This window comes from Nodularia harveyana UHCC-0300 (assembly GCF_034931085.1).
GTDB classification, from domain to species: domain Bacteria; phylum Cyanobacteriota; class Cyanobacteriia; order Cyanobacteriales; family Nostocaceae; genus Nodularia; species Nodularia harveyana.
Window position 1 is genome coordinate 1 of record NZ_JAYGHG010000022.1, and the last position, 57,671, is coordinate 57,671.

52 protein-coding genes and 1 other RNA gene (1 of these 53 running past the window's edge) are annotated in these 57,671 nt (G+C 41.7%); 22 read left to right on the top strand and 31 right to left on the bottom strand.

The features are described 5' to 3' along the window. The first annotated feature begins 164 nt into the window (after positions 1–164). The 3 genes from rseP (at position 165) to rpsN (ending at position 2,307) form a co-directional block, all read left to right on the top strand. Positions 165–1,262: an RIP metalloprotease RseP gene (gene rseP, locus VB620_RS13415; RefSeq protein WP_323196655.1), complete on the top strand. Its 1,098-nt coding sequence runs from the start codon at positions 165–167 to the stop codon at positions 1,260–1,262. Next, positions 1,238–1,936, top strand: coding sequence for an endonuclease III (gene nth / locus VB620_RS13420; RefSeq protein WP_323196656.1), 699 nt, complete (start codon positions 1,238–1,240; stop codon positions 1,934–1,936). The genes rseP and nth overlap by 25 nt, the downstream gene beginning before the upstream one ends. Before the next feature lie 68 nt (positions 1,937–2,004). Beyond that, complete coding sequence (gene rpsN, locus VB620_RS13425) at positions 2,005–2,307, top strand: 30S ribosomal protein S14 (protein WP_323196657.1); 303 nt, start codon at positions 2,005–2,007, stop codon at positions 2,305–2,307. 45 nt (positions 2,308–2,352) lie between these two features. Here rpsN and VB620_RS13430 read toward each other — a convergent pair whose 3' ends face one another. Further along, positions 2,353–2,682, bottom strand: a complete 330-nt coding sequence (locus tag VB620_RS13430; RefSeq protein ID WP_323196658.1) for a hypothetical protein — start codon at positions 2,680–2,682, stop codon at positions 2,353–2,355. Positions 2,683–2,756: 74 nt separating this feature from the next. On the opposite strand from VB620_RS13430, the gene aat reads away from it, so the two are divergent. Together aat and VB620_RS13440 are read left to right on the top strand one after the other, a co-directional pair. After that, positions 2,757–3,338, top strand: a complete 582-nt coding sequence (aat, locus tag VB620_RS13435; protein ID WP_323196659.1) for a leucyl/phenylalanyl-tRNA--protein transferase — start codon at positions 2,757–2,759, stop codon at positions 3,336–3,338. Positions 3,339–3,557: 219 nt separating this feature from the next. After that, the gene (locus VB620_RS13440) at positions 3,558–4,877 is read left to right on the top strand and encodes a DEAD/DEAH box helicase (RefSeq protein WP_323196660.1); all 1,320 of its coding nucleotides are present in this window, start codon (positions 3,558–3,560) and stop codon (positions 4,875–4,877) included. Between the two features lie 143 nt (positions 4,878–5,020). On the opposite strand, the gene VB620_RS13445 is transcribed toward VB620_RS13440, so the two are convergent. From VB620_RS13445 to VB620_RS13460, 4 genes are all read right to left on the bottom strand, one after another. Next, positions 5,021–5,236 (bottom strand): hypothetical protein, encoded by a 216-nt coding sequence (locus VB620_RS13445; RefSeq protein ID WP_407674216.1) that lies wholly within the window; start codon positions 5,234–5,236, stop codon positions 5,021–5,023. 252 nt (positions 5,237–5,488) lie between these two features. Then, on the bottom strand, positions 5,489–6,517 hold the full coding sequence (pyrC, locus tag VB620_RS13450; RefSeq protein WP_323196661.1) for a dihydroorotase: 1,029 nt from the start codon (positions 6,515–6,517) through the stop codon (positions 5,489–5,491). A gap of 56 nt (positions 6,518–6,573) precedes the next feature. Next, on the bottom strand, positions 6,574–7,383 hold the full coding sequence (locus VB620_RS13455; protein ID WP_323196662.1) for a DUF3598 family protein: 810 nt from the start codon (positions 7,381–7,383) through the stop codon (positions 6,574–6,576). A 23-nt stretch (positions 7,384–7,406) separates the two neighbouring features. Continuing rightward, positions 7,407–8,309, bottom strand: coding sequence for a cell division protein FtsX (locus tag VB620_RS13460; RefSeq protein WP_323196663.1), 903 nt, complete (start codon positions 8,307–8,309; stop codon positions 7,407–7,409). A 298-nt stretch (positions 8,310–8,607) separates the two neighbouring features. On the opposite strand from VB620_RS13460, the gene def reads away from it, so the two are divergent. The 5 genes from def to VB620_RS13485 all read left to right on the top strand — a co-directional run bounded on the left by def (position 8,608) and on the right by VB620_RS13485 (position 18,012). Then, positions 8,608–9,171 carry a peptide deformylase gene (gene def / locus VB620_RS13465; RefSeq protein WP_323196664.1) on the top strand — a complete coding sequence of 188 codons (564 nt, stop codon included), beginning with the start codon at positions 8,608–8,610 and terminating at the stop codon, positions 9,169–9,171. Between the two features lie 10 nt (positions 9,172–9,181). After that, a complete protein-coding gene (locus VB620_RS13470; protein ID WP_323196665.1) occupies positions 9,182–9,385 on the top strand; it encodes a hypothetical protein in 204 nt (67 codons plus the stop codon). A 140-nt stretch (positions 9,386–9,525) separates the two neighbouring features. Next, positions 9,526–10,323, top strand: a complete 798-nt coding sequence (locus tag VB620_RS13475; RefSeq protein WP_323196666.1) for a PD-(D/E)XK nuclease family protein — start codon at positions 9,526–9,528, stop codon at positions 10,321–10,323. Positions 10,324–10,521: 198 nt separating this feature from the next. Then, a complete protein-coding gene (recJ, locus tag VB620_RS13480) occupies positions 10,522–12,846 on the top strand; it encodes a single-stranded-DNA-specific exonuclease RecJ (RefSeq protein WP_323196667.1) in 2,325 nt (774 codons plus the stop codon). Between the two features lie 195 nt (positions 12,847–13,041). Then, positions 13,042–18,012 carry a DUF4347 domain-containing protein gene (locus tag VB620_RS13485; RefSeq protein ID WP_323196668.1) on the top strand — a complete coding sequence of 1,657 codons (4,971 nt, stop codon included), beginning with the start codon at positions 13,042–13,044 and terminating at the stop codon, positions 18,010–18,012. A 107-nt stretch (positions 18,013–18,119) separates the two neighbouring features. Here the strand turns inward: VB620_RS13485 and VB620_RS13490 are convergent, their stop codons facing one another. Then, entirely contained in the window at positions 18,120–18,824 is a 705-nt protein-coding gene (locus VB620_RS13490) for a YdcF family protein (RefSeq protein WP_323196669.1), read from the bottom strand. A gap of 290 nt (positions 18,825–19,114) precedes the next feature. Here VB620_RS13490 and ctpB point away from each other — a divergent pair, with 290 nt between their 5' ends. The 3 genes from ctpB (at position 19,115) to VB620_RS13505 (ending at position 22,262) form a co-directional block, all read left to right on the top strand. Further along, complete coding sequence (gene ctpB, locus VB620_RS13495) at positions 19,115–20,452, top strand: carboxyl-terminal processing protease CtpB (RefSeq protein ID WP_323196670.1); 1,338 nt, start codon at positions 19,115–19,117, stop codon at positions 20,450–20,452. A gap of 61 nt (positions 20,453–20,513) precedes the next feature. Further along, positions 20,514–21,476 carry a glycosyltransferase gene (locus VB620_RS13500; RefSeq protein WP_323196671.1) on the top strand — a complete coding sequence of 321 codons (963 nt, stop codon included), beginning with the start codon at positions 20,514–20,516 and terminating at the stop codon, positions 21,474–21,476. A 90-nt stretch (positions 21,477–21,566) separates the two neighbouring features. Then, positions 21,567–22,262 (top strand): response regulator transcription factor, encoded by a 696-nt coding sequence (locus VB620_RS13505; RefSeq protein WP_323196672.1) that lies wholly within the window; start codon positions 21,567–21,569, stop codon positions 22,260–22,262. 573 nt (positions 22,263–22,835) lie between these two features. Here the strand turns inward: VB620_RS13505 and VB620_RS13510 are convergent. After that, positions 22,836–23,117 carry an Npun_R1517 family heterocyst differentiation transcriptional regulator gene (locus VB620_RS13510; RefSeq protein ID WP_323196673.1) on the bottom strand — a complete coding sequence of 94 codons (282 nt, stop codon included), beginning with the start codon at positions 23,115–23,117 and terminating at the stop codon, positions 22,836–22,838. A 1,121-nt stretch (positions 23,118–24,238) separates the two neighbouring features. On the opposite strand from VB620_RS13510, the gene ndhM reads away from it, so the two are divergent. Together ndhM and ssrA are read left to right on the top strand one after the other, a co-directional pair. Continuing rightward, a complete protein-coding gene (ndhM, locus tag VB620_RS13515) occupies positions 24,239–24,595 on the top strand; it encodes an NAD(P)H-quinone oxidoreductase subunit M (protein WP_323196674.1) in 357 nt (118 codons plus the stop codon). Positions 24,596–24,704: 109 nt separating this feature from the next. Further along, positions 24,705–25,098, top strand: a transfer-messenger RNA (tmRNA) gene (gene ssrA, locus VB620_RS13520). A 73-nt stretch (positions 25,099–25,171) separates the two neighbouring features. On the opposite strand, the gene VB620_RS13525 is transcribed toward ssrA, so the two are convergent. Both VB620_RS13525 and VB620_RS13530 read right to left on the bottom strand, forming a co-directional pair. Continuing rightward, positions 25,172–26,740, bottom strand: coding sequence for a serine/threonine protein kinase (locus VB620_RS13525; RefSeq protein WP_323196675.1), 1,569 nt, complete (start codon positions 26,738–26,740; stop codon positions 25,172–25,174). A 385-nt stretch (positions 26,741–27,125) separates the two neighbouring features. Continuing rightward, positions 27,126–29,159 carry an outer membrane protein assembly factor gene (locus VB620_RS13530; RefSeq protein WP_323196676.1) on the bottom strand — a complete coding sequence of 678 codons (2,034 nt, stop codon included), beginning with the start codon at positions 29,157–29,159 and terminating at the stop codon, positions 27,126–27,128. 241 nt (positions 29,160–29,400) lie between these two features. Here VB620_RS13530 and VB620_RS13535 point away from each other — a divergent pair, with 241 nt between their 5' ends. Continuing rightward, positions 29,401–30,720: a lipid-A-disaccharide synthase-related protein gene (locus tag VB620_RS13535; protein ID WP_323196677.1), complete on the top strand. Its 1,320-nt coding sequence runs from the start codon at positions 29,401–29,403 to the stop codon at positions 30,718–30,720. 15 nt (positions 30,721–30,735) lie between these two features. Here the strand turns inward: VB620_RS13535 and VB620_RS13540 are convergent, their stop codons facing one another. After that, on the bottom strand, positions 30,736–31,458 hold the full coding sequence (locus VB620_RS13540; protein WP_323196678.1) for a response regulator transcription factor: 723 nt from the start codon (positions 31,456–31,458) through the stop codon (positions 30,736–30,738). A 1,102-nt stretch (positions 31,459–32,560) separates the two neighbouring features. Between VB620_RS13540 and VB620_RS13545 the strand changes: the two genes are divergently transcribed. The 3 genes from VB620_RS13545 to VB620_RS13555 all read left to right on the top strand — a co-directional run bounded on the left by VB620_RS13545 (position 32,561) and on the right by VB620_RS13555 (position 36,960). Then, positions 32,561–33,874 (top strand): ATP-binding response regulator, encoded by a 1,314-nt coding sequence (locus VB620_RS13545; protein ID WP_323196679.1) that lies wholly within the window; start codon positions 32,561–32,563, stop codon positions 33,872–33,874. 27 nt (positions 33,875–33,901) lie between these two features. Next, complete coding sequence (locus VB620_RS13550) at positions 33,902–35,071, top strand: hybrid sensor histidine kinase/response regulator (RefSeq protein WP_323196680.1); 1,170 nt, start codon at positions 33,902–33,904, stop codon at positions 35,069–35,071. A gap of 578 nt (positions 35,072–35,649) precedes the next feature. Continuing rightward, positions 35,650–36,960: an amino acid permease gene (locus VB620_RS13555; protein ID WP_323196681.1), complete on the top strand. Its 1,311-nt coding sequence runs from the start codon at positions 35,650–35,652 to the stop codon at positions 36,958–36,960. A 184-nt stretch (positions 36,961–37,144) separates the two neighbouring features. On the opposite strand, the gene VB620_RS13560 is transcribed toward VB620_RS13555, so the two are convergent. Together VB620_RS13560 and VB620_RS13565 are read right to left on the bottom strand one after the other, a co-directional pair. Beyond that, positions 37,145–39,217 (bottom strand): S9 family peptidase, encoded by a 2,073-nt coding sequence (locus VB620_RS13560; protein WP_323196682.1) that lies wholly within the window; start codon positions 39,215–39,217, stop codon positions 37,145–37,147. Positions 39,218–39,247: 30 nt separating this feature from the next. Beyond that, positions 39,248–39,991: a hypothetical protein gene (locus VB620_RS13565; RefSeq protein ID WP_323196683.1), complete on the bottom strand. Its 744-nt coding sequence runs from the start codon at positions 39,989–39,991 to the stop codon at positions 39,248–39,250. A gap of 284 nt (positions 39,992–40,275) precedes the next feature. Here VB620_RS13565 and hemE point away from each other — a divergent pair, with 284 nt between their 5' ends. Together hemE and VB620_RS13575 are read left to right on the top strand one after the other, a co-directional pair. Then, positions 40,276–41,331 carry a uroporphyrinogen decarboxylase gene (gene hemE / locus VB620_RS13570; RefSeq protein ID WP_323196684.1) on the top strand — a complete coding sequence of 352 codons (1,056 nt, stop codon included), beginning with the start codon at positions 40,276–40,278 and terminating at the stop codon, positions 41,329–41,331. Positions 41,332–41,650: 319 nt separating this feature from the next. After that, on the top strand, positions 41,651–42,607 hold the full coding sequence (locus VB620_RS13575; protein ID WP_323196685.1) for an NAD-dependent epimerase/dehydratase family protein: 957 nt from the start codon (positions 41,651–41,653) through the stop codon (positions 42,605–42,607). Positions 42,608–42,649: 42 nt separating this feature from the next. On the opposite strand, the gene VB620_RS13580 is transcribed toward VB620_RS13575, so the two are convergent. The 7 genes from VB620_RS13580 to VB620_RS13610 form a co-directional block, all read right to left on the bottom strand. Next, positions 42,650–42,991: a DUF5615 family PIN-like protein gene (locus tag VB620_RS13580; protein WP_323196686.1), complete on the bottom strand. Its 342-nt coding sequence runs from the start codon at positions 42,989–42,991 to the stop codon at positions 42,650–42,652. Then, positions 42,988–43,212, bottom strand: coding sequence for a DUF433 domain-containing protein (locus tag VB620_RS13585; RefSeq protein WP_006195067.1), 225 nt, complete (start codon positions 43,210–43,212; stop codon positions 42,988–42,990). The genes VB620_RS13580 and VB620_RS13585 overlap by 4 nt, the downstream gene beginning before the upstream one ends. Before the next feature lie 158 nt (positions 43,213–43,370). Continuing rightward, positions 43,371–43,715, bottom strand: a complete 345-nt coding sequence (locus VB620_RS13590) for a DUF5615 family PIN-like protein (protein WP_323196687.1) — start codon at positions 43,713–43,715, stop codon at positions 43,371–43,373. Continuing rightward, positions 43,712–44,005 carry a DUF433 domain-containing protein gene (locus VB620_RS13595; RefSeq protein WP_323196688.1) on the bottom strand — a complete coding sequence of 98 codons (294 nt, stop codon included), beginning with the start codon at positions 44,003–44,005 and terminating at the stop codon, positions 43,712–43,714. Before VB620_RS13595 ends, VB620_RS13590 begins: the two co-directional genes overlap by 4 nt. Positions 44,006–44,093: 88 nt before the next feature. Next, on the bottom strand, positions 44,094–44,483 hold the full coding sequence (locus tag VB620_RS13600; protein ID WP_323196689.1) for a type II toxin-antitoxin system VapC family toxin: 390 nt from the start codon (positions 44,481–44,483) through the stop codon (positions 44,094–44,096). Continuing rightward, positions 44,473–44,682, bottom strand: a complete 210-nt coding sequence (locus VB620_RS13605) for a hypothetical protein (RefSeq protein WP_323196690.1) — start codon at positions 44,680–44,682, stop codon at positions 44,473–44,475. Before VB620_RS13605 ends, VB620_RS13600 begins: the two co-directional genes overlap by 11 nt. A 112-nt stretch (positions 44,683–44,794) precedes the next feature. Then, complete coding sequence (locus VB620_RS13610; protein WP_323196691.1) at positions 44,795–45,385, bottom strand: hypothetical protein; 591 nt, start codon at positions 45,383–45,385, stop codon at positions 44,795–44,797. A gap of 362 nt (positions 45,386–45,747) precedes the next feature. Here VB620_RS13610 and VB620_RS13615 point away from each other — a divergent pair, with 362 nt between their 5' ends. After that, on the top strand, positions 45,748–47,346 hold the full coding sequence (locus tag VB620_RS13615) for a B12-binding domain-containing radical SAM protein (RefSeq protein WP_323196692.1): 1,599 nt from the start codon (positions 45,748–45,750) through the stop codon (positions 47,344–47,346). 175 nt (positions 47,347–47,521) lie between these two features. On the opposite strand, the gene VB620_RS13620 is transcribed toward VB620_RS13615, so the two are convergent. From VB620_RS13620 to VB620_RS13675, 12 genes are all read right to left on the bottom strand, one after another. Continuing rightward, positions 47,522–49,576 (bottom strand): ribonuclease catalytic domain-containing protein, encoded by a 2,055-nt coding sequence (locus tag VB620_RS13620; protein ID WP_323196693.1) that lies wholly within the window; start codon positions 49,574–49,576, stop codon positions 47,522–47,524. Between the two features lie 96 nt (positions 49,577–49,672). Further along, complete coding sequence (rpsR, locus tag VB620_RS13625) at positions 49,673–49,888, bottom strand: 30S ribosomal protein S18 (protein WP_089092213.1); 216 nt, start codon at positions 49,886–49,888, stop codon at positions 49,673–49,675. Positions 49,889–49,890: 2 nt separating this feature from the next. Beyond that, on the bottom strand, positions 49,891–50,085 hold the full coding sequence (gene rpmG, locus VB620_RS13630) for a 50S ribosomal protein L33 (protein WP_323196694.1): 195 nt from the start codon (positions 50,083–50,085) through the stop codon (positions 49,891–49,893). A gap of 44 nt (positions 50,086–50,129) precedes the next feature. Next, positions 50,130–50,687, bottom strand: coding sequence for an RDD family protein (locus tag VB620_RS13635; RefSeq protein ID WP_323196695.1), 558 nt, complete (start codon positions 50,685–50,687; stop codon positions 50,130–50,132). A 266-nt stretch (positions 50,688–50,953) separates the two neighbouring features. Next, positions 50,954–51,511, bottom strand: coding sequence for a cysteine hydrolase family protein (locus VB620_RS13640; RefSeq protein WP_323196696.1), 558 nt, complete (start codon positions 51,509–51,511; stop codon positions 50,954–50,956). A 109-nt stretch (positions 51,512–51,620) separates the two neighbouring features. Next, positions 51,621–52,358, bottom strand: a complete 738-nt coding sequence (locus VB620_RS13645) for a hypothetical protein (RefSeq protein ID WP_323196697.1) — start codon at positions 52,356–52,358, stop codon at positions 51,621–51,623. 107 nt (positions 52,359–52,465) lie between these two features. Next, on the bottom strand, positions 52,466–53,029 hold the full coding sequence (locus VB620_RS13650) for a hypothetical protein (RefSeq protein ID WP_323196698.1): 564 nt from the start codon (positions 53,027–53,029) through the stop codon (positions 52,466–52,468). Between the two features lie 91 nt (positions 53,030–53,120). Beyond that, complete coding sequence (locus tag VB620_RS13655) at positions 53,121–53,531, bottom strand: hypothetical protein (RefSeq protein WP_323196699.1); 411 nt, start codon at positions 53,529–53,531, stop codon at positions 53,121–53,123. 52 nt (positions 53,532–53,583) lie between these two features. Continuing rightward, entirely contained in the window at positions 53,584–54,411 is an 828-nt protein-coding gene (locus VB620_RS13660; RefSeq protein ID WP_323196700.1) for a hypothetical protein, read from the bottom strand. Between the two features lie 105 nt (positions 54,412–54,516). Further along, on the bottom strand, positions 54,517–54,948 hold the full coding sequence (locus tag VB620_RS13665; protein ID WP_323196701.1) for a hypothetical protein: 432 nt from the start codon (positions 54,946–54,948) through the stop codon (positions 54,517–54,519). 199 nt (positions 54,949–55,147) lie between these two features. Next, the gene (locus tag VB620_RS13670) at positions 55,148–56,692 is read right to left on the bottom strand and encodes a phenylacetate--CoA ligase family protein (RefSeq protein WP_323196702.1); all 1,545 of its coding nucleotides are present in this window, start codon (positions 56,690–56,692) and stop codon (positions 55,148–55,150) included. A gap of 115 nt (positions 56,693–56,807) precedes the next feature. Beyond that, positions 56,808–57,671 carry the 3' portion of a pyridoxal phosphate-dependent decarboxylase family protein gene (locus VB620_RS13675; RefSeq protein WP_323196703.1) on the bottom strand. The gene runs 645 nt beyond the window's last position, so only the last 864 of its 1,509 coding nucleotides appear in the window; its start codon lies beyond the right edge, outside the window; its stop codon occupies positions 56,808–56,810.

The following is a 57,671-nucleotide window of genomic DNA, read 5'->3' on the forward strand; positions in this document are numbered from 1 at the left end:
CACTGAGCGTAGTCGAGGTGAACGCTTCAGGAGATTCTACCTCTACTCGCACTGGAGAAATCCTGTATGAGCAAGTTGGGTCTATGAATGAAGAATCCTCTCGCCTTTAGGCTGAGGAGTGTCAAAATAAGAATAATATCCGAATTTTTTGACTAAATTACTCTATGTCAGTTTTAGCAGCGATCGCAGTCTTGGCTGTTCTAATCTTGGTACACGAGTTGGGACACTTTACCGCAGCTCGTTCTCAAGGTATTCTCGTTAACCGCTTTTCTTTAGGATTCGGCCCCGTTCTTTGGAAATACCAAGGGCCACAAACCGAATATGCCATCCGTCTCTTTCCCTTGGGCGGTTTTGTCGGCTTTCCCGACGATGACCCAGATAGCGATATTCCCCCCAATGACCCCAACTTGCTGCGTAACCGTCCAATTCTAGACCGGGCGATCGTCATCAGCGCCGGAGTAATCGCCAATTTAATCTTTGCCTACTTCCTCCTAGTCACTCAAGTCAGCCTCATCGGGATTGGACAAGCCAGCGCCCCAGGAGTTTTAATTCAACAGCTAGCACCAGAAGTCAGTTCTGTCGCCACTGAAGCTGGGATTAAACCAGGAGATGTCATCTTAGCAGCTGACCAAAGAGAATTTGGCACAGCAATCCAAGAAATTGAAGCTTTCCGGGACATCATTAAAAACAGTCCAGGTCAGGCTGTGGAACTAGAAATTGCCCGTGGAGAAGAAAGGCTGACAGTAAATGTAGTTCCCGAAGACAAGCCAGCCGGAGGTAGTATTGGTATCGGATTGGCTCCCAATGGTGAAGTTATCCGCCGTCCTGTGAAGAATATAGGACAAGCCTTCCAGATTGGATCTAACGAATTTCAGCGCCTGATCACCCTCACAGTGCAAGGGTTTGGGAAACTAATCACTAACTTTGGCGAAACTGCGAGTCAGGTAGCGGGACCCATTAAAATTGTCCAAATTGGTTCTAATATTGCCCAAAATGATACAGGTGGTCTGTTTTTCTTTGGCGCTTTAATCAGCATTAACTTGGCAATCATTAATATCTTGCCTTTACCAGCTTTAGACGGTGGACAACTGGCATTTTTACTGATTGAAGGTGTGCTGGGTAAGCCATTACCTAACCGGATTCAAGAAGGTGTGATGCAAACTGGTTTAGTCCTACTCTTGGGACTAGGAATTTTTCTGATTGTCAAAGAAACCACACAGTTAACTTCCCAATTGGATTGGGTACAAAAGTTATTCCAGTGATTGTCACCCACAAATCCCGATCTAAAAAGCAACGGGCGTTAGAAATTCTCGCCCGCTTGCAGCATCTTTACCCAGATGCAACTTGCTCTTTGAATTATTCAACCCCAGTCCAACTACTGGTCGCCACTATTCTTTCCGCCCAGTGTACTGATGAGCGAGTCAATAAAGTCACACCAGCTTTATTTGCCCGGTTTCCAGATGCAGCTAGTTTGGCTGCTGCTGACCTAGAAGAATTAGAAAATTTGGTACGTTCTACAGGTTTTTATCGGAATAAAGCCAAGAATATTCAAGGGGCTTGTCGGAAAATCGTCAGCGAGTTTGATTCTGTCGTTCCTAACCAAATGGAGCAATTATTACAGCTTCCAGGTGTGGCGCGAAAAACGGGTAATGTCGTTCTAGCTCATGCTTATGGTATTAATGCTGGGGTGACAGTAGATACTCACGTCAAGCGTTTGAGCCAACGCTTGGGTTTAACTAAGTTTTCTGACCCCGTTCGCATTGAGAAAGATTTAATCAAGTTGTTACCCCAACCAGATTGGGAAAACTGGTCAATTCGGTTGATTTATCACGGTCGTGCTGTGTGTAAAGCCCGTTCTCCGGTCTGTGAAGCTTGTGAACTCAGTGATTTATGCCCCACTGGTAACAAAACATCAGTTGCAGAGACAGGGAAATAAAATATCCCTATAATTGATCGGGACACGGTAAGATAGAAAATGCTGTCTTTAAATCTGTTAGAGAGTTTATGGCAAAAAAGAGTATGATTGAGCGCGAAAAGAAACGCGCTAAGTTGATAGAAAAGTATGCTGAAAAGCGAGAAGCGTTATTAGAAGAATTCAAAAACGCTGTATCTCCTTTGGATAAATTGGAAGTTCACCGGAAGATTCAACAGCTACCCCGGAACAGTGCGCCTACTCGTCACCGCAATCGTTGCTGGGTAACTGGTCGCCCCAGAGGTGTTTACAGTGACTTTGGCCTATCTCGGAACGTGCTACGGGAATGGGCGCATCAAGGTCTTTTACCTGGTGTGGTTAAGTCTAGCTGGTAATCGTTGGTCATTAGTTTGAACCAAGAACTAATGACCACAGCAAGGCTATTCTCCACAACAACGGTCTATACCTAGACTGTCTAAGAGTAGATCGCTGACGGCGTTGGCGATCGCAAACTCTCCATAAAAACTTTTGGAAAAATCAAATGCTTGCATCTCTGTGACAATGGCGATCACTAGAGATCCCAGGTCGTTTTCTCCTTCCATCCGTTGTCGGACAAAGATTTGCGCCGCACGTTGGGCAATTTTTTGGTTAACGATTTCTGGTAAAAATTCTGTGTCTAGCCACCGTAATAATCTGTCTTGCAACCATTCTCCTTCCAGATCCGGGTTGTTAGAGGGTGGTAAGGTAATTGGGGGAATTATTTCAGTCATTTTTTTTAAACGCAAAGGTACGCTGAGGGAAACGCAAAGGTACGCTGAGGGTGTTTTTCTGGGTTTGCTTAATTATGCAATATGATATCGCTGCTATTATTCGGGGTTATGCTCAAGGTTATTTTCTCATGGCTGATGACAATACAGGCCTGGGATGGTACGGAAGTCGAGATCGCACTTTGATTCCTTTGGATGAGCGATTTCACTACCCTAAGTCTTTACAGCGTGTTCTCAATCAAGAGCGTTTTACTGTGGCGATTAACCGCGATTTTCAGGGTGTGGTCGCTGGATGTGCTAACCGCGAAGTTACTTGGATTTCACGAGAGTTACAAGAGATTTACTGGTTACTTTACCAGAATGGTTACGCTTATAGTTTTGAAACTTGGCAGGGTGAGGAATTGGCTGGGGGGATTTTAGGGCTGGTAATTGGCGGTGCTTTTATCGGTGAGTCGATGTTTTACCGCATCCCGGAAGGTTCTAAGGTGGCGATGGTTAAGTTGGTGGAAAGGTTACGTCAAAAGCAATTTGTGTTGTTTGATGCTCAAATGATGAATCCCCATTTAGAAAGATTTGGCGCTTATGGTATTAGGGATGAGGAGTATCAGGCTTTACTGAAGGAAGCGTTGCAACGACGTTGTGATTTAGTACAGGATTAAAACATTAACAACTACTCAATATTGAGCGATCGCCCAGCGCCTCAGTTAGCTGATGGGGAAAAAACTTTTTGGTTGACGACATGATAGATTGCACTCTGCTAGAATGCAGAGCTGCGGCATTTGCTCTGGGTCTTGGTGCTACTGCCCTTCAAACCTTTATCCGTCCGCCTAAGACTGACACCGCCACAGGCGACAGGCCGATGTTAATTATGGAATCCTATGTCTTTTTCTACTCTCGGCTTGTCCCATGAAATTATCCGCGCTGTCACTGAGCAAGGATATACAGAACCTACGCCAATTCAAATGCAGGCCATTCCTGCGGTGTTATCGGGTAGCGATTTGCTCGCTGGGGCGCAAACTGGTACTGGCAAAACCGCAGGCTTTACTCTACCTATGCTGCATCGATTGTCGTCTGACAAAAATCTCAAAGGCACATCTCATGGATACTCACCAATCCGAGCGCTAATTCTCACCCCAACTCGTGAACTCGCCGCACAGGTGGAATCAAGCGTGCGTGATTATGGTAAGTACCTGAAGCTGAACTCGATGGTGATGTTCGGCGGAGTCAGCATTAATCCACAAAAACGGCGTTTAAAGGAAGGGCGCGTGGATATTCTGGTTTCCACCCCAGGGCGACTGCTAGACCATGTGCAGCAGGGTACGGTAAACCTGTCCCATATTGAAATTTTGGTGCTGGATGAAGCAGATCGAATGCTGGACATGGGCTTTATTCGTGATATTCGTCGCATTCTCTCCCTCCTGCCCAAACAACGCCAAAATTTGTTATTCTTCGCCACTTTCTCCGAAAAAATTAAAGCCCTCGCCGCCGGGCTGCTGAATCGCCCGAAGATGATTGAAGTGGCACGCCGCAACGTTACTGCTGACACGGTGACACAGAAAGTCTATAAAGTAGACCGTGACAAAAAGCGCCAATTACTTGCCCACCTGATTCGCCAAAATAATTGGTATCAAGTCCTAGTTTTCACCCGCACGAAATATGGTGCTGACCGTCTGGTGAAGCAGTTGGGCGAGGAGCGTATTCAAGCATTAGCTATCCACGGTAATAAGAGCCAGTCCGCACGTACCCACACTTTGGCGAAGTTCAAAAACAATAGTTTACAGGTATTGGTGGCGACCGATATTGCAGCGCGAGGTCTTGACATCAGCGAACTGCCCCATGTGGTCAATTTCGATCTGCCCAATGTAGCAGAAGATTATGTGCATCGCATTGGTCGTACTGGTCGCGCTGGCGCGTCAGGTCAAGCTATCTCCCTTGTGTCCGCCGATGAATACCATCTGTTGGCAGATATCGAAAAACTGATTGCACAACGCTTGCCTTTTGAAATTATTGCTGGCTTTGGAGGCAATTCCTATACGCAGCCGAAAGCAATTCCCAATCAGCGCCAGCACAAACCTAAAACTGGTAAACAATTGCCACAAACATCAGCGAAAAAATCAACACCGCGAACCGTGACAGGTGGTAAAAAGTCCGATGCTCGTCCCGGAGGATCACGCCGTAGAACTAAAGGCTCAAGCTGATTTCGCTAACTTCTCTGTCACTAATGTCAGACTCACCCATTCGCCTTTATCGTTATATAGCAGGGAACAGGGAACAGGGAACAGGGAACAGGGAACAGGCTGGAAACTCGCTAATTGTAAGGGTTTCATTATCTGTTTCTGTCCTAACCTCCTTGGCGGTTGTTGTAGCTGCGAACCATGGGTTGACGCAGATTAGGCTGAATTAACCAACCAACTTCTAAAAAGCAGGGTTGACGCAACTGTACCTGTAAAGGAGATGTGACATAAGCACCATCAGGGAGGAGTAATACTTGTACCTGTTTTTGCGGATTTTGGTCAAAGTTAATTACAGAACCTTTGGCGTTGCTGATTGAGAATATGAATTTGTTTCACGCATCAGCGAAGCGTTCGCGTAGCGTGCCGGAGGCTCTAGCACGAAGTGCGTTAGGCGCAAAGGCGCAAAGGTAGGAAGAACAAGAATGGTAATTTTGGCATTTCATACTTTGATTCAGCAACGCCGAACCTTTAATAGTTCCAGTTTAAGTAATTGTGCGCTCTCTAAAACTCAAACCCCCCTCGTTGGCCTAAGCTAACCGACAGGATTCCACAAAGGCTGATGCACAATGCGAATGCTATACCATTTGCCATGTCATTTCCTGTCCCCCCCCCAAAGGTACAAGCCCAGATTCTATAAATGGAACTTCATCAGGAACGCGCCAAGTCGTTTTGGACAAGGTAATTCGCTCGGTATTACGCGGTAGTTGATAAAAGTCTGGTCCATAGAAACTAGCGAACGCCTCGAGTTTATCCAGGGCTTTCACGCTTTCAAATGCTTCGGCATACAACTCAAGGGCGTGCAGAGCCGAGAAGCATCCCGCGCAGCCACAGGAACTTTCTTTGCTGGTGCGGGTATGGGGAGCGCTATCGGTACCTAGAAAAAACTTCGGATTCCCCGATGTTGCTGCTTGCAATAAAGCCTGGCGATGCTCCTCCCGTTTCAAAATTGGCAGACAATAAAAATGGGGGCGAAGGCCGCCTTTGAACAGCGCATTACGGTTAAACAACAAATGTTGTGGCGTAATTGTGGCCGCGATGGTGTTGGCAGACAGGACATACTGCACCGCATCGGAGGTGGTGATATGCTCAAGCACCACCCGCAGGTTGGGAAATCGCTGCTTGAGGGGGATTAAATGTCGCTCGATAAACACCTTCTCCCGATCAAACGTATCAACATCGTTATCGGTGACTTCCCCGTGCAGTAATAACGGTATGTCCACCTGTTGCATGGCTTCAAAGACGCGATCGCACTTCCGAATATCGGTAACACCGGAGTCTGAGTTAGTCGTTGCACCGGCTGGGTAGTACTTCACCGCTTTGATAAACTGGGATTCCTTCGCCCGGAGAATGTCGTCGGGGCTGGTGTTGTCGGTGAGGTAGAGCGTCATCAATGGCTCAAACTGTTTCCCCTCTGGAATGGCGGCGAGGATGCGATCGCGGTAGGCTGCTGCATCTGCCACCGAGCGGATAGGGGGCTTCAAGTTTGGCATGATGATCGCGCGGGCAAACTGACGCACCGTGTAGGGCAGAACCGCTTTCAGTGCTGCACCGTCGCGGAGATGCAGATGCCAATCGTCAGGTCGGGTGATGGTAAGCTTTTGCATCCTTTGATTATAGAACCCATTTGAAATAACGCTAGACGAGTTAGAGAAGCGATAAGTTAAACCTTTTCTTCCGTCACTAATGTTAAACTCACCCATTCGCCTTTGTCGTTATAGCTGCGAACCATGCGTTGACGCAGATTAGGCTGAATTAACCAACCAACTTCTAAAAAGCAGGGTTGACGAAACTGCACTTGTAACGGAGATGTGACAGAAGCACCATCAGGGAGGAGTAATACTTGTACCTGTTTTTGCGGATTTTGATCAAAGTTAATTACAGAACCTTGAATGGTTCCAGTTGAAGTAATTGTGCGTTCTCTAAAACTCAAACTTTGAACTAATTTGCCAGTATCATCTAATTGTAAATTTAGTTTGGTAGAGTAATTATCTGGGGAACGCAAATCGGGATATATGGTAACAGCTTCACCTTGCCATTCTCCCAACAAATCATCTATTTTTAACGCTGGGCGTTCTAATACTTCAGTCCCGGCTAAATATTCCCGAATCAGAGTGATTTTATCTAACTGACCAGTTTTATCAAATATCTGCACTAGGCGTAAGCGGCGATTTTCATGAATTAATCCAAGTTCCGCCCCAAATTCTGTAAATGGTGCTAGCTGTATGGAACCTTGGGAAAAAGCGCCATTGGCAAAAAACAGCGTACTCTTAGCTAGAGAACTGTATTCTAATACTAAATCTTCTTGTCCTTGGCGGTGAACAATCTGGTGGATGGTTTGGTTATTGTTTAATCCTTTCAAAGAAACCACACTTTTGATATCTTCTAAAAGTTGGCCTTGGGGTGAGAATCGAGTAAATGAACCTTGCCATTGTCCGAGATTTTGCAGTAAAGATTCCCACTGAGTCGCCATAACTAATTCCTGAATTTCTAATTTTAGTTTTTAGCAAACCGTCGCACAGCAAACAAGCTACCCATTAATCCTACCACTGCGCCAAAACTTAAAAGAATTAAAGGTAATAGTACAATTTGTGTGGATGTCAGTTGTAAACCATTGGTGATTAATTTAATAAAATCTGGTTGATTAGCTAAAGACCTACTGATAAACTCTTCGATGATGGAAATAAAACTCCAGGCGATCGCACCACCGACTAAACCAAAGGTAATTCCTTGTAAGATAAATGGGAAATAAATCCAAGCAGATGTTGCACCTACCAATTGCATAATTTCAATTTCTCGTCGCCGCGCCATGACAATTAAGCCAATGGTAATAGTAGTGACGGCGATCGCAGTTAAAGTTAAAATTATAGTAATCGTCAAAGTCATCCAGTTTAAACCTTGGTGTAACTGGGCAATACGTTTAACTGCTTCATCTATATACTGCACAGATTCCACACCCTTTAACTTCGCTAATTCCGTAGCTAAATCGGGTACAACCTCAGAATTACGAGCTTTCACCTTAATCTCATCAACTAAAGGATTCTCCCCTAACTGTTGAGTCGCACCGTCAATACTGGAAATATCTAATTCCTCGACTAAGTTAGTCCAAGCTTCTTCTTTAGTAATAGTTTCCATTGCGACTACATCCCGCATTTTGATTACATCCGGTGCAATATTATTAGCAGGTGTATCTGGCTGGAGATAAACTGAAATTTCTAATTGGTTCCCAAATTGATTGAGAAATTTTTCTACTTGCCAAGAAGTTTGTAAACTCAAGCCAAATAAAAATAGTAACACCGTGACAGTGCTAATAGCAGCCCAATTCATCCAACCCCCCCGCAGCAAACCCAGGAAAGTTTCTTTGAGTAAATAGTCCCATTTTGTCAGAAATTTAAACACACACCACCCCAAAATCTAAACTGCGTTGATAATCTTTATTTCAGGCGTTGCTAAATCAAAGTATAAAATGCCCAAATTACCTTTCTTTTTCTTCGTACCTTTGCGCCTTTGCGCCTAACGCACTTCGTGCTAGAGCCTCCGGCACGCTATGCGAACGCTTCGCTGATGCGTGAGACAGATTCATATTTGAAATCAGCAACGCCTTATTTCAGGTCAATTTTTGCATCTCCACAAGGGTCTATGGGAGATTGATAGAATTGAGATAGTCGGAATTTTCACCACTTAGTCATTGATCATCATGCCTTCTGAAATTGCTGTCGAGAAAAAAAAGTTAAAAAATCCGCCCTTGAAACTTCACTATCTAGGCGATCGCGTACTGCGTCAAGATGCGAAGCGGATTAATAAAGTAGACGATGAAATGCGTCAACTGATACGGGAAATGCTGCAAACGATGTACAGTAGTGATGGCATTGGTTTGGCTGCGCCGCAAGTGGGAATTCATAAACAACTAATTGTTATTGACTGCGAACCAGATAACCCAGACAGTCCCCCCTTAGTATTGATTAACCCCACGATTAAACAAGTGAGTAGGGAAGTCTGCGTTGCCCAAGAAGGGTGTTTGAGTATTCCTAACGTCTATTTAGACGTAAAGCGCCCCGAAACCGTGGAAATTGCCTATAAAGATGAAAACGGTCGTCCCCAAACCCTGAAAGCTACCGACTTACTCGCACGCTGCATTCAACACGAAATGGATCACCTCAAAGGCGTGGTATTTGTAGATCGTGTAGAAAATTCCTTGGCATTATCCGAAGAGTTATCTAAAAATGGCTTCTCGTATCAAGCCGTGAAACCAGTAGCATAGGGGACTAATAGTGTATTTAACTCCAAAAAGCGGTTTATTTCTCGGTGGTTCTTGCATAACAGCGATCGCCGCCGTCGGTTCAGTGTTTGAACTGAGTTCCGGACAACCAGATTTAGGGACTCAGGTAACTGCGATTATCCTGGGATTGAGTATTCCCCTCACCGGATTATTTTTCTTTGCCGCAGTCAAGGACGCACGGGCTAACATTAAATAAGCATCAGGTATATAAAAAGGTAGAGGGATGGAGGAAAAGGCAAAATTCATCCTTCCACCTTTTATTTTTTCCCTAGACACGCCTGATTTTCACCAAAAAACTGGGTCTAAAGCCTTCTACGGCGACTCTAAAATAAAAGAATGCTGTCAGAAACAACTCAACTATTCCGCCTATCTCAAGGACATCTCAACTTACTTACAGTTTGTCCGCGTAAATTTCAATACACTTACTTAGAACAACTGAAAACACCTTCAAATCCCATACACGCAGAACATCAAACTTTGGGTAGTCGTTTTCACCTGCTAATGCAACAGCGAGAAATGGGTTTACCAATAGCAAGTTTTCTGCAAGCCGATACTCAGCTAGAAAGTTGGATGTCAGGTTTTACTAATGCCGCACCAGAAATTTTAACACCAACTAATCACCAAAGTTTCCGGGAAAGCGAACATTACCGGACATTGCAAGTTGACAACTATTTGCTAACCGTGATTTATGATTTATTCATAGCAGATAGCCAGGAAGCCCAAATTATCGACTGGAAAACCTATCCTCAACCACCGAATAAACGGACTTTACAACAGAATTGGCAAACACGACTGTATTTATATGTTTTGGCAGAAACCAGCGCCTATTTACCCGAAAATATCGCTATGACTTACTGGTTTGTCCAGTCAGAAGGCGAACCACAAAATCTTAAATTTAATTACAGTTCTACCCAACATCAGCAAACAGCTAAGGAACTGAATTATCTGTTAAATCAATTAACCAAGTGGTTAGAAAGTTACCAGAAAAACGAGTTATTTCCCCAAGTACCGCCTCGGAGTAAAACCTGTAATTATTGTGATTTTGCCACAGCGTGCGATCGCCAACTAGCCAAGAACACATCTCAAAAGTATAATTTACCAAATCTTGCCAATATTCAAGAAGTATCTCTATGAGTGCTGAAGAAATTATATGAAAACCATTGACAAGACCGATATAAATAATTAATAAAACCCAAAATAATCTATCCAAATAGAAATAAGTATTCTCCTTCCTTCCTTCCTTCCTTCCTTCCTTCTTTCTTCGTGTCCTTCTCCCAAAGGGAGAGGCTAGCGCCAACGTGTCCTTCGTGGTTAGTTCCTCCTTAAATTTAAATGCAGTGGATTATATCAACAACAGAAAAACCACCAGACTGGTTTATCCAAATCGTCAAACAGCATACACCAGCATCAAGCGGATTATATGCAGCCCAATTATTATGGCAAAGAGGAATTAAAGACGAACAAAAACTCATAGCCTTTACTAACTATAAAACCTATCAACCAGCCAGCCCCTTCGAGTTTGGTCAAGAAATGCAGCTAGCCATGAATAGACTGCAACAAGCAAGAAATGACAATGAGAAAATTGCCATTTGGGGAGACTTTGACGCTGATGGAATTACCGCCACTGCTGTTTTATGGGATGGTTTAGGAGAGTTTTTTAGTCAAAATACCCAGTTAATTTACTACATTCCCAATCGCCTCAAAGAATCACACGGGCTGAATTATCCAGGGATTGATAGTTTAAAAAAACAAGGTTGTAAATTAATCATAACCTGCGACACAGGCAGCACCAATATTAGTGAAATTACTTATGCTAAACAGTTAGGTATAGATGTAATAGTTACAGACCACCACACCTTACCTGAACAACGCCCACCAGTTTCTGCCATTATCAACCCCCGCTATTTACCCAGTGAACATCAGTTATTTCATCTTTCTGGGGTAGCGGTAGCTTTTAAATTAGTGGAAGCCCTTTATCAAACTTTACCTGATGTTCCCCAAGAGCCATTAGGGAATTTATTAGATTTAGTCGCAGTGGGGTTAATTGCTGATTTAGTGCAGTTAAGTGGTGATTGTCGGTATTTAGCCCAATTAGGGATTCAACGACTACACACCGAATCAAAGCAACCAGCCACAGTACAACGACGGCCAGGAATAGGGCGATTATTAGAATTATGCCAGAGAACTGGCGATCGCCCCACAGATATTTCCTTCGGTTTGGGACCACGCATTAACGCCGTCAGTCGCATTCAAGGAGATGCTAGTTTTTGCGTAGATTTACTAACTAGCCGAGATATTAAACATTGTCATCAACTAGCCGAAATTACAGAACTCGCCAACACCCGGCGCAAGTCCTTACAAAAAGATGTCCAAGCACAAGTAACAGCAAAACTTTCCCAGCTAGACTTATCAACCACCAGTGTAATTGTCTTACAAGATAGCCAATGGCCGCCAGGCGTTTTGGGTTTAGTCGCCGGACAAGTAGCCCAAGAAACCGGCCGTCCCACAATTTTACTGAGTACAGAAGCCAGAGGGGAAGATTCCGCCCTAGCCCGTGGTTCCGCCCGTTCAGTTAATAGTGTGGATTTATACCAATTGGTAAAAAAGCAGGAACATCTCTTACATAGCTTTGGCGGTCATCCCTTTGCCGCCGGGTTAAGTTTATTACCAGAGAATATCCCTTTATTCACGGAGGCGATTAATCAGCAGTTGCGGCAATCTTTAGGAGAAAATACCCTTACACCCACTGTCCAAGCAGATGTTATAGTAACTGTCGCAGATTTAGGGAAGGAGTTATTTGGGGAACTGAAACTGCTGGAACCTTGTGGAATGGGAAACCCTGTTCCCAAATTACTGATACAAAATTGCACCTTTGAAAATGCTTGGCATCGCAATCAGCAGGATTGGCGAGGAAAAAAGGTACAGTACATTAAAACTGACTTTCAGATTCGGGATGAGTCTACTCAAAGTTCCTTTCCTGGCGTGTGGTGGGGACACTACAAAGATGAATTACCCCCAGGTAAGTGTGATTGCATTGCCGAACTAGACTACAACACTTATAAAAACCGCTATGAAATCCGCTTAATTGCTGTCCGAACTGCGGCTAATTCAGCAGAGAATGGGACAGGAAAAATTGGTAGTGGTTTTACGGAGATAATATTAGATTGGCGTAATCAAGATTACTCAAAAAGCAACAATCAGGATTCAGCACTGGTGATTTATGATTGTCCTACCCATTGGGATGATTTACGCCTATGGTTGCAGCGATGTCTCAATCATAACCAAAAATTAGCGATCGCCTGGGGTCAACCCGATCATCAACCACCCCAGGAAGTTTGGATAACTTTGGTGGGGATTGCAAAATATCTCAGTCGCACACAGCAATCAGTTACCCGCTTGCAACTGTTAGAAAAACTCGGTATCCGTGACCAGACTTTATTTTGGGGAATTGCAGCTTTAAAAAGTTTAGGGTTCACAGTCACCATAAAAGACCGTGATTTCCAAATTAATTGGCATCCTAGCACTGACTCAGAAGAGATGGCTAATCCAGAAATAGAGCAATTTTTAGCCGCCGTTAGGGAAGAACAATTTCAGCAAAATTATTTTGTCCAAGTTCCTTTAGCGACAATTATAGCCATTTTAGCGATCGCATTGTAGAAGCAGAAGTAACCCAATTTCTGTCACTAAACCTATCCAGTAAAATAGGGTAGTTCCATATACGGGAAAATACGGTGTGCGCTCCAATTAAAATATATTTATACTTAAACTTGTTTGCATAATCAATAGTAAAAACTAGTCTGAATGCAACCGTAAATCACATTCACCTACCTATAAGGTGTAAAAATTATAAAAATGTTAAATACCTCCTTATTCTCTAAAAGCAACACAGTAGTATTTATTGATTCCTCTGTTCCCAATTACAAAACTCTACAGGAAGGAATTCTTAAAGGAGTAAAAACATTTATTATTTCCCCAGATCGAGACGGTATTGAAGAAATTAAGGGAGTCTTACAACAAAATCCCCAAATTACCACCTTACATCTGGTTTCTCACGGTTCTCCAGAGTCTTTGTATTTAGGTAATACGGAACTGAGTTTGGATAATTTAGAGAATTATCAATCACTAACCAAAACTTGGAACGTTGAGTCGATTCTTCTGCATAACAGCAATAATACCGAATCTAGCACAGGCGATCGCATATCCTATGTGGGTCTAATCGGCAACCCCACCAGCACTAATAAAATTAATCTATCAGATACGTTTATAACAACTGGCACACCAGAAGCGAAAAGTGCTGTATTCCCAGAATTGAATCAGACAGATATATCTAATTCTAAATTGGTCTTAGGGAATAACGTAACTGAAGCAGAAATCACATCTGTACAGCCAAATACTAATCAAGCCGTAGACCCTGTTATCCCTACAACACATCCACGTATTTTAGGGTGTAGTTGCTTATCTTGTGCGCGTCCTTTAATTGAGCTAAATCGCACCAATAATCAACCCCAAGAGTTAACAGCACCTGTATTAGCAGCTTTAAATTTATCCCAAACTTTTTTCCTCAACAGCCTAGCAGGAGCCAACCACACAATTTATTTAGATTTCAACGGGCATACCACCTCTGGTACTGGCTGGAATCAAGGTCGTAGGACTAATATTGTTACCCCTGCCTTCAGCCTAGACAACGATACATCCTTTAGCTCGACTGAACTGGAAAGAATCCAGTATATTTGGCAGCGTGTCGCCGAAGATTTTAGCCCCTTTAATGTGAATGTCACAACCCAAGCACCAACAGATATTAACGATCTGATTAGGAGTGGTGCGAACGATACTCGCTGGGGTGTGCGTGCTGTTATCGGTGGTAGCGGCTTGGACTGGTATGGTCAGAGATTAGCAGGAATCGCCTTCTTTGATTCTTTCAATGACGATATTGATACTCCCACTTTTATTTTCAGTGAGGATATGGCTGGTGCGGAGAAACCTATAGCTGAGACTATCTCCCATGAAGTAGGTCACACTATAGGACTAAGCCATGATGGACGACGTATACCATCAGAGGAATACTACCTGGGAGGTGGTAGCGGTGAGACTGGCTGGGCTCCAATTATGGGATTCTCAGACTTCCAGAACGTAACCCAGTGGAGCAAAGGCGAGTACACTTCCGCTAGTAACACTGAAGATGATTTGCAAATTATTACGACCCAAAATGGGTTCGGCTACCGAACAGATGATACTGGTGATACAATTGCTACAGCCAAGGCATTAAATGTTTCTGGTACAACATTGAGTGGTAGTGGTATCATCGAACGTAATACAGACATTGATTACTATAGTTTTTTCACCGGTGCTGGTGCAATTAGCTTAACCGTAAATCCCTTCACTCGCGGTCCAAACCTAGACATTCAAGCGAGGCTATTCGATTCTGTTGGTACATTCATTGTATCCTCCAATCCCACAGAGTCCCTATTTGCAACTATCGACATAAGTGTGGCAGCTGGAACCTATTACCTCGAAATTGATGGTGTAGGTAAAGGAGATCCTCTGGGTACTGGCTATACAGATTACGGTAGCTTGGGGCAGTACACTATCAATGGTAATATTGCTGCCGCTAATATTGATCCGACAATTACCCTAGCAGTATCTCCAAGTAGCGTCACCGAAGATGGAACAGCCAACCTAGTTTATACCTTCACTCGCACAGAAAACACTAGTAATGCTTTAACTGTCAATTACAACGTTGCGGGTACAGCCACCTTCAATAACGATTACAGCCAAATTGGTGCAGCCAGTTTCACAGATACGACTGGAACTATTACCTTTGCTGCTAATTCTGCCACCGCAACTCTTACCATTGACCCCACAGCAGATACCATCGTTGAAGGTGATGAAACTGTTGCTTTAAGCTTAACTTCTGGTACAGGTTACATAGTTGGCACTGCAACCCCAATTACTGGAACCATAACCAATGATGATGTTCTCAACCAATCCCCTGTAGTCACTACAACCGGTGCGCCTTTATCCTACATTGAAAATGCCACCATAGCCATTGACCCAGCACTAGCAGTCAGTGATGTCGATTCAGCAAACCTAGCTAGCGCCACCGTCAGCATTACTTCTGGCTTCGTCGCTGGTGAAGATATCCTCAGTTTCACCACCCAAAACGGCATTACAGGCAGTTACAACAGCAACACAGGGGTTTTAAGCTTAACTGGTGCGGCGACAGTGGCGAATTACCAAACCGCTTTACGTGCCATTACTTATACAAATAGTAGCGACAGCCCAAATACCACACCACGCACCATCAGCTTCCAAGTTAATGACGGTAGTTTAGACAGTACCACCGTTAACCGTAATATCAACGTGACTGCGGTGAACGATGCGCCTGAACTCACCACCACTGGTTCGCCTTTATCCTATACAGAAAATGCCACCATAGCCATTGACCCAGCACTAGCCGTCAGTGATGTCGATTCAGCAAACCTAGCTAGCGCCACCGTCAGCATTACTTCTGGCTTCGTCGTCGGTGAAGATATCCTCAGTTTCACCACCCAAAACGGCATTACAGGCAGTTACAACAACAACACAGGAGTTTTAAGCTTAACTGGTGAGGCGACAGTGGCGAATTACCAAACCGCTTTACGTGCCATTACTTATACCAATAGTAGTGACAGCCCAAATACCACACCACGCACTATCAGTTTTCAAGTTAATGACGGTGATTTAAACAGTATTGCGGGTACTCGCAACGTCATAATTAGCACTGTTAATGGTGCGCCTGAAGTTACCATCACCGGTTCGCCTTTATCCTACATTGAAAATGCGACTACAGCCATTGATCCAGCTATAACCGTCAGTGATGTAGATTCAGCAAACCTAGCTAGCGCCACCGTCAGCATTACTTCTGGCTTCGTCGCCGGTGAAGATATCCTCAGTTTCACCACCCAAAACGGCATTACAGGCAGTTACAACAGCAACACAGGGGTTTTAAGCTTAACTGGTGCGGCGACAGTAGCGAATTACCAAACAGCTTTACGTGCCATTACTTATACCAATAGTAGCGACAGCCCAAATACCACACCACGCACTATCAGTTTCCAAGTTAATGACGGTAGTTTAGACAGTACCACTGTTAACCGTAATATCAACATAACTGCGGTGAACGATGCTCCCACAGACATCAACCTGAGTAATAGCGCCGTTAGCGAAAATGAAGCTATTGGTACAATAGTCGGTAATTTTAGCACCATAGATCCCGATACTGGTGACACCTTTACCTATAGTCTAGTCACAGGAACAGGTGGAACCGATAACGCATCCTTTACCATCAGTGGTAATCAACTGCAAACAAACGCCATTTTTAACTCTGCAACCAAAAATACTTACAGTGTTCTAGTTCGCACCACTGACCAAGGTAACTTATCCTATGATCGACAATTCTCGATTAATATCAATCCCAACAACCAAGATAACGTCGTCACAGGGACAGGAAACAACGAAAACTTTATCACCACAGCCCAAAAAGATATCATAGACGCTCAAGGTGGAAACGACACCATCACTAGCACCTTTGCCAACTTACAACAAAACGATACTTTGAACGGTGGTGCAGGAATTGATACTTTGCTTATTACCGGAGGGGTTGCCAAATTACCACAAAACGATCCTTTGAACCGTAGTACAGACGCTGAGGCTCTGATTATTCCCGGATCAACTAGCATCTTTGGCAATTTCTCCACAAACTTCTTTGGTGGTACAGGGTTTAATCCTGTGGTTACTCCGGGAGAAACTAATGACGATGCCATTACGATTAATACAAATAACGCTAATCAATTGAATATTCCTGGTACAACTATTACCGGATTTGAACGATTTGATTTCAGTGGTTTCACTGATAACATCACATTTATCGGCAATAACAGTGATGATTGGATTAAAGCAGGTGCAGGAAAAGATAATTTAATAGGTGGTAGTGGAGATGATTACCTAGATGGAGGAACAGATGCAGATACCATGCGTGGTGGTAGAGGTAATGATTTCTACTACGTTGATAATGTAGGAGATACCATCACAGAGAATGCTTTTCAGGGAACTGATACAGTTTTCAGCACTATCAGTTACACATTAGGAAATAACCTAGAAAACCTGACTTTAGAAGGAACATCTGCCATCAATGGTACTGGTAATTCTGCAAGAAATACTCTCATCGGTAACAGTGGTAATAATGTTCTCAATGGTCAGGCTGGTGCAGATACCATGATTGGTCGTGCTGGTGATGATTCCTACTATGTTGATAATACCGGAGATACCATCATAGAAAATGTTAATGAGGGAACTGATACAGTTTTCAGCACTCGTAGTTACACATTAGGAAATAACCTAGAAAACCTGACTTTAGAAGGAACATCTAGTATCAATGGTACTGGTAACGACCTTAACAATACCCTCACTGGTAACAGTGGTAATAATATCCTGAGAGGTGGAGCAGGTGCAGATACCATAACTGGTGGTAGAGGTAATGATCAAATCTATTTAGGTTTAAATGATGGTGCGGTAGATATTGTCAATTATGCTTTGAATGATGGTGCGGATCAGGTTTATGAGTTTGTGCGTGGTATCGGTGGTGATCAAATCCAATTTACAGGCATTACGAATATTGATGTGGTGACATCAGCTAATAACACTTTACTGCGTTTAGGCGATGGTACTGCTGGTAATGCTGGTTTTGGAAATGGTCAATTATTAGTGACATTATCTGGCACATCTGGATTTATTGCAGATGATGTGAATGTGAATCTGTTTGGTGCAAATTTCTTATTTAACTGAGTTCAAGGAATCTTTTTTGTGGAGGAAACCCAGGGTAAACGCCAAGTTTTTGATTCTTAACCTCGATTGTGAGCAACAGTAATTGAAATGCCTTTGCCCTGTCCTCCCTATTCCTTATTCCCTACACCCCCTTGACGTTCACATTTAAAACCTCGGCTTTCCCAAGTAAGCATATCTACCTCCGCAAGTTTTATGACATTTGAGCAATGGGGGTGTAAAATCTGACTAAATACGCCCCAAAATAAGCTGCGGGTAATATCTAGCCCAGTTTTCCAACCAGATTCATAATTACCTGGAATACCTTGCTCTGGGACGATATCTGTTTCTACCCAAATACCATGAGCGCCCAAAAGAATCTGTGCCATCCATTTTGCTCTGGGTAGGTGACTCTCCGAAGTAATCAGTTTCACCTTATGTACTCTCCATTCCCGCAAAATAGGAATCCCATAGTAAAAATTCTCAAAAGTAGAATTGGCACAATTTTCTAACCAAACATTGTCTAACTTTGCGGCTTCCCTTTGAAAAATCAGCCATATACAAGGCGGTGGGGAACCAGTAGAAATTAAAACTGGAACTTGTGGATATTTTTCTGTAGCCTGGGCGACATAAATTTCTCGGCGAATACTACCACCCAAGACAAAAAAAGCATCTACCGGCTGAGACGATGCCCAAACTAGAGTTAGAGTAGTAAAAATTAGCCAACCACCCAAAATCAAGCATACACCAGCAGCAATTTTTTGTAGCAATTGCCACTTTTTACCGAATTTCCTCAAGGGAGAAATTGACGCAGGTTTTGTAAATTTATGTCTCATGAGACATCTCATTAAAACTTGGTTAAATAATTTCTAGAAGACCGACAAATAAGTTAGCCAAGTGCTATCTTATAAGGATAATAGAGGGTGCAAAGTAGACATACATATAAATGTCACAGTAAAGTTATAGTAACGTGACTGGAAATTTATGGTGTCATATTATAATAATAAAAGAAGGTAAAAATTTTAGAGAATTATCAGGAAAAATTGATCAAGCATAACATCTAAAAAATTTCCCAAAAGCCTGATTGTTAAACTGTCAATAACACAAATATATTCAACTGATATATATGAACCAATCTGCGAAACGTTACTCGCCGCTCCAATTATTCTTGATAGGTGGAGCTATTGCCACAACCGCTACAGCCTCGGTATTTGGCTCTGCATGGACTCGCTGTGTTCTTGCTGCTTTAGAAGATAGTCCGAAAGCATTAGTTGACCAAGTATGGCAATTGGTAAATCGTGAATATGTTGATGGCAGTTTTAATCAACAAGATTGGATAGCCACTAGGCAGACCCTGTTAAGTAAAGAATATTCTTCTAATGAACAAGCTTATCTAGCAATTCGGGAAGCTTTACAAAAACTGGGTGATCCTTACACGCGGTTTATGGACCCCCAACAATATAAAGCTCTTACCAGCCAAACATCTGGGGAAGTCTCCGGTATTGGTATTCGCATGGAATTAAATGAGCAAACTCAGCGTCTGACAATTTTAGAAGCTATCGAAAATTCTCCGGCGTTAAAAGCAGGGGCGAGAGCAGGTGATCAAATTTTGGCAATTAATGGTAAATCCACTGAGCAAATGGCGGTGGAAGAGGCTTCTAAGTTAATTCGCGGTCAGGTTGGGACTTCCATTAAGCTGCAATTAAAAAGACCGGGGCAAAGTGCTTTTGATGTGCAACTGACACGGGCAGTAATTGAAGTTCCAACAGTACGTTATACCCTGAAACAAGAAGGAAACCGTCGCGTTGGTTATATCCGCTTGCGGGAGTTTAGTGGCCATGCATCTGATCAGATGCGTCGAGCTATTCGAGATTTAAACGGTCAAAAGGCTGATGCTTTTGTCTTAGATTTGCGCGGAAATGGTGGTGGGCTGTTAAATTCCAGTATTGAAATTGCCCGGATGTGGTTGGATAATGGTGGGATTGTCCGCACAGTTGATCGTGCGGGAGGTAGTGAGGTCAGTGAAGCTAATCGCACAGCTCTGACTCAACAACCTTTGGCTGTACTTGTAGATGGTAATTCTGCTAGTGCTAGTGAAATTCTGACTGGGGCGCTGAAGGATAATAACCGGGCTGTAGTCATTGGTAGTAAAACCTTTGGTAAAGCATTGGTACAATCTGTTCATCCACTGGCGGATGGTTCAGGTTTGGCAGTTACTATTGCCCACTACTACACCCCAAAAGGCACAGACATTAATAAAAAAGGAATTACACCAGATATTAAGTTAGACTTGACGGCAGCACAAGAACGTCAGCTGGCGAGTAATCCCAATTTATTTGGTACGCAACAAGATCCACAGTATGCGAGGGCGATCGCCGCATTAGCTAGTAACACATTTGCTCAACCTCCAGCCAGCCAAACTAACCAACCTCTGAGTTCTGGGGCTGTAAATTTAAGATTCTAGATAGGAAGATTTGGAAGTGGGAATACTATTGAGTAGTTCTATTCCATAAATTTCATCTTTTATGATTCAGCCAATTGATGCAACCACTGCCAAAAGTTTCTTGCCAATGGTATCAGTGGTTGTTCCTATTTATAACGGGGAGATAGATGTACCAGACTTAATCAATTGTCTGCGATCTCAAACTTACCCTCAAGACCGGGTGGAGTATTTACTAGTGGATAATAATAGCAGCGATCGCACTCTGACTCTGCTGCAAGAATCTGCGGAAAATTACCCGATAATTCATGTTTTAAGCGAAAATCATATTCAAAGCTCTTATGCAGCCCGCAATACCGGTATCCGCGCTGCTATAGGGGAAATAGTGGCTTTTACAGATGCTGATTGTCATCCCCAACCGCAATGGCTGCACTCGTTAATTCAGCCTTTTAGCGATCCAGATGTGATGATTGTGGCTGGTGAAATTGCGGCGCTGATGGGTAAAACTATCCTAGAACAACACGCGGAACGTCAAGAAACTTTATCTCAGAAGCATACTCTGAGTAATTCTTTTTGTCCTTACGGTCAAACCGCTAATTTAGCAATTCGTCGCCTGGCTTTAGAAACAGCAGGTCTATTTCGACCCTATCTGACTACTGGTGGAGATGCAGATATTTGTTGGCGGATTCTGCGGTCAAATATCGGGCGTTTAGAATTTGCCCCTGATGCAATTATCCAGCACCGCCACCGCGCTACACTCCAGGAATTAGCCAGTCAATGGCGACGCTATGGGCGCTCTAATCGCTATCTACATCAACTGCATGGTGTCCAATTAATGCGAGAGATGACGGCTCAAGATTATAGTTATCGCTTGGCACGTTGGTTATTGAAAGAAATACCAAGGGATATTTTACAGGCGATCGCAGGTCAAGCCTCTATTGTAGATTTATTAAATACTCCCATTAGCTTATTCACTGCTAGAGCGCGTGCTGTGGGACAAAGACAGGCTGAATTACCAGAAAATGCCCAAAACATCGACTGGCTGTAACCATAATCAATTTTATCCCTGCGGGCAAAAATACACCAATAGTCCCTAACTTTCGTTAAATTGGAGAAAAGTAAACACAGGAAAATTTCCATGTCAGCACAATTGTTACTGGTAGACGATGAACCGGGATTGCGGGAAGCCGTCAAAGACTATTTACAAGAAAGCGGCTTCAGCGTTCAAGTTGCCAGTAACGCCCGTGAAGGCTGGGATTTGATGGCACAGAATACACCTGATTTAGTGATTTCTGATATCATGATGCCCCAGGTTGATGGCTATCAGTTCCTCAAACAATTACGAGAAGATCCCCGTTTTCAAACAGTACCAGTCATATTTTTAACTGCTAAAGGGATGACAGGCGATCGCATTCAAGGCTACCAAGCAGGTGTTGATGCTTACCTACCTAAACCCTTCGATCCCGATGAGTTAGTAGCAATAGTTGAAAACCTACTGACTCGTCGCCTTACTAAAACTACAACTAGTGGTGCAGAAGGCGAAACCCCAGACATTGCCGAACTCGCTAATCAGATCGCTCAAATTAAGGCTTTATTGACTCAAAGAACTGCAATATCCCAATCCCCAGCCCCATTTAAAATTGATCTCACCCCCAGAGAGCAAAGTGTTTTAAATTTAGTAGCTGAGGGGTTGATGAATAAAGAAATTGCCCGGCGCTTAGAAACCAGCGTCCGAAATGTGGAAAAATACGTCAGTCGTTTATTTAGTAAAACTGGGACTAATAGCCGTACCGAGTTAGTTCGTTTTGCCTTGGAACATGGACTAGCTAATTGACACACTCCCCGCCCTAAAAGTGCGGAGACTCTGGGTTCAAACAACGGTTGCAGGCATAGCCAGTCTTACACCATCTCCCCCAACAGACAATGCCCTGCCTGTTCCCACTACTATATCAGAAAGCCGTCCTAGAAGGCGATGCACTGAGCAGTTCGACCCTTCGACAGGCTCAGGGCATCGCAGGCTCACTGTAACACCTGTCGAAGTGACGGGGCTTTAAACCCATTTTTTTGGTAAAAATTTAACTAGAACAGGGAACAGGGCGATTTAGTCAGGGATTTCCGCCCAATTATGTCTCTTGACTGATAACTGATAACTGATAACTGATAAAGCCCACTCCCTGCTAGAAATGCAAAAACTGCGGTCATGTCCAAAATAGAAATGAGAATACCGCAGTTAAGGGGTTAAAAGTTTTAAATCTGTCCCTGTACAGCCTCTGACGGCTGATCTGCTTGTGGATGGTATCAGATTTCTGACAGGTGAAGCAGTGAGGGAACAACAAAACTATTTAATATCTGGTCTATCCCGGTTGATCAGGTTTTGAGTTTGTAATTACTCAATTACTGCTGAAGACTATTGGCTATTATCAACCGCATTACGCAAGCGCATCAACTGGCGGCGCATTTGAGGCGAGGCTTTGAACTCAGAGACTTCTTGAGCCTTTACAGATGCTTGCAGGGTTTCTAGAAATTCATCAGAGCCTTCCGTTAAAGCGTCCAGCAACACCTGTAACAGTTGTTCACGATCGCCCAAAAGACTTTTTTCCTCAATCAGCCGAAATTTCAGATGTATTTCGCATTCATAAACACCTACTTCAATATTATCTACTTGGCGTGGTAATGCTTTAGAGTTCATAATTTTGAGGATTAGGTTACTTGATGGTCATTAGGGTGAGGAAAAATATCCCCAGCCAAAATCCTTTTATATTTTTTTGTATTCACTATGCTGGAATTAAAAGTTTTTCTTTAATCCACAACAGTTTTCTTCTATGTTCACTCTCCTGTATTTTTTGTAGACAGACTTTCAAGGCTAAGTCGTAATCTTCCTGAGCCAGATGTGCTTTTAGCTAAACCATAACTATTATTCAGTTTTTGATATCTTATACAATAAAGTTTCTGTAAGAACTTATTCAAAGTTGGACAAAGTTTTTACATTAACTTTATTTTTCAAATTCTAATAGTTTTAGATTTTACTATTTTCTTTGTGTTTATACGTAAATTTACTTTTGGGTTTTTCCCTAGTATTAAAGCAATAGGTAATTGTAGGATAATTAAGTACAATTACTTGATATAAGTTTTATTTAACCTCAAAATTCCAGAGATAGTAATGAATAAATTAAGGATAAGTAAAATAATCAAAACTTTAGATTCAAATATTTCAGTAGAGTAGCTAATCTCAGAAGTTAAATTTTATTCTTCGCTGGCAATGAAACATAGTACCACTACCCAGACAGAACTCACACTTCCCTCAGATCGCTCAACTCCCGCATGGGTAAATCAGTATAGGTAGACTTTGTTCATATCAAGAGCCTGCTTCCTTGAGGATGTATTGATGATAAAATAATTTCAACAGGTAGAGTAATCAAACTATCTCAACACTCGATGTTGACTAGGTTATACTTTGTGATTCCGGTGGCTTTTGTGATTCACAAAGGCAGATGAAATTCGTTAAAAGATTCACACTCACCGGAAAACCAGCATTTAGCCTCACAGAAAATTTGGAGTCATCCAACTACCGAGAGGCGCTCGAAAAGTTAAACTCTCGACTCGACTCGAAGTTAACCCTAGAGGAGAGAAACATTTGTAGATTAAGTAACGCCATAAACTTAATTTCAGGAGGAAAGGGTTGACAAATATTCCCAACCATGAATAATTACCTTGAGCAACCCGCCCCTACTCGTTGAACGAAGAATCTCTGTGGCTTGGCTCCCGGAGAATGTCAATTCAGTGTAATTCAAGCAAACCTGACATCTTTTTATGGACAACTCGATACTGCTCAAGTCCACAACCCGGCATATCCGAATTTTCGCGGCAGAAATTGACCGGGATGGCGAACTGGTTCCTAGTAATCAGGTATTAACGTTAGATATTGACCCAGACAACGAATTTAATTGGAACGAAGATGCCTTACAAAAGGTTTATCGGCAGTTTGATCAACTAGTTGAAGCATCTAGTGGCGCTGATTTAACAGATTATAACTTACGGCGCATTGGTTCAGACTTAGAGCATTATCTGCGATCGCTCCTGCAAAAAGGTGAAATTAGCTACAACCTCTCCGCTCGCGTCACCAACTACAGCATGGGAGTTCCTCAAGTCGTAGCTAACGAAAATTAGTAGAAATATTTAATTTTCCGTGTGGGGGATGGTTAGACCACACCCCCAAAATTTTTTCTCTCCACACAATTTTCTGAATAGCGTACTATAATTGATATATCAACCACATGGGTCCGTAACGGTTTCGACAGGTTGGCGAACGCTACTCTGTGATTCAGGTCGAGAGTGAGTCTCCTCTCGGAAATCAAAGGCTCAAAACAAAAAGTAAATGCGAATAACATCGTTAGCTTTGCTCGTAAGCCTGCTACAGTAGCAGCTGCCTAAAAACCTCTTACAGGTTCGAGCGTCTCCGGTTTGACTCCGTTAAGGACTAGAGACCAACCCCCAACGGACGCTCTAACAAGTGTTCTCTGATTGGCTTGTTAGCTAAGACTTAATCAGAGCATCCTACGTTCGGGATAATGAACGATTCCCGCCTTGAGGGTCAGAAAGGCTAAACCTGTGAATGAGCGGGGGGTAAATACCCAATTTGGACAGCAGTTCGACTCTGCTCGGATCCACTAGAATCACCAACAAGTCCACCAAAAACGTAAATGTTTAGGTGGATTTTGTTTTTTATCGGCAAAACTCTAGCATCTATTCGCTAGGTAACACTAAAGAATCTGATTTATTTTCCAAAGTAGGGACAACAACAGTCGGAGGCTCTGAGGGTTTATTTTCCGTAGGTACTGGCGGTGTAGGTATGATTGTCGGATTTGATGGTTTAATCGGTGGAGGTAAAATAATATCTTTGCTAGCACCTGGTAAACTATTAGTCGGCGATCGCAAAGACTCACGATCTGAACGGACTTCTCGCAGTCTTTCTACTAATGACGGTGTGGGAGTAGCGGTAGGTGTGACTGACGGCTCGTCTGTAGAACTGGTTTTTGGTTCACTTTCCGTCGAACTGCTGCTATTAGTATTTGCACTTGGATCTTCATCCACAGGAATATTGCGCTGGGTTTGTCTATTAGTTCTGACCGGTGCAGAATTACGTTGTGAAGAAGTGCGCCGATTTTGTCTACTATTATTCTCAGCTTCCTCCGATGCAGATGGCGAATTGACTAATGGTGTGTTGGGTTGCGGCTCAATTGTGGGATTTTCAAACAGAGGTGATGAAGTTGAGTCTGACCGAAAACTAGAAAATAGACCGGTGAGACCAAAACCTGCTGTCCCAGCCAGCACAGCTATACTCAGAGCTATAAATACTTTAACCACTCCTTGCTTCTGAGGTAGTGATAGCTGCTTATAGCTACTGAGGAGAGTTTTTTGGGGAATCTTGCGGCGCTGTTGGTCAACAGGTAAAACCACTGTTTCTACAGCTTGAGTGGGAAGTGGATGATGTTGTGTATTAATCGGATTCCCAGGCAATAATTGTAACCATTCAGCCACTGTAGGCGGACGGAATTGAGGCTCTATAGCCATACCACGCATGATAGCTTCATTAACTGCTGCACTCAAATGGGGTTGCAGTTCGCGGGGAGAGGGCATTTGTTCCCGATCGCGCAATAATGCTGGTAAGGGAACTTGTGCTGTTAACAAAGCATACAAAGTTGCAGCCAAACCATAAACATCTGTAGCGGGTGTGCGCTGTGCTTGGGTCAAATACTGTTCTAGGGGAGCATAGCCTTCAGAAACAATGCCAGTATGAGTTTGCCTCACACCATTATTAAACTCGCGGGCAATACCAAAGTCAATCAGCACCACTTCCTGAGTTGCGTGACGCAGGATAATATTATCTGGCTTGATATCTCGATGCAGCAAACCATTGTTATGTACTACTTGTAAAGCCGACCCAATTTGACGGATGTAATGAATTGCTATGGTTTCTGGTAAAGGAATTGCTGGTAAGACAAATGCTTGTCCTAGAGTATCACCAGGAATATATTCCATTACCATGTAAGGTAATCCATCTTCTACAAAAAAGTCACTGACGCGGACAATATGAGGATGGATACAAGTAGCCAATCTTCTGGCTTCATCTTGGAATTGACCCTCAAATTTGGCAAAATCAGGATGTTGGCGGAGTTTTTCATTAATAGTTTTCATCACTACCTCGTGACCCAAGTAGTGATGAGTCGCCTTAAAGGTAATGCCAAAACCACCGCGTCCTATTTCTTGGTTGAGGGTATATTTCCCACCCTGTAAAGTTGTGCCTGCTAACATAGGAAGTGCTGAATGCTGAGTAAGCAGATAGTATTAATTGAGTCTTCAGGCAATTCCAAATCGCCAGTTTTTTCTAGATATTGATATCAAGATTTGTTATTTTTGCAGTCCCGAAGTGGAAAACCTCCTGATTATATTAGCAGCTTTTCAGGGAGAAGAAGAGCGTAGGCAGAGATGATTCAAGTTATTGCAACCGCCAAGGTGGTTAGGACACAAACATATTATAAAACCATTGTAATTAAAGAGTTTCAAGGCTTCCCCCTGCTCCCCTGCTATATTACTGGTTGGGCGTTGCTGAGACGAACTGTGAATTTAAATGTAGATAGGTTCCAGGAAACATCTCTACAGGAGTTGGGAGATAATTTAAAGCAGCAACGCTGGAAGTTTAAAATCGCTGGCCGATACCTAAATGCACTTTGCTGTCTCCCTTGTCATTAATACCATAATCAGCGCGGATTAAGCCTAGAGGTGATTCTATACGAACTCCAGCGCCATAACCAAAACCATTACCTGGTTTACCTCTGACACCAGCCGGATCTCCCAATACGGTATCACCAGAGCCTAAGTCTGAGGCAAAATCAGCAAATACGACACCTCCCAATATTGGCACAATGGGGAAGCGGTATTCTGCGGTGGCTAATACATAACTGCGACCACTACCAACTTCTCCGCCATCGTAACCCCTGACTGAATTAGAACCACCTAAGTTAAAGCTTTCATAAGGTGGTAAATCACCAATTACTGTTCCTGCTTGAAAGTTGACGGCAAATACTTGTTGCTGTGAATTATTGGTGTTAAATAGTTTGACTGGTACATATTGTGTATAGTCTGCCTTGAGGCGATTCATGATAATATTACCTTGACCAATGGGTATAGATTGTTCGGTACTGACTCTGAGTAAAGAGCCTTCCGTCGGATTGAAGAGATTATTGCGGTTATCTTGGGCGGCGGTAAAGGAGACTGTTGCTAAATCATCTATACCGGTTTCACTGGCTGAGAGGCGATTGCCTTGTGCGTCTATTGGGGTAATATTACCTTGGCGATCGCTAATACTAGTACGAGTGTAATTCAATCCCAAAGTGGTATCCCAACTATCCAGGGGTTGCTGGAAGCTGATGCTAGTACCGATTTGACCTTCCCGCACTTTGTCGCCATTAGCGAGTGTAATCTTATCATCTAAATTCTGGGAAATTTCCCGACTCCGGAAAGCATTAACTTTGTACCCTAAGCGGTCTGGTTCTGTGACACGATAAGGGCTGTTTAATGTGGTGTTAAACTGTAAATCATTACGACTCAAACCCACATCTAAAGACAAATTATTATTTTCTCCGCCAATATTTTGATCTTGATATTTTAAGGTTCCTAATAATCCTAAATCAGCGTTGTAGCTACCACCCACGTTAACTGCACGCGCTCCCAATTCTTTGAGTTCATAAATTAAATCAACGTTGTTCCCATCACCTTCAACGGCAACATTCACGGATTCAAATAACCCAGTCCGATATAATTGCTGCACATCTTGGCGAACAGTATTTTCTTGGAAAACTTGCCCAGGTTGGAGTTTTAATTGCTGTTGCAGAAAATCGGTTTTGGTGCGTCCTTTAACTGGTTCGCCTTTGCTATCAACTTTTTCACCATCATCATTAAGAAACCGAAATTTAATCTCACTCACTAAGCCTTCTGCTACATTCACCTTGAGGATACCTTCGCGGTTGGGTTGAATGGAGAGGACGTTGGCTAGAGGATAACCATTGTCGGCGTACCATTGATCAATTTCTGCTACAGCTTGTTTGAGTGTTGCGGGGCTGATGGGTTGACCAATTTGGGTTTGAAAAGGTTTTTGGGCTACCTGATAAGTGAGTATCTTTGCACCTACAAGTTCCAGCGATCGCACTACCACTGGTTGCACCTGATACACTATATTTAATCCCTGGGGAGTCGTGGTGCTATTGAAGTTTGCACTAGCAAATAAACCAGTTTCTAAAATTGCCGCCACATCTGTTTTTAGCTGACTTTGACTTGTTTCCCATCCGACTTTAGTTTTAATTACTTGGCGGACAATTTGCTGCAATTCTTGACTCACTCCCACTACTTGGATATCTGTAGCAGTTACTACTAAATTATTATCATTGGAAGTGGAAGGAATCGGTATCGGGGGAGGTGAAAAGGATGGGGTGCTACTGTTTGTTTCTACACCTGTTTGCAGGATGACGTTATTCTGGGAAAATTGTTGATTAGTTAAAGTTTCTGGAGATGCTATAGAATCAATTCCTGTTGGTGTTTCTTGAATCACTGGTACAGGGGAATTTTTTCCAGGTTGATCAGGAGAAGCCAAAACGATAGATTTAGCTATTGCTTGTTGTGTATTACTAGCTGCTAAAGTGGCTAAAGTTAAAATTGCAGCAGAAGAAAGTTTCATAATATTTAATCTAAATCACTGGTAGTTAGTTGTATTGAGGTGAAGTAACGAGGATGATACTAACTTCCAGCTACTTGGCGGATTTATATCCTCATTTATACCTCTTCCTGAAAGAGACAGTGAATTTGAAGATTTTGTTTCTCAGGAATTTATACTGGCGACGGTTGATGATTTTTTATCTAACCGCCAAGTCGCCAAGTACGCCAAGAATGTCTAGAGTATTCGTAATTACTAAAGTAATGTGTTGCTATTATTTCTAGATGTGAGGTCTGTTTTGCAATTATTAGTTTTAAGCAATGGTCATGGAGAAGATGTAATTGCTGTGAGCATTTTGCAGCAACTCCAGCAACAAGAACACCCCCCAGATATGTTTGCATTGCCTTTGGTGGGTGAAGGGCGGGCTTATCAACGGTTGGGTATCCCCTGTATTGGTTCGGTACGCACTATGCCTTCTGGGGGCTTTATTTATATGGATGGACGGCAATTAGTGAGGGATGTCCGGGGCGGTTTGGTGCAACTGACTGTGAATCAAATTCAAGCTATGCGCCGTTGGGTTGGTTCCCAAAAAGCATTAGGTAATCAGAGTTGTGTTTTAGCTGTGGGGGATATTGTCCCTTTGTTATTTGCCTATTTTAGTGGTGCTAATTATGCTTTTGTCGGTACTGCAAAATCAGAATATTATGTGCGGGATGAGGTGGGAATATTACCGAGAAAGTCAAAGGGTGCGCGTTGGGAAAATTTTTCGGGTTCTATTTATCATCCTTGGGAACGTTGGTTGATGAGTCGTGACCGTTGTCGGGCTGTGTTTCCTAGAGATGGGCTGACTACGGCAATTTTACGAAGGTGGTCAATTCCGGCTGTTGATTTGGGTAATCCGATGATGGATGATTTGGAACCGACATCAGCAGAGATTCAACCAGAAATGGTCAGACCATTAGTGTTTACTTTATTACCTGGTTCTCGTCCCCCGGAAGCTTACGCTAACTGGGAGGTGATTATGAGGGCTGTGTCTGCATTGATGGCGAGTTTGTTAGAAGCAGATTCGATTTTAAAAAGTTCTGGAAGGGTGGTATTTCTGGGAGCGATCGCACCTGGTTTAGATATGAGTATTTTATCGCAATCTCTTCTAGCCCAAGGTTGGCAAAGCTATACAGAATCTCCTGTACCCATTGCTGATCCTGATGCTGTGATATTTAAACAAAGAAATGGTTATGTTGTCCTCACCCAGCAAGCCTATAATGACTGTCTGTATTGGGGAGATTTAGCGATCGCTATGGCTGGGACAGCAACGGAACAATTCATCGGTTTAGGTAAACCTGCGATCGCCATTCCTGGTCGTGGTCCCCAATATAACCCAGCTTTTGCTGAAGCTCAAAGCCGTCTTTTAGGAGTATCTTTATCTTTAGTAGACAATCCGGGACAAGTTCCCCAGGTAGCGCAATCCCTGTTACAAAATCCTGATATTTTGCAAATAATTTCCGAGAATGGAAGCCGGCGCATGGGTAAACCAGGAGCAGGCCGCAGAATTGCTGATTGTTTATCTGAAAAATTCTCTGATTAATAGAGAAAATTAATGTCAACCAACTAAACCAGAACGTAAAGCCCTCACCGCCGCTTGGGTACGGTCATCTGCACACAGCTTATTAAGAATGTTCCTGACATGGGTTTTCACTGTCCCGACGGTGATGTATAGTTTTTCGGCAATTTGCCCATTGCTGCATCCGGCGACAATCAACTCGAGGATTTCCAGTTCCCGTTGAGTCAGAGGATAGGTTTCTAAAACTTGTTCGTATTCTGTGGCTAGGGCTTCAATTTTGACGGTTTTGTGTTTATCCGCAGGTTGATTTTCTCCAGGTATCCCTTGGCGCATTTTCCGTAATACCACATTGGCGATCGCCGGATCAATCCAAGAGTTACCGCCATGAGTTGCTTGTATAGCCTCGGTTAATTTACTAATGCTGGTTTCTTTCATGTAATAAGAGTCTGCACCTGCGGCGAAAGCAGCCAGTACCGCATCCTCTGTATGATCCATAGTCAAAATCAGAATTTTAGTCGCGGTTTGCCCTGTTTCCGTTTGGTAGCGTCTAAACTTACGGGTGAGTTCAATCCCATCCATATCAGGTAAACCAATATCGATAACTGCCACATCTGGTTTAGCCGTTTCCAAAAGTTTTAGTCCTTGAGTCCCATTAGCCGCTTCACCAATTACGTTCAGTCCACCGTGAGACTGTAATGCGGCTTTTAGTCCCATTCTGGTGAGATCATGATCTTCTATTAAAATAATACTGATTTCACTCATTGCCATACTCGCTGTAGATGATTGCATCGTGAAGAATATAATACGATCTTGTTTAGGCAGTTTATTTTATTTTACTAACCCAAAGGTAGATGATTTTTCGACAATCCGGCATCCCTCGCTAGAAGTAGCAACTAGCTAAATTTTGTCTTGATTTAGTTAAAAATCTAGCTAAAGATATATCGTTATTCTCCCTAATTATATGGAATAGTGAAATGAAAGATCGTTTATGTCAATTTATATCATGTCTTCAGGAGTAAACACTCATTGATTATTTCATAGTATTCTCCAGCCTGAATAAAAATTATCACCCATGAAGTAGGTAGCCTAGTTACCTTTGATCGGTGGCTGGGGATAGGCAGAAATGAGCTACTGCTTTTCCAGGGCAGACTAGGCTGACAAGTCAAATAATTGACAGTTTTTATACAGGGAACAATATGAAAAATTTAGCACCAGAAATAATAATGTCAGTAATTTATCAGGTGATCAGCAGTAGAATATTGTAATTTTAATCACTCTGTAGGTTGGCGATCGCCAATAAAATATACACGTTGGTCTAGTCTTCTACCAAAAATTTAGACCCGGAAGAAAACAAGATTAAGGAGGAATTAGCTTGAGTAAACCAGTGATTAAAACTCTTCAAGCTTACGGTACGCGATTTTAGTACGTAACTATCACTAATGACTGAGGACGAGCGTGAGCGGACTCATTTACAATTGTTTTTATGGTTAATACAGTATTTTATCTGACTTTATCCTCATTCCTGTTTCTAGAGCAGTCAGCGATCGCAACTTATCAGAAACTTCTGTGGTAGTAATCACAAATTAAAGCTAAATCAGTATCAAATGGAGGTAAAAGAATCAAATTTAATCCCTATATTGTTACCGCTATTACCCCTAATTAACTGGGCATAACGATAGCATTACCGCATCAAAAAGCGCTCTCACAGCCAACTTTTGTAAAAATTACATCTCTAGCGGGTAATATTTTAATTCAAAATGGTAATCATAAAATCACATCTGAAAAATCAAAATTATTTAATGAGATATTTTGAAACCAGAGATGCTATATATCAACCTGTATTTGACAGCGAGAATAAAAACTAATGAAACAGACGCTGAGAATTTTGGTTGTAGACAATAATCAAGTAGATCGCATTATAGTTCGTCAAGCTTTGACTGATGCAGATATTTGTATGGAACTCTCCGAAGTAACTGATGTATGTGACGCAGTAGCTACTTTAAAAACTACAACTTATGATTGTGTTTTCCTCAATGATAGCCTACCAGATCAAGACGTTTTGACGCTGATCTCAAGAATACGTTCTGCGGAAACAAAAGTACCTTTAGTAGTCCTTACTAGCCAAACAGATGAAGAAAATTCTGGGGAATTGATCAACGCTGGTGCTACAGACTATCTTTCTAAATCTCAGGTCTGTGCAGAAACATTAACACTGGTTGTACGCCATGCAATTCGCATCCAAAATGCTGAAATGGAGATAGCTTTAGCAAATCAGCAGCTGATGCGCCAAAATAAAGAACTAGAACGACAAAGACAAGAGATTCAGTTACAAAACATCAAATTATTAGAAGCATCAAGGTTAAAGTCGCAGTTTTTCGCTACAATTTCTCATGAATTGCGGACTCCGATGAATGCCATTATTGGATTTTCTCAAATATTGTTGCGCCCAAGGTTTGGTCAACTCAGCCATAAAAAAGCAGATATGGTGGAGCGAATATTAAACAATAGTAAACATTTGCTAGTGTTATTAAATGAAGTTCTGGATTTTTCTAACTTGGAAGGAGGGCGACTAGAATTAAAGTCGGAATTATTTGATTTAACAAAAGTGATGAATACTGTCATATTGGAAATGCGTTCTTTAGCTGAAGCCAAAAACTTATCTTTGCAAGTCGATATTGATATACGAAACCCTCTGATATTTAATGATTCAATGTGTGTGCAGCAAGTTGTAATTAATTTACTATCTAATGCCATTAAATTCACCGAATCTGGTTACATTTGGATAGAATTAAAAGAACTGCCTCAAAATCGATTGGCGATCGCAGTTCGAGATACAGGTATTGGTATAGATCCTCAAGATTTCCAAAATATTTTTCAACCTTTCCGCCAAGTAGATCAAAGTCTGACTCGCAAATATCCTGGTACAGGACTAGGTTTAGCAATCATCGATTCCTTAGTCAAAATGATGCGTGGCAAAATAATTTTAAAAAGCAAATTGGGAGTTGGTTCTATGTTTACAATTGAAATACCAAGGGAACTTTCTTCACCAACCCCCGTAGCCAGACTACCCACTTTAAATTTCAATGGACAGAATATCTTTTGTTCTGTGCAGAATCCCCACCAATCTCCGCCGAAATCTAGCCCAGCATCCGTGAGTTTTCCTCACATTAAGCTATAAATTATTGTCAGAAGCCGTTGATAAACCATGTCTGTTCTGGAAAAGCCAAAAATTGATCGTATTCTCGCCGTTGATGATACTAGAGATAATCTGATTTTAGTGCAGACAATTCTCGAAAGTGAGGGTTATGAGATGGACTTAGTTGCGGATGGTTTAACAGCTTTGCAACATATTGAAAAATCTCCGCCCGATCTGATTTTATTAGATGTGATGATGCCAGGAATTGATGGTTATGAAGTCACTCGCCGGATTCGGAACAACCCTGAACTGAATATTAACTATATTCCCATTCTACTAATTACCGCCTTTCACCAATCCAGCGTTGTGGAAGGTTTGGATGCAGGTGCAGATGATTTTATTCGTAAACCATTTGATACTGATGAACTTCTGGCTAGAGTGCGATCGCTACTGCGCCTCAAAAATAGTCTAGACGAACAAAAAAAAATGGCACGTCAGCGCGAAGATTTTGTCTCGCGTTTAACCCATGATTTGCGTACTCCCCTAGTCGCTGCTGATCGGATGCTGGGTTTATTTCAACAGGAAACCTTCTGCAAAATTTCCCCAGAAATGAAACAGGCGATCGCCGTCATGATTCGCAGTAATAAAAATTTAATGCAGATGGTCAACACCTTATTAGAAGTTTATCGCTTCGAGGCTGGTAAAAAAACCTTAAATGACGACCTGTGCAATCTCCCAGAAATTATTCAAGAAGTCAGTAGCGAACTTACTCCCCTCGCTAGCGAGAAAAATTTAGCCTTAAAAATAGATACCAGCCACTTAACTCCACAGAAAGAAAACGCTGGTGTCGTCATGGGCGATCCTCTGGAACTGCGACGGGTATTTAACAACTTAATTGCCAACGCTATCAAGTTTACAGATACAGGAGGTATAGAAGTTTGTATTTGCGAAAAATCAGTTAATTCTCAGGGTGAAGATTGCGTAATCATTGAAGTCATAGATACAGGTTATGGTATTGCGCCAGAAGATCAACCCACCGTATTTGAAAGATTTCGCCAAGGTAGAAATAAACGTTCTGGTAGTGGCTTAGGTCTACATCTATCCAGCCGAATTATCGAAGCACACGCCGGCACAATTACACTTTCCTCTGAACCAGGAAGAGGTAGTGTATTTACGGTTACACTCCCAAAACATATTAGCCCTGACCATCACCAAAGCCTAAATCATCTCATAACTTAGCAATCAGCACTTCTGTGAAGTCGAGAATTGAGATTACCACCTAGCAAGGGGCAAATTATCGCCTCTAGATCCTCAATCATATAAGGCTTAATGATCTAGTCGTCAAGCAAGCTTTCTCGATTAACACCGTGACTGCAATCACTAGAATTTCGCTAGTTAGCGGTTCTTGTTTGAGATCATGCACAACATCAGTTCCACTCCCACCCGGTCAGAGAATATCTAACATACTGACGGCTTTTTGCTACCAATTAAGAATCAGGTTTGTTTGCATCTTTATATTAAATTGGTATTAATATTATGTGGTTTTTATTTTAGATCACGATGCGATCGCTAATTTTATAGCAACTGCCAAGGTGGTTAGGAAATGGCAAAAGTCTAAACTCCAGTACCCAAGAATCGGGTTGATTTTTTAGGAGAAAACGAACCGCAAAGTACACAAAGAGAAGAACGAAAAACGAGTTAGTTTTACTTAACTTACAATTAGGCTTTCTTGACTGCAAAATCGGTTAATTGGGGTTAATGCTAAAATAAGTTACATAATTTAACAGTCTGCATTTAGTTCGGACACTTATCACTGCATGACTCCAACACAACCTGTTTTCCAGTTGCATTCTGAGGAAGTCACTCGCTTATGTTCTCACGTTGAACTCAATGAAAATAAATTTAGTCATCAACCAGGTAGTGTATTCGGAAATATTGCGCTGATTGCAGGGACAACTGTTGGTGCTGGGATTCTAGCTTTACCTGCTGTAACTCTACCCTCTGGCGTTTTTCCGTCCACAGTCTTGTTAATTGCTGTATGGCTTTACACTGTGATTTCTGGTCTGTTGCTGGCTGAAGTTTGCGTCAATGCTATGCGTTTACAAGGACGTTTGAGTATTGGACTGTTGTCAATGGTCGAGGGAACTTTGGGGTTTGTGGGGGCGCGAATTGCTGGCGCTGCATACTTGTTTTTAAACTATGCTTTGCTGGTCGCTTACATGACTGAAGGGGGAAATATTTTAGTCTCTGGGGTTTCTCAGTTATGGGGACTAGAAAAAATTCCTCCAGCTTGGCTGGGAACAATGACTTTCACCGTTATATTTGGTGGAATTATGTATCTGGGGCGAGAAAAATTCATTGAGAAACTCAACAGCACCTTTGTCGTAATTGTTATTACTTCATTTGTGGGACTCTTGTTTCTGGGAGGAGGACAGGTGAAGACTGTGCAACTGTTTACTCATAATTGGACAGCTTTGGGAAGTGCTGTATCTGTGATGTTAGTGGCGCTGTTTTTCCATAATGTTGTCCCAGTGGTGGTGACTCAATTGGAAGGAGATATCCCCAAAATTCGCCAGTCTATTCTTATTGGTTCTTTGATTCCTTTAATCATGTTTTTGATCTGGAATGCTGTGATTTTGGGCAGTTTTAATCCGGAAATGGTACAAAGCACTGATAATTTTGACCCTCTGCAAATACTCCGGAGTGGTGGTAATGGGTCTGGTTTGGGAGTTTTATTATCTATTTTTTCAGAGTTTGCGATCGCTACTTCATTTATTGGTTTTGTCTACGGGTTGCTAGATTTTTTTCAAGATATCTTCCCCGTTACAGAGGGTAAACCTTCTAGCCGTCTACCCCTTTATTCACTAATTCTCCTACCTCCCATGAGTTTGGGCGCAATTAATCCCAGCCTTTTTTTTAGCGCCCTAGATTTTGCTGGAACTTTTAGTATTTCAGTTTTAGGCGGGATAATTCCAGCATTAATGAGTTGGAAGCAACGCCAAGAACAGCAGTTAAATAGTCTAAATAAACCCCTTGTTCCTGGTGGTAAGTTGACATTGATCATCATCATAGTAATTGCATCAATCTTGATGATTAAACAAATACTAGCAATGACTGGACATCTTTAATCTCAACCCTTTTATAGCAACCGCCAAGGAAGTTAGGACAGAAACAGATCATGAAACCCTTACAATTAGCGAGTTTCCACCCTGTTCCCTGCGATGCACTGAGCTTGTCGAAGTGTTCCCTGTTCCCTGTTCCCTGCTATACAATCCCAACATCTCCAGATATCAGGACTGTAGTGACTGAAGATTAACTATTTCCTAAACCCAATCTATCGAGAATAAACGCATCTTCAAAAGCTAGTTCTCGCAAGCTTTCATAACGTCCAGATGCGCCGCTATGTCCCGCACCCATGTTGGTTTTCAGCAGCAGCAAATGATTATCTGCTTTCATTTCCCGTAGTTTAGCTGTCCACTTGGCTGGTTCCCAATATTTGACGCGGGAATCATTTAAACCAGCCGTAATCAATAAATCTGGGTACTCCTTAGCGGTGACATTATCGTAGGGAGAGTAGGATTTCATGTAGTCATAATAAACTGTGTCATTGGGATTTCCCCATTCTTCCCATTCCATTGCTGACAGGGGTAGAGAGGTATCAAGAATTGTTGTGACTACATCGACAAAGGGGACATTAGCTACTACTGCTTTGAATAAATCGGGACGCATATTTATGACTGCACCCATTAATAAACCCCCAGCACTACCGCCAGTAATTGCTAGGCGATCGCTAGCTGTCCAACCTTCAGCAATTAAATACTCTGCACAGGCGATAAAATCTGTAAAGGTATTCTTTTTGTGTAGGAACTTTCCTTGTTCATACCACTCACGCCCCATTTCTTCGCCACCACGAATGTGAGCAATGGCAAACACTACTCCCCGGTCTAATAGTGTTAATCTGGTTGATGAAAAGGATGCTGGATAAGAAGAACCATAAGCACCATACCCTGTGAGCAACAAAGGATTTTTACTATCCTTGTTAATTCCCTGTTTGTAAACAATGGAGATGGGAATTTTTGTCCCATCGGTTGCAGTAGCCATCAGCCACTGACTCTGATATTGAGTTTTATCGTAGCCACCCAAAACTTCTGTTTGTTTTTTCAATTCCCTCTGATTTGTTTCCATGTTGTAATCAAACACAGATTGGGGAGTAATTAAAGAAGTGTAATGAAACCTCAAAACATTAGTATTAAATTCTGGGTTATTACCTTCATCAAATTCATAAGTTGGTTCAGGAAAACTAATATTATTTTCTTCCCCTGTGGAGAAGTTCTGCACCCTTGCAGTTTGTAATCCGCCTGTTCTTTCATAAATTACTAAGTGATTGGCAAATAGACTTATTCCTAATAGCAGTACATCTTCTCTGTGGGGAATTATAGTTTGCCAATTTTCTTGCGATGGCTTAGTTACAGGTGTTTTCACTAATTTAAAATTAGTGGCTTTTTCGTTAGTAACGATGTAAAAGTGATCTCTATGGTGATCAACATCATATTCTACTCCTGTAGTCCGGGGATGAACTATTTGAAACTCACCTTGGGGATGATTAGCATCCAAATAGTGAACTTCTGTGGTGATGCTACTTTGTAACAGCATCAATATATATGATTCGCTGCGGGTTTTACCCACATATAAATGATAAATATCATCTTTTTCTTCATAAATCAGCACATCTTTTTCTGGTGAAGTTCCTAATGTGTGTTTCAGAAGTTGGTAAGGACGATTAGCATCATCTATTTTGGTATAAAATCCAGTTTGATTATCGTTACCCCAAGCAAAGGAAAAATAAGTTTCGGCAATTGTTTCTGGATATAACTGATGTGTATTTAAATCCAGGAAACACAGGGTATATTGTTCAGAACCGCTAGTATCAAAGGAATAAGCTAATATTTGGTGATTGGGGCTAATATCAAATACACCCAATTCAAAAAAATCATGTCCTTGGGCTAATTCGTTTTCATCAATTAGCACTTCTTCAGGAGCATCTAAACTCCCCTTTTTTCGACAATGAATTGAGTAGGCTTTGCCTTCTTCTGTGCGTGAATAATAATAATATTCATCTTTACGGAATGGTACTGATAAATCTGTTTCTTTAATCCGCGCCAGCATTTCATTGTATATCTGGGTTTGCAATGCTTCTGTATGCTTGGTCATCGCTGCTGTGTAAGCGTTTTCGGCTTCCAGATAGGCGGGAACTTCTGGGTTATCTAGATCGCGCATCCAAAAGTATTTGTCGGTTCGGCGATCGCCATGTAACTCTAAAACCTCTGGCTGTTGTTCAGCAATCGGTGGGGTGACTATTGTTTGTAAAACATTATCTTTATTCATAATTTTTAACCTATGGCAAATACCCAGCAATTAGCTGTTGAGAGTGGAAGATGAACTAGAACTGGTAGTTGGGCGATGGGGGTTTTTTTTCAAGGTACACAAGCCAATTGCTGGTATAACTCCGAGAATGATAGCTGTAAATCCTTGTTCACTCCAATACAATATAGGAGTCCGATTCACTTCTGGAATCAAATCTTGGACAAGAGAGAGGAACCAAACGCCAAGACTAATCAAGCAGAAGGACAGGGAGGGTAGAAAAATCCACCACCAAGCTGGTTTGGCGTAACGCCGCAATACTAACCATTGGCACAATCCCAGCCAAATTCCTGTGAGAATATATGAGATTGTTGACACAAACCCCCAGAGGAAAGCTAAGTCAGGAGATATATCTTGATTGACACCAGCAATTGCAGAAATATATTTCAGCCAGGCGATCGCAATGCTATTGGCAATCAACCAACCTATACTAGTAGCCAATATCCAGAGTCTACCGGAGATATAGCGACGCAAGACCAGGGCTTGATCTGCGGCAAAAACTAGAGCAAACACAATGTTTCCCAGGATTTTTACCCAGTGAAAAGAATCCGCAGGAGGTAGTCCTCCCAGTATACTTTTTTCTAAACCGATGCTAGAAATTCCACCTACAACCCATCCTAAAATGGTCATTAAGGTAAACAGGAAAAAAAATTCTCGTCGGCCTGAACGTGGGATCAAAAACTTCCCTGGGTGGAGGCTAGATGTATGGTCAGTTGGACTATGAGCGTCTGTGTGCATATTAAGTTAATGTTCTAGGAAAGGAACCTCCCGAAAAAGCGTAATCTCAGAATGATAAGCTAAACAGTGACCGAGAATAAAGGAATACAAGCCTAGTCCTTCTAGGACGGCTTTCTGGTAAGATGAGAATTTAGTCGCCATAGGGCATTGGGAGACTTTAAACGGACGTGGAGGGATGGTAAGACTACCTTGGTAGCACAACCCGAAGAAGGGTCAAGGAATCCTCGGACTTTAGGACGAGGAGGTATGTCAAATAAATATAATGACTTAGGATGAAGTGTTAAATGGGTCTTGCATTAACGGCTCCTCATCTGCTTCGGGCTGCACGTGGTGAAGTAGTAGATCGTCCTCCTGTCTGGATGATGCGACAAGCGGGACGATATATGAAAGCATATCGAGATTTAAGGGAAAAATATCCTTCTTTCCGCGATCGCTCGGAAATTCCCGAAGTGGCTATAGAAGTTTCCTTACAACCTTGGAGAGCATTCCAGCCAGACGGAGTGATTTTATTTTCCGATATTGTTACCCCATTGCCTGGTTTGGGCATTGAGATGGACATTGCAGAAGGTAAAGGCCCCATCATTCAATCGCCCCTCCGCAGCCAAGCACAAATTGATGCTCTGCGTCCTTTAGAGCCAGAAGCAGCATTACCGTTTATCAAGACTATATTGCAGGCGTTATCCCAGGAAGTAGGGAATCAGTCCACTGTTTTAGGCTTTGTAGGTGCGCCTTGGACTTTAGCGGCTTATGCAGTGGAGGGTAAAGGTTCTAAAACCTACTCTGTGATCAAAAATATGGCGTTTTCAGATCCGACGATGTTACATCAGCTGTTAGCTAAATTAGCTGATGCGATCGCCGTTTATACACGCTATCAAATTGACTGTGGCGCTCAAGTGGTACAGATGTTCGACTCTTGGGCTGGTCAACTGAGTCCCCAAGATTATGACACCTTTGCTCTGCCTTATCAGCAAAGAGTTTTTCAGCAAGTTAAGGAAACTCACCCTGATACACCGTTAATTTTGTTGGTTAGCGGTAGTGCGGGTGTGCTGGAAAGAATGCCCAAATCTGGTGCAGATATTGTGACTGTGGATTGGGCGGTGGATATGGCGGAAGCACGAGCCAGATTAGGTAAACACGTCAAAGTTCAGGGAAATCTTGACCCTGGTGTGTTATTTGGTTCTAAAGAGTTTATCCGCGATCGCATCCTTGATACAGTGCAGAAAGCTGGTAATTGGGGACATATTCTCAATCTCGGTCATGGTGTACTACCAGAAACTCCAGAAGAAAACGTTGCTTTCTTTTTTGAAACAGCAAAACAACTCAAATCTGTAGGCGTTTAAAGTAGGGTGCGTTATGGACTTTAGTCCTAACGCACCGAAAATCTCAAATGGTGCGGTCGCCTGTTGCTTAATACACCCGACGAAACTATTGTTTCAAAATTGGTGTTGCTGAATTAAGATATGAATTAGTGTCACGCAGAGGCGCAGAGGCGCGGAGAGCAAGAGTTTAAGAGATGTGTTTTTGGTATTTCATATTCAAGTTTATCAACGCCTAAAAATCAATTATCTAACCACAGAGACACAGAGAGCGCAGAGTTAAGAGTGGAACTTATCACCTTATTTTTAATTCTTGATTTGTAATTACTAATTTTATTTAAATATGAACCAGAAACGGATTTTAGTGACAGGTGCAAGTGGTTGTGTAGGTCACTACATTTCAGAAGCTTTAATTCAAAATACTAATCACGAGTTGTATTTACTGGTTAGAAATCCGCAGAAATTGCAAGTTGATATTCAGGCGCGTCCAGGTATCACCGTTTTGCAGGGTGATATGCAAAAAATTAGCCTTTTGGCTGATTTGCTCCCCACAATTGATACAGCAGTCCTCACGGCTACGGCTTGGGGTGGTGATAACACATTTGATATTAATGTCTCCAAGACTCTAGAATTGATGCAAATGCTAGATCCGCAGCGCTGTGAACAGGTAATTTATTTTTCTACAGCTAGTGTTTTAGATCGAAACAATCAACCCCTCAAAGAAGCTGGGGAAATTGGCACAGATTATATTCGTTCTAAATATGATTGTTTACAAAAAATGTCCCAGCTAGAAATAGCCCCAAAAATTACTAAGGTTTTCCCTACTTTAGTTTTGGGCGGCGATGATCAAAAACCTTATTCTCATCTGACATCGGGAATCCCAGAAGTCACTAAATATATTAATTTAATTCGCTGTTTGCAGGTAGATGGCAGTTTTCACTTTATTCACGGGCGAGACATTGCGACGGCTGTACAATATTTAATTGATTCTCCTCCCCAGGAAAATGAACCCCGCAAGTTTGTTTTAGGACAACAAGCGTTAACAGCTAATCAAGCAGTGGAAGAAGTCTGCAATTATTTGGGTAAAAAGATTTATTTTCGCATTCCTCTATCGTTAGCATTAGCTAATTTGATTATTGCTGTATTTCGGATTCAAATGGCTGCTTGGGATAGATTCTGCATGAACAATCGCCATTTTAGTTATGAAAATGTAGTCAATCCCGCCAGTTTGGGCTTACCAAATTACTGTGCAACTATGAGCGATGTTTTAAAAATTAGTGGTGTGAAAGGGGGGAAATAAAGGTAGGTTATTTTTATACAAAATCAGCGAAAAATTTGTAACCTAATAGTCTCCACTGATCTCAACTAAAGCTTCACCTGATTGTAAAAGCTCTAACGCCTTTGGTAGAGTTTTTATTAAAATCTCTTGTAATCTAGCATTGGAAGTATTTCCACAAGTTAACCAAATAATTTGTGGTGGTGTTCCCAGACGATCTACCAGTTCAATAAAGTCACTGTCTTTGGTTATAAAAATAACTCCTTGAGATTTTGCTACCTCGAAAATCTCAGGATCTTCCGCATCTCTTAAACCCAGATCGCGTAAAGCAAATGCTGTAATACCAAAGGTAGTAGTAATCCAAGTTGCGATCGCTGGTGATAGGTGTGCATCTACCCAGATTGTCATGCTACTAGGACTGGATGATTGAGTTTACGAGAAGCATAGGAAAGTGCTGCTTTTAAGTCATCAGCCTCAAGATCAGGCATTTCTGCTAATATTTCTTCTGCACTGAGTCCAGCCGCAAATAAATCTAAAATATCTGATACTCTAATTCTCATACCTCGAATGCAGGGACGACCACCACATTGTTTGGGATTGATTGTGATTCTTTCCAGTAGGACTGACATTTAAAATAACTCCATAATCTCTCTGAAGATGCGGATCGCACTCCTCTAGTTTATCCCATGCGAACTGACAAGTCAGTGAGTTCTTGTTTAAGGCGAGTGAGAATAGGCTGAAGGTGAATGTTCATGGTGATGAGGGTGATCTGAATTTTTCACAGAAATTAGGCATATAATACCTGATTTTTAATTTCATCAGCCATTAAGGTACTTACCAAAATGCCAACCCGTTGTGCAATTTCATAAGCATTTTTCTGAGGGACAACGATAATTCCAAAATGCTGTTTTTCTTCCTCTATAAATTGAAGATGCAATCTTTCAAAATCAACTCGGTTATGGGTGAGGATGCATCTACATAGAGAAGTTGCAAATTCTAGCTGTTCACGATCAGTTTTTCCCAGAGTTGCTTGTTCAGGAACGGTTGTCACATCCAAACCACGAGAACGCAAAAGAGTGGCGACTAATGCGGACATATCCTCATCTATATAAAGTGCAGCAAAGATGGTCATATTGTGCCTAATGTATTTTTTACAGAAGGATGTATCAATTCATTAGGTACTTGATTTCGTTCAATATAATCATTAATTTCTGCTTGATGATCAAGATAAAAACTCAACGCATCAAACACTTGTGCTAGTGTTAAATGAGGTAAATGATTGAGGATTTCTTCTGGCATAATTCCCAATCGCCATAAACCAACAATAGCGCGGATAGATGTCCGAGTTCCTGTAATAATTGGCTCTCCACCTAGAATTTCAGAATTGCGGGTAACATAGCGTGAGGAGGTTTCAGCAAACATAATAAAACTTGCTCAAGTAGTCTGATATTTTCTCTAGTTTATCTCACGCCAACTGACAAGTCAGCGCTGGTGCGATCGCTTGACCAAACTACCAATGCTCCAATATCAACCCATCAACATAGTCAAAGTCCGTATCATCTGTAACTAGTATCCACCCTTTTTCCAAGCACTGAGCAGCAATCCAAATATCATTCATTGGAATTGGTCTGCCTTTCCGCTTTAGCATTAAACGAGTTTGAGCATAGATAGAAGTTGTTTCTCTTCTCAAGGGTACAACTTTACAAATTGAAATAAACTCTAAATAACGGGGTAAATTTTGCAATGGACGTGATGAATTCTCTGCCCCAAATAACAATTCTCCTGCTACCACTAAAGGTAAAATAACTTCTGGTAATGCTAATACTCTTTCAATAATTGCTGCATCACCATTTAAGAAACGAACTGCAACAGAAGTATCCAGCGCAATTTCACCACTCATTTGTATCTACCTGCCGACATTCTGTAGTAATTGAGTGTTTTAGCTCTGCGGCTTCTGCGTCGCTTAAAATTCCTGCAAACTTTGCCAGAGGATGATCTTTACGTGTTGCCTTAACACGATGCAAAAAGTCTAGTAACATTTCCACAATATCATCAGGAGCTTGTTCGAGTTCTTGGATTAATTGCTCACGGTTTGTCATATATTTAAGACTCTAAAGCATAAATAATAAGTGGAAATCACTCTCTTCTAGTTTATCTCACGCAAACTGACAAGTCAGCGCTTACGCGATCGCTTCCCTCTGGAAATGGGTTCTATATCATTTTCCTTAACTTCACTAACACTGCTTTTTCTAAACTTGTAGACCAACGATATTTGTAGCTGTCATGGTTGTAGCGACTAACCTTTTCCTTGAGAGTTTCTATAGATTTAATTAGTTTTTCTACATCTTGTGGAGTTTTAACATTTCTAACGACACTAGCAATCTTTAAGTAATAGCTTGCTATCACATCTGCTTCTTCCCGCGACGCATGATGATCTCGATAATATTTGCGTATCTTACCATCCATTTCTTCAAAATAGGACGCTAAACTTCTTGCAAGGGCTAAATCTAGCTCATCTAGTTTTTTGGTTTCGGTATTAATAGCTTCCTGACTTGACTTACTTGGAGCATCTGGTTCAGAAATAAACGCAGAGGTTTGGATAGGTTCTGAATTTTGAGATTCAGCATTACCAAGGATATATTCTAGCGTTTTTACACAATCCAAAAAAGATAAGATATTGCGTGCAATTACCTGCTTTGTATGAATATTAATGATTCCATAGCTAGAACCTTCATTGACTACACCGTACTGTCCCTGTACTGTAACGTATGCGTCTGTGTCTATTCTTTTTATGTCACCCATAGTATTTGGTAAATTAAAAATGTAATTATCGTAACATACATGATGTTATAGCAACCGCCAACAACATCGAAAAATCTAAATCTTGGGTGATAATAACTCGACCTTAATGTCAAAGAATGTGCTATGAGTGAGCGATCGCTAGGTGAGGCTGAATGCGATCGCCACTATCGCCACTAATTTAAAACATCCTCTTCAATAACTTTATTCTTAATTGGAACAGAAAACTTAACTATCCGGTCACTGTAGTCTAATTGCCAAGTCAAAAAAATAACGGTAAACTAAGGCAAATTTCATAAAAAGTCAATAAGTCTTTATTTTCGTTAAAGTTGGGATAACAATCACAGTGTGAGGATTAATACTATATGCGAATTTTACTGGTATATCCAATATTTCCCAAAACCTTTTGGTCTTATGAGAAAATTCTAGAGTTAGTCGATCGCAAAGTTTTGTTACCACCTTTGGGGTTAGTGACAGTCGCAGCAATTCTCCCCCAAGAATGGGAGTTTAAGCTCGTTGATCGTAACATTCGCGCCATTACAGAAGAAGAATGGGCATGGGCAGATGTGGTAATTCTTTCCGCTATGATTGTCCAGAAGGAAGATTTATTAGGGCAAATTAAAGAAGCAAAACGACGTGGTAAGTTAGTTGCTGTGGGTGGTCCTTATCCTACTTCTGTGCCTCATGAAGTGGAAAATGTCGGTGCAGATTTTCTGATTCTCGATGAAGGGGAAATTACCCTCCCCATGTTTATTGAAGCGATTCAACGGGGTGAAACTTCTGGTGTTTTCCGCGCCACAGAAAAGCCAGATGTCACAGGGACACCAATTCCCCGGTTTGATTTACTAGAATTTGATGCTTATGACATGATGTCGGTGCAGTTTTCGCGCGGTTGTCCTTTCCAGTGCGAATTTTGTGACATTATTGTTCTCTACGGACGCAAACCACGCACCAAAACCCCAGCACAACTATTAGCAGAGTTAGATTACCTCTATGAGTTGGGTTGGCGGCGGGGTGTATTTATGGTGGATGACAACTTTATCGGTAACAAACGTAATGTGAAATTGTTGCTGAAAGAGTTGAAAGTCTGGATGGCAGAACATGAGTATCCTTTCCGCTTTGATACTGAGGCTTCTATTGATTTAGCACAAGATGCAGAAATGCTGGAGTTGATGGTTGAGTCTGGTTTCTCTGCGGTGTTCTTGGGAATTGAAACACCAGATGAAGAGAGTCTGCAATTAACGAAGAAGTTTCAAAATACCCGCAGTTCCCTAGCCGATGCGGTGCAAACCATTATCAAAGCTGGATTGCGGCCAATGGCTGGGTTTATTATCGGATTTGATGGGGAAAAAGCAGGTGCTGGCGATCGCATTGTTAGATTTGCAGAACAAGCAGCAATTCCCTCTACCACCTTTGCAATGTTACAAGCCTTACCAAACACAGCATTATGGCATCGTTTGAAAAGAGAAGGCAGACTGCGAGAAAATCAAGATGGTAACATCAACCAAACCACGTTGATGAATTTTCTGCCTACCCGTCCTTTAGAAGATATTGGTAGAGAATATATTGAAGCGTTCTGCACTTTATATGATCCAATTAACTATTTGGATCGTACCTATCGCTGTTTCTTAATGATGGGTTTGCCAAAATGGAAAGCACCCGCCAAAATGCCGGAATGGATTATTGTCAAGGCGTTACTAATTGTAATTTGGCGACAAGGTATCGTCCGCGAAACTCGCTGGAAATTCTGGCATCACCTGTTTAGTATCCTCAAACGTAACCCCGGAGTTCTAGAACATTATATCTCTGCCTGCGCTCACAATGAGCATTTTCTAGAGTATCGCCAAATTGTCCGCGATCAAATCGAAAGTCAGGTAGCTGAGTATTTAGCACAAGGTGCAGAAGAACCTTATGTACTGGTAGAACCAAAAGCTGAGGAAAAAGCGGAAGCAGTAGCTAGTTAGTCGATTGCGACAGAATTAAAATATTTGTTTTACCGAACCTTTGTAGAGATGTTTTCTGTAACCTCTCTACATTCTTTTTTAAACCCAATTTCAAGTAAAATCAATCACAGAAAAACTTTCCCATTTTCTCCACCAACTGCTTCTCTGGGATCGTGATTATTTAAAATCCACACAGCTAAGTTGACTGGCTTTCTTGATAAATGATTTCTTGAAACTGAATCATATCTTTTTGCGGATCAGCGTGACTAACTTTCACTAATACCTGTTCTCCCAAACCTACAGAACGTTTAAAGAACATGGGTAACTGTAAGCCTAAATCTTCTATCAGAATTAATGCCAAGTTGCTGTCTTCTCTTAGCCACATTAAAACTGTTACGTCCCAAACTTGGTCGGGATGACGACGCAAATATTCTAAAGCCCAATATCTATTAGTTTGCCGTTCTACCATTGTCACTTCTTGGGTGGTAGAGGTGACTGTCATCATCACTTCTCGCAGTTGGTCGGCTGTAAAGGGCAAACTCTCACCCCGTAAGTGGGCTTTAAGTTGAAAGTGAGTCAGTAAGTCACTGTAGCGGCGGATGGGTGATGTTGCTTGAGTGTAAGTATTTAAACCCAAACCAGCATGACGTAGAGGGGTGATGCTCATTTCACTCTTGGGCATACAACGACGCATGGCGCAAGCGCGGACAAATCCGGCTGGGAGTAAAAGCAATTCTTCGTCTGGAGGTAATTCTGGTTGGGGTTGACCGCGAAAGGGTAAAGGTATATTGTGGGCTTGACCGTAACGGGCGGCTACTTCACCCGCCATAATCATCATTTCCGCTACTAATTGCCGGGATGAGGAATCATCTAAAATATCAATGTCGATCTGGTCGTTTTTGACTTTGATCGTCGCCTCCGGCATATTGATACTGATGGCTCCTTGATTATATCGCCAGGATTTGCGCTGTTTTGCCCAGTTAGCGATCGCCTCAATTTCTGGTTCTGCTTCTACACCTAACTCCAGCATCTCATCCACATCTTCGTAGGTGAGGCGATAAGTGGGCTTAATAAAACTAGGATGAATTGTATAATCTTCTACACCCCCGGTTTCATCTAACACCACCCCAAAACTCAAAGCACAGGATACCCTTCCCTGTACTAAACTCATCGGGCCAGTTGCTAGTAATTCCGGGAACATGGGAACCATCCCCGTAGGTAAATACACTGTACTTCCCCGTTTTCTGGCTTCCAAGTCTAACTCATCTTCTGGCACTAACCACCGGGTCGGATCGGCAATATGTACCCACAAACGTTCTCGCCCATCTGGAAGTAATTCCCAACTGAGACCATCGTCTATTTCGGTAGTGCTTTCATCATCAATTGTGTAGACCTTTAAATGAGACAAATCTAGGCGATTTGTATCTAAGTCCGTGGGTGGAAAATCCAAACTTTGTTGCACCACTTCTAATACCTTGCTGGGAAACTGAACCGGAATTGACGAACGACGCAGAAATAAGTTTTCATTGGCATTCCACCAACCCAAATCCACCAATAATTGAAAGGCTCCTGGGGGAGTAGCAGGACGTTCCAGCATCTTCATGGTTTCTAACACTGGCCCTGGGGGAGGATAGGCACGAGCTAAAGCATCATAATTTACTCCCATCTTCACGACATCAGCCACCAGCGCTGCGTATTTTTCTAATGCTTCTAATCGCTGGCGGTCGTGGCGTTGCCAATCCACTTTCTCACCCTGGAGGGCTTGCTCTACACGCGCTAAAAATTCTTCTTGTCCCCTAGCTTTGAGTGCTTTTACTTCGGCTTGGTGTTTCTTTTCTGCTACTTTACTGGCTGTCAGAGGTTCGTAGGTTTCCCCTTTTTGCTTGAAATAGAATGTGTCTTCTGATAACAAGCAATGAGCAGCGTAACAAGCTGATGACTCTGATTCGGAAAACAACAGATTCGCCATTTGGGATGGTGTGACTGCTTCTCCATCCTCCACCAATAATTCCCAAGCTACTTCCAGACTAGAGGGATCTATGTAAGGTTGAACCTGCTCTTGAAAACTAGCTATTTCAGAGGGTTTATAGGTTTGTCCGTTAACTATATAAGTAATTTGTCTAGGCGCGAGGCTGTGAGATTGACCCCGTTCATCTATCACAAACCAACGGGTTTTACCGTCCGGGCGATCTACTACACCCAGACGGCGATCGCCTTGAACCCTAAATTCAACTAGCGTACCCTTATCCACAACTCTCGCAATTATTAGTGAACATTTTCAATAGTTGGAAGTTCAGAGTTAGGAGTTTTGATTCTTAACTCATCACTCATAACTCATGAATTTTTTTTAAGCTTCTGCATTGACAAATGGCAATAGAGCCACAATCCGCGCCCGTTTAATTGCTAATGTCAAATCGCGTTGTTGCTTACAGGTCAGCCCTGTAATCCTACGGGGTAATATTTTACCGCGCTCGGTGATAAATTTACGCAACAAGTCAACGTCTTTATAATCAATTGGATCTCCTGGCTTTATGGGAGACAGGCGACGACGATAATAGCTCATCTTTACTTAATTTCCTTGTGAACAGTGTGTTTATTGCAATGGGTACAGAACTTTTTCAGTTCTACCCGACTGGTCGTGTTGCGACGGTTCTTGGTGCTGGTATATCTGGAAACACCAGCAGATCGCTTATCTGGGTTAGTACGACACTCAGTACATTCGAGTGTCATTATTATGCGGGCACCTTTACTCTTAGCCATAATCTTATCAAACAGTCAAGCCTGAAGAGAATTAACACAAATTACTATCTTCTCACACTTCGGAGCATTTTTTCAACTAATCGTTTAATTTTTATATCTAACGAATAGCCACGACGCGACGAAACTATGAAAGTACCGATATAGCGGTCGTGTAGAGCTTGCTGCATCTGATTATCAGATAAAGCAGCGCCACAATCAATTGCTAGGGGAAGTAATAGCAGTATAGCAGTGGGGTTAGCTCTGATGTTGCTAAGGGCAATTGACACCAAAAGCGTACCGAATCCGATTATAGCTTCTCGCTGGAGGAGCGATCGCAACGTCGGAACTCTACCTGTAATTTCGCCATTCCTAACTTCCAGAATTTTCAGGTCAAAAGCCCAACGCCCTAAGCTTTGCCCTTGATTGTTGTAAACTATCAGTACCCGAAAAATCAACCAGCAGAACAGAAACACGAGAATTTGCACCACCTGGATACCCAGATCAGTATTTCCTAATATAGAACTGATTAACCAGACTCCCAGGAAATCCAGCCCTAATGCCATACCTCGCCGTCCAATATCAGCTTTGGGATAGTGTCTTTTGGGGACTCTTTCTATAGTCATAAATTTATACAGTTACATGAGCTTATAATAAACTCATGTTAGGTGAACTACTCAGACTTACATGATGCTAAATTTTGAGCTTCTGTTCATAGAAAATAATTGCTAATTTATCATCCATCTAGAATAACAATTGGCTATACATTTGTTTAGATAAATTAGGTAGAAATTCGGACGCATCTATCTATAGACAGACTTACTCTTGATTGGGTTATTGGAGGCCTACACTTACTGCCTGTGCAAGTGTAGGAGTATGTCAAAAACTTTAACTAAACCTTAAGCGCTAGGGCGATCGCCTCATTAGTAGAGACAACTTTAGCATATGCAAAAGCAAGTGCCGCCATGAAAGAACAGTGAACCTCTAAGGCTGGTGTAAAGTGACCATAAAATTCAAGATTGCTAGCGGCACAAGCATCATGAGCCACAATACACTCAAACCCCAAATCATTTGCGGCACGAGTTGTTGCATCTATACACATATTACTCATTCCCCCACAAATCACCAATCTTTCTACACCAGCATCATGTAAATGCTCCAGAAGATTAGTCTCACGAAAACTGTTTCCGAACTCTTTGATAATAATCTTTTCGTTTTCTTGGGGTTGAACCGATTCATGAATCTCCGCACCATGAGTTCCCTCCACAAAAAACGGTGCTTCCGGATTCTTGGCTATGTGTTGGACATGGAAAATGGGAAAATCCTGTTCACGAAAAGCAGCAAGCAACCTTGCAGCATTTAGTGATGCTAGATCCATGCCCACAAGTTCCCATTTCCCACCTGGAAAATAATCGTGTTGAATATCGACTAGGACTAATGCAGTTTTCATGTTATCTCCTGAAAAGTCGACGGCAACTCTTTTTTAACATAAAATCACTCTATAAATACTTTTTTTACTATTAAATAAATAGATAATTAACTAACAGCAACAAATGCAATCAGTGTATTGTATTAATCCTATATGACATTAGGCTACAACTTGTTGATTCTTTAATAGATGAAAATATTTTATCCCCATTGAAGACATAAGAATCATAGTTTAGTATTACTTCTTCTTGAAAGCCTATTTTCCGAAATACACTTTGGGATTTGAGTCCAGTTACCTCAGAAATGACTAAAGAGAAGTTGTAGAGCTTGGCTAACTTTAAATTTTCTCTAATTAAATTCATCCCAATTTGTTGATTTTTGTATTCATCCTTAACCCCTAATAAAACAATATGCAATATCTGAAATAATTCCCAGTAATAATATTGATATTTAGCAAAATAAATATATTTTAATTCCTCTAAAAAATTTTGAATCGGGGCAAATTTATGACTAATACCCTGAAGATAAGGAGGTATTGTCATCAAAGGCTCTGATATGACAAAACCAACAATTGTCCCATGATTATCAATAGCGATAATAGAAATTCTATCTGCAATTGCTTTGAGCAAATAAGGTTCAACAAATCTTCTAAACTCTTGATAGTTTATCTTCAAACTTTTAGTTATTGGTTCATTATTTACAAATAAATTACAGCATAAATCAACAGTTTCTTCAAAGTCGCATGATTCAATAATCCGAAATTTGACCGTGTGTTTATCATTCACAGTTTTCACACAAATCATCTCTACAATTTTAGAGGATGTTTTAATTATTGTAATGTGGGCATCGCTGCCCACACTTCTATTCATAGTCAGGTAAATTTCAGCTTATGGAATGATTATCTCCAGACCTAGATGCTTAATCATGCTCTCATCTGATATAACAGATTGGCAAAAAGAAACACTGGTAGTAGAGATTAATATTGTCCATCCGAGATATTAATGACTTTTAACGAAGGCTTATTTTCAGTATGTAAATACATTTTCTCTTTTTTACCTTCCTGCTCAAGTTCAAGAACAAACCTATAATTATAAACGCCAGGCTTTAAAGTGCTTAACACGGCTCCTGCCCAATAATAATAAACTGGACAATAAGGCGATCGCATCATATCTGGACCACCGTAAACCTTCAACTCAGTGCATATCTTAGTTTCAGAAAATTCTTCACCGTCGCCTTCTTGTTGGCTATCCAGAAACACAATGTTATTAATTTTTGGCATAGGAGGCCAAGTTCCATCGGGTCTCTTTTCCATATCCATGGGATAGATAATCCAGTTGATAACCTGTCCTGGCTTACAGACAGTCTGCAAATGATCTGTTCCTTGACCTGTACCCCCCACACTATTATCCATCATGTAAAGGGTATCTTTCAGCGACTTATTTCTCACCGCTTTATGAAGGTCTATAACCGAGACTATATTCAGCTGTACTGAATTTAGCTGTCCTGGATTTTGCTTCTTGAGAGTTGAATTATTTGACATAGTTTTCTGGTTATTTAGTTGAACAAATTGTGATTTTCCGCAGACTATGAAGCCAAAGAATGCAGTCCTAAAACATCAAATCTATTGTCAATTACTTAGCATTCTTACCAACAAGATAGAGAGGGGAAGCTGTTGGGATTGATTCTGCACGAGTCCCCACTAAAAATTTGATTGTGTAGGGAACTAGCTCAACATCTTCTTTAACGATACCAGACCAGTAGGAGACATCAGTGCCTTCATAAACCTTCTTTTCTGGCTCGCAATATTTTTTGTCAATGATAATTTCATCAATAGCAGCATAGGCTTCGCATTCTAAGAATGTCACTGTCCAAACCAACCGATCTCCTGCTGCTACCATAGTTTTCAAACTATCTGTACCATGACCTGTGGAACCATTCGCTTTCTCAGTATCGGTAAAATAGACTTCTCCACTCAAAGAATCAGTGGCTAATGCGCCTACAACATCTATTACACTGGCGATGGTGATTGTTTTTGTTGCCATAATCTATCTCTCTTTCCTTTTTTGAGATTGTGTTTGCAAATCAAGCAGTTAACTAACCCATCGGAATTGGGAGGTATCCCATACCCGCATTTGTAAACCCATTCCTCTTAGGATCATTGGAGACCTTAATATACGCGTCATAGGTAAAGTCTACTGGTATCCAGATCCATGCTCCATCATCAGGTGAGAGCTTGTACAACTGGATATGCATTGTATAAGCATAGGTTCCCGGTCTAGATGTATCTACAGATGCAGCCCAGTACCAGCCGTCTGTAACCATATCAGGAGATCCATAGGCAGCTGGATAGATAATCTTTTTATCAACTGCTTCACCAGTAATATTGGTAATGATTGGATTCAGAGAATTGATCTCAGGAATCTTCCCGTCCTCTTCGCTAACTAGCTCTCCTGTGACATCCATGATTTTTTGTCCAGAAGAGCCAATATCATATTTGGCATTACCATTTTTAGTCTGAAGCTTGGTCTTGATACCAACATCTTGCGAGATAGTTTCTAGTTCCTTAATGACATCAGCGATTTTTGTAGATCCCTGAGCGCTAGTTAATCTATCTGTAAGGTCTTTGATATTATCAAGTACCTTGAGATCGCTATTTTTGGATTTGTCTGATAGAAAGCTCTTGGGTAGGGTAGGTGGCAAAGAACCAACACCATAGGGTAGCCAGTTCAACACCTGCTCATTAGCCTGGGAACCATCACAGTAACTAGCACCATTGATTGCAGAAATCAATTTACCAGTTCCTAAACCTTCTGACCCCTGTAATCTCATATTGTCGAAGAGGTAAGTGTTACCTTCTAACGTATTGGCTGCTACAGCTGCCGCAACATCAATCAGCAAAATTATTCCAAGCTGTTGGCTCATAACGTTTCCTTTTTTCCTGAGTTTAAGTTTGTTTTCACTCTCGAATAACCTAGTCCCAACGGGTCATAAACTACCGTTTTTGGAGGCTTATTGATGGGCTTTCCGTTAAATTATCTTCAAAGCAGGGGTGTCTACATACATTAGACAGTTCTTTCCTTCATACATCTGAAGCTCGAATCTATATCGATACTCCACTCCAGGTACAAGGTAATGTGGCACAATTCCAGACCAAACATTGAGATGCAGCTTGTCGCTTTCCAGTTTTGTAGGGTCACTTGGAAGCGGTTCAACACTAGTACCATCTTGGTTAAGAAAGGTAATCTTTCTGATAGCTACCGGTGTCTGCAAATCAAGAGCCAAAATTGTCCAGTGTATAATTTCTCCTGGTTTGCACACAGTCACCAAGTTAGGTGTTCCTTGATTCAAGCTACCAGCAGGACTATCGTCCATCATGCAAAGATTACCATTTAACAGCGTGCCGCCAGAAAGCGATTCAATGACATCAACAACACTAAATATGCTGATCTTTGACTCCATAATTTTCCTCACTGTTATTTGACTTAAAAAAAGACAGTCGTTATCACTCCTCTCAACTAAATTCAGAGGATTCTTGTTGCACTGAGCTAACCTGAATAAATCAAGAATTAGCTCTTGACAAGCTTACTAGAATAAGTAATCTAGGGTTCGGGAGTGAAATTCCCTACCTTAATGCATACCACTCAAAAATTGGCTAATTTTAAAATACATCTCTGATTAAAGGAACCTTACTTAAGGGAGTTCTATAAATCTCCTCAGACCACTTTTTAACCAGCTTTATTTCAAACTTGTAGCCACTCTTCTCTGTATAATACACATTAGCTTCTCCTTGGTTAAATATAGATAATGAGTGGGTTAAAGATTGCAGAAATAAACGTTTAATTCCTTCAGTTCCCAACATATTATCCATTCTGATAAATAAACTCTTGGCATCATCTACCGCCGCAATTAATTGCAAACTTTTTGTTGTGCGAGAGTTGACAAACTGAATTTCATGCGCCAGTGCTTCCAAGTCGAAAATACCAGATGATTTCAATTCATGACAGAGGGAAGCGTAGACTTGGGGAGCAGAATATTGTGTATCATTAATGTGAATAATATCTCCACTACGACCTAGAAACTCAAATTGTTGGGTCTTCAATCCTGGTCCATCTAAATTAGGACGACGGATAACTCTATCTCCTGATTTAAATCTCAAAAAGGGTGCTTCATGTCCATGAAGTCGAGTCACAACCAACTCACCTTCTTCTCCTTCAGCAACCCACCGCCCTTCACTATCCACAATCTCAATCAGATGTAAACCTGGAACCGAAGCCAAATAGGGTGAATCACCCTGTAATTGCAAGCCAATAGCTTCATTTTGAACTGTAGCAAAGTAACTCAAAATTTCGAGATTGGGATAAAGCTCTTTTAGCTCTAGTTGCTTACGATGTGGTAATACTCCACTACCGTACATTGCTACGCGGAAACTTTTTCTGGCTTCCTCATTTAAGCCAATACCGAGGTCGCTCAAAATGGCTATTCCCGCCGAAATTGCCATAATTGCTTTGGGTCCTTTATAGGACATAATATGGTGATAAACTTCCCTCATTACCGGGCCTGCACCCAGATAGTTGATGCCGGGGATGCTTTGTAAAACACCACCAACCATTGTGCCGCTACTCCACATTTGAAAGTCCGCTAAGGTAGTAGCAACCCACTTGGGATCATCTCCGGTTAGGTAATTACCTAACATATATTTCCCAATAAATTCTCCGGCGAGCTTGTAGGTATCTTGTAACTCTCGTAGTGAATAAACCATTTCCACTGGTAATCCAGTAGTGGTTCCGCCACTGGCGACAATTTCAAAACCACCATAGCTTAAGGGTACGACTAAACCTGGTCTCGATCCCATAAATAAGTCACTCATGACTGTTTTATCAGACATAGGTAACTGCTGCCATTCCTCAAAATTGCGGGGAGCTTTTTTCAGACCAGACTTCTCAATCATCTCTTTCCAAATAGGATTGAGCATTAAAGTATTGGTCATTTGTTGCAAGCGCCGCAACACTAAAGCATTTTGAGTGGAGCGGTCAATTTCACTATAGTTGGTTTCCAGAAGGCTTTCACATTTCTTGATTTTACTCAAGAACGAAGGTAGTTTAACTACTTCATCAATTGATTTTGGCTCTAATTCATCAGGTGAAATCAACTGATTTACCAACTCTTGATTAGAGGTAGATGCCATCTGAGTTTCAGTCAACATATTTTTATTTAGACCCTGATTATTGGTAATTGATTGAGCAATTATTGTGCCTTTTCATTTGAGATATTAACATCCAGAAACGGCACGCAGAAAAACTGATTTATCTCCAGAATGTTTATAATTGATTGAGTAATTCTTGTCCAGTTTTTGTAATTTCAGATATTAACATCTGGATGTGATCGCTATTGATTTCATGATTCATGAAAACGACGCGCAGAGACCCTGTACTATTAATATCGACCTTGGAAATGAAGAATTTTCCCTTTTCTGTGATCCGGTTTCTAATTGCAACTTGAAAATCGGGGAAATCTTTCTCAACTAAATTTGAGGGGAGATAACGGAAGCAAAGAATATTAGCTTCTGGTTTGTGAAGTACCTGGAAATCAGGTTTTGCTGTCAGGATCTGATAGGCTTGCTGGGTCAAATCACACAAATACTCGATCTTATTAGCAAATAGAGCTTTTCCGTAAAGGGCCCATAATACCCATAAGTTCATGATTAGGGGTCTTTTCGTACACTCAAAATTTTGTTCTGCACTATCGAATTGAGTGTAGATATTGGGAACTTTTTCAAAGACATAACTAGCTTGTTGATGGAATGCTCCATAACTTTTCTCTTTATTCTTATAGAAAAGAAGGGTACACACCCCAGGTAGAAACATCATTTTGTGAGCATCCCAGACAAAGGAATCTGCTTGATCAATTCCTTTTAATTTGTGGCGCAATTTATCGGCAACTAGTAAGCTACCACCGTGAGCGCCATCTACATGAAGCCAGATATTTTTTTCTTGGGTAATCTCTGCTAATTGGTCAAGTTGGTCAAAAGCTCCTACGGAAGTAGTTCCGGCGGAAGCCACTAGGCAGAAAACCTTTAGTCCTCGTTTCTCGGCTGCTTCTAGGGTGGGTCTGACTTTCTCTATACAAATTTGTCGTTCCTGGTTAATTGGCAGACGAACGATTTGGTTTTCCCCAATCCCGAT

Bases quoted from the DNA above. Each gene is read 5' to 3' on its own strand.
- rseP (WP_323196655.1), top strand. From the start codon at position 165: ATGTCAGTTTTAGCAGCGATCGCAGTCTTGGCTGTTCTAATCTTGGTA.
- rpsN (WP_323196657.1), top strand. From the start codon at position 2,005: ATGGCAAAAAAGAGTATGATTGAGCGCGAAAAGAAACGCGCTAAGTTG.
- VB620_RS13430 (WP_323196658.1), bottom strand. From the start codon at position 2,682: ATGACTGAAATAATTCCCCCAATTACCTTACCACCCTCTAACAACCCG.
- aat (WP_323196659.1), top strand. From the start codon at position 2,757: ATGCAATATGATATCGCTGCTATTATTCGGGGTTATGCTCAAGGTTAT.
- VB620_RS13440 (WP_323196660.1), top strand. From the start codon at position 3,558: ATGTCTTTTTCTACTCTCGGCTTGTCCCATGAAATTATCCGCGCTGTC.
- pyrC (WP_323196661.1), bottom strand. From the start codon at position 6,517: ATGCAAAAGCTTACCATCACCCGACCTGACGATTGGCATCTGCATCTC.
- VB620_RS13455 (WP_323196662.1), bottom strand. From the start codon at position 7,383: ATGGCGACTCAGTGGGAATCTTTACTGCAAAATCTCGGACAATGGCAA.
- def (WP_323196664.1), top strand. From the start codon at position 8,608: ATGCCTTCTGAAATTGCTGTCGAGAAAAAAAAGTTAAAAAATCCGCCC.
- VB620_RS13475 (WP_323196666.1), top strand. From the start codon at position 9,526: ATGCTGTCAGAAACAACTCAACTATTCCGCCTATCTCAAGGACATCTC.
- recJ (WP_323196667.1), top strand. From the start codon at position 10,522: ATGCAGTGGATTATATCAACAACAGAAAAACCACCAGACTGGTTTATC.
- VB620_RS13485 (WP_323196668.1), top strand. From the start codon at position 13,042: ATGTTAAATACCTCCTTATTCTCTAAAAGCAACACAGTAGTATTTATT.
- VB620_RS13490 (WP_323196669.1), bottom strand. From the start codon at position 18,824: ATGAGACATAAATTTACAAAACCTGCGTCAATTTCTCCCTTGAGGAAA.
- ctpB (WP_323196670.1), top strand. From the start codon at position 19,115: ATGAACCAATCTGCGAAACGTTACTCGCCGCTCCAATTATTCTTGATA.
- VB620_RS13500 (WP_323196671.1), top strand. From the start codon at position 20,514: ATGATTCAGCCAATTGATGCAACCACTGCCAAAAGTTTCTTGCCAATG.
- VB620_RS13505 (WP_323196672.1), top strand. From the start codon at position 21,567: ATGTCAGCACAATTGTTACTGGTAGACGATGAACCGGGATTGCGGGAA.
- VB620_RS13510 (WP_323196673.1), bottom strand. From the start codon at position 23,117: ATGAACTCTAAAGCATTACCACGCCAAGTAGATAATATTGAAGTAGGT.
- ndhM (WP_323196674.1), top strand. From the start codon at position 24,239: ATGGACAACTCGATACTGCTCAAGTCCACAACCCGGCATATCCGAATT.
- VB620_RS13525 (WP_323196675.1), bottom strand. From the start codon at position 26,740: ATGTTAGCAGGCACAACTTTACAGGGTGGGAAATATACCCTCAACCAA.
- VB620_RS13530 (WP_323196676.1), bottom strand. From the start codon at position 29,159: ATGAAACTTTCTTCTGCTGCAATTTTAACTTTAGCCACTTTAGCAGCT.
- VB620_RS13540 (WP_323196678.1), bottom strand. From the start codon at position 31,458: ATGAGTGAAATCAGTATTATTTTAATAGAAGATCATGATCTCACCAGA.
- VB620_RS13545 (WP_323196679.1), top strand. From the start codon at position 32,561: ATGAAACAGACGCTGAGAATTTTGGTTGTAGACAATAATCAAGTAGAT.
- VB620_RS13550 (WP_323196680.1), top strand. From the start codon at position 33,902: ATGTCTGTTCTGGAAAAGCCAAAAATTGATCGTATTCTCGCCGTTGAT.
- VB620_RS13555 (WP_323196681.1), top strand. From the start codon at position 35,650: ATGACTCCAACACAACCTGTTTTCCAGTTGCATTCTGAGGAAGTCACT.
- VB620_RS13560 (WP_323196682.1), bottom strand. From the start codon at position 39,217: ATGAATAAAGATAATGTTTTACAAACAATAGTCACCCCACCGATTGCT.
- VB620_RS13565 (WP_323196683.1), bottom strand. From the start codon at position 39,991: ATGCACACAGACGCTCATAGTCCAACTGACCATACATCTAGCCTCCAC.
- hemE (WP_323196684.1), top strand. From the start codon at position 40,276: ATGGGTCTTGCATTAACGGCTCCTCATCTGCTTCGGGCTGCACGTGGT.
- VB620_RS13575 (WP_323196685.1), top strand. From the start codon at position 41,651: ATGAACCAGAAACGGATTTTAGTGACAGGTGCAAGTGGTTGTGTAGGT.
- VB620_RS13580 (WP_323196686.1), bottom strand. From the start codon at position 42,991: ATGACAATCTGGGTAGATGCACACCTATCACCAGCGATCGCAACTTGG.
- VB620_RS13585 (WP_006195067.1), bottom strand. From the start codon at position 43,212: ATGTCAGTCCTACTGGAAAGAATCACAATCAATCCCAAACAATGTGGT.
- VB620_RS13590 (WP_323196687.1), bottom strand. From the start codon at position 43,715: ATGACCATCTTTGCTGCACTTTATATAGATGAGGATATGTCCGCATTA.
- VB620_RS13595 (WP_323196688.1), bottom strand. From the start codon at position 44,005: ATGTTTGCTGAAACCTCCTCACGCTATGTTACCCGCAATTCTGAAATT.
- VB620_RS13600 (WP_323196689.1), bottom strand. From the start codon at position 44,483: ATGAGTGGTGAAATTGCGCTGGATACTTCTGTTGCAGTTCGTTTCTTA.
- VB620_RS13605 (WP_323196690.1), bottom strand. From the start codon at position 44,682: ATGACAAACCGTGAGCAATTAATCCAAGAACTCGAACAAGCTCCTGAT.
- VB620_RS13610 (WP_323196691.1), bottom strand. From the start codon at position 45,385: ATGGGTGACATAAAAAGAATAGACACAGACGCATACGTTACAGTACAG.
- VB620_RS13615 (WP_323196692.1), top strand. From the start codon at position 45,748: ATGCGAATTTTACTGGTATATCCAATATTTCCCAAAACCTTTTGGTCT.
- rpsR (WP_089092213.1), bottom strand. From the start codon at position 49,888: ATGAGCTATTATCGTCGTCGCCTGTCTCCCATAAAGCCAGGAGATCCA.
- rpmG (WP_323196694.1), bottom strand. From the start codon at position 50,085: ATGGCTAAGAGTAAAGGTGCCCGCATAATAATGACACTCGAATGTACT.
- VB620_RS13635 (WP_323196695.1), bottom strand. From the start codon at position 50,687: ATGACTATAGAAAGAGTCCCCAAAAGACACTATCCCAAAGCTGATATT.
- VB620_RS13640 (WP_323196696.1), bottom strand. From the start codon at position 51,511: ATGAAAACTGCATTAGTCCTAGTCGATATTCAACACGATTATTTTCCA.
- VB620_RS13645 (WP_323196697.1), bottom strand. From the start codon at position 52,358: ATGAATAGAAGTGTGGGCAGCGATGCCCACATTACAATAATTAAAACA.
- VB620_RS13650 (WP_323196698.1), bottom strand. From the start codon at position 53,029: ATGTCAAATAATTCAACTCTCAAGAAGCAAAATCCAGGACAGCTAAAT.
- VB620_RS13655 (WP_323196699.1), bottom strand. From the start codon at position 53,531: ATGGCAACAAAAACAATCACCATCGCCAGTGTAATAGATGTTGTAGGC.
- VB620_RS13660 (WP_323196700.1), bottom strand. From the start codon at position 54,411: ATGAGCCAACAGCTTGGAATAATTTTGCTGATTGATGTTGCGGCAGCT.
- VB620_RS13665 (WP_323196701.1), bottom strand. From the start codon at position 54,948: ATGGAGTCAAAGATCAGCATATTTAGTGTTGTTGATGTCATTGAATCG.
- VB620_RS13670 (WP_323196702.1), bottom strand. From the start codon at position 56,692: ATGTTGACTGAAACTCAGATGGCATCTACCTCTAATCAAGAGTTGGTA.